This window comes from Streptomyces sp. NPDC028711 (assembly GCF_055565415.1).
In genome coordinates, this window is sequence record NZ_JBVHUJ010000003.1 from 224,029 (window position 1) to 280,837 (window position 56,809).

General features: G+C 71.4%; 48 protein-coding genes (1 of these 48 cut by a window edge). 14 read left to right on the forward strand and 34 right to left on the reverse strand.

The window, feature by feature from the left end:
- Positions 1 to 103: 103 nt before the first annotated feature.
- From ACZ4VK_RS12170 to ACZ4VK_RS12210, 9 genes are all read right to left on the reverse strand, one after another.
- Positions 104 to 2,668: an alpha-L-arabinofuranosidase C-terminal domain-containing protein gene (locus ACZ4VK_RS12170; protein ID WP_468351190.1), complete on the reverse strand. Its 2,565-nt coding sequence runs from the start codon at positions 2,666 to 2,668 to the stop codon at positions 104 to 106.
- 182 nt (positions 2,669 to 2,850) lie between these two features.
- The gene (araD, locus tag ACZ4VK_RS12175; protein ID WP_468351192.1) at positions 2,851 to 3,564 is read right to left on the reverse strand and encodes an L-ribulose-5-phosphate 4-epimerase AraD; all 714 of its coding nucleotides are present in this window, start codon (positions 3,562 to 3,564) and stop codon (positions 2,851 to 2,853) included.
- 38 nt (positions 3,565 to 3,602) lie between these two features.
- A complete protein-coding gene (araA, locus tag ACZ4VK_RS12180) occupies positions 3,603 to 5,111 on the reverse strand; it encodes an L-arabinose isomerase (RefSeq protein WP_468351193.1) in 1,509 nt (502 codons plus the stop codon).
- A 68-nt stretch (positions 5,112 to 5,179) separates the two neighbouring features.
- The gene (gene araB, locus ACZ4VK_RS12185) at positions 5,180 to 6,886 is read right to left on the reverse strand and encodes a ribulokinase (RefSeq protein ID WP_468351195.1); all 1,707 of its coding nucleotides are present in this window, start codon (positions 6,884 to 6,886) and stop codon (positions 5,180 to 5,182) included.
- A gap of 311 nt (positions 6,887 to 7,197) precedes the next feature.
- On the reverse strand, positions 7,198 to 8,202 hold the full coding sequence (locus ACZ4VK_RS12190; protein WP_468352021.1) for a LacI family DNA-binding transcriptional regulator: 1,005 nt from the start codon (positions 8,200 to 8,202) through the stop codon (positions 7,198 to 7,200).
- 220 nt (positions 8,203 to 8,422) lie between these two features.
- Positions 8,423 to 9,430 (reverse strand): galactofuranose ABC transporter, permease protein YjfF, encoded by a 1,008-nt coding sequence (gene yjfF, locus ACZ4VK_RS12195; RefSeq protein ID WP_468351197.1) that lies wholly within the window; start codon positions 9,428 to 9,430, stop codon positions 8,423 to 8,425.
- A complete protein-coding gene (locus ACZ4VK_RS12200; protein ID WP_468351199.1) occupies positions 9,427 to 10,542 on the reverse strand; it encodes an ABC transporter permease in 1,116 nt (371 codons plus the stop codon). Before ACZ4VK_RS12200 ends, yjfF begins: the two co-directional genes overlap by 4 nt.
- Positions 10,539 to 12,101 (reverse strand): sugar ABC transporter ATP-binding protein, encoded by a 1,563-nt coding sequence (locus ACZ4VK_RS12205; RefSeq protein WP_468351201.1) that lies wholly within the window; start codon positions 12,099 to 12,101, stop codon positions 10,539 to 10,541. Before ACZ4VK_RS12205 ends, ACZ4VK_RS12200 begins: the two co-directional genes overlap by 4 nt.
- Before the next feature lie 66 nt (positions 12,102 to 12,167).
- Positions 12,168 to 13,169, reverse strand: coding sequence for an ABC transporter substrate-binding protein (locus ACZ4VK_RS12210; protein ID WP_468351203.1), 1,002 nt, complete (start codon positions 13,167 to 13,169; stop codon positions 12,168 to 12,170).
- Positions 13,170 to 13,607: 438 nt separating this feature from the next.
- On the opposite strand from ACZ4VK_RS12210, the gene ACZ4VK_RS12215 reads away from it, so the two are divergent.
- Entirely contained in the window at positions 13,608 to 15,914 is a 2,307-nt protein-coding gene (locus tag ACZ4VK_RS12215; protein WP_468352024.1) for a beta-L-arabinofuranosidase domain-containing protein, read from the forward strand.
- A 117-nt stretch (positions 15,915 to 16,031) separates the two neighbouring features.
- Here ACZ4VK_RS12215 and ACZ4VK_RS12220 read toward each other — a convergent pair whose 3' ends face one another.
- Positions 16,032 to 17,291 (reverse strand): FAD-binding protein, encoded by a 1,260-nt coding sequence (locus ACZ4VK_RS12220; protein WP_468351205.1) that lies wholly within the window; start codon positions 17,289 to 17,291, stop codon positions 16,032 to 16,034.
- Positions 17,292 to 17,624: 333 nt separating this feature from the next.
- Between ACZ4VK_RS12220 and ACZ4VK_RS12225 the strand changes: the two genes are divergently transcribed.
- The 3 genes from ACZ4VK_RS12225 (at position 17,625) to ACZ4VK_RS12235 (ending at position 20,870) form a co-directional block, all read left to right on the forward strand.
- A complete protein-coding gene (locus ACZ4VK_RS12225) occupies positions 17,625 to 18,641 on the forward strand; it encodes a zinc-dependent alcohol dehydrogenase (RefSeq protein WP_468351207.1) in 1,017 nt (338 codons plus the stop codon).
- A gap of 119 nt (positions 18,642 to 18,760) precedes the next feature.
- Positions 18,761 to 19,729 carry a hypothetical protein gene (locus ACZ4VK_RS12230; RefSeq protein ID WP_468351209.1) on the forward strand — a complete coding sequence of 323 codons (969 nt, stop codon included), beginning with the start codon at positions 18,761 to 18,763 and terminating at the stop codon, positions 19,727 to 19,729.
- A 55-nt stretch (positions 19,730 to 19,784) separates the two neighbouring features.
- Positions 19,785 to 20,870 carry an aldose epimerase family protein gene (locus ACZ4VK_RS12235; protein WP_468351211.1) on the forward strand — a complete coding sequence of 362 codons (1,086 nt, stop codon included), beginning with the start codon at positions 19,785 to 19,787 and terminating at the stop codon, positions 20,868 to 20,870.
- Between the two features lie 64 nt (positions 20,871 to 20,934).
- Here the strand turns inward: ACZ4VK_RS12235 and ACZ4VK_RS12240 are convergent, their stop codons facing one another.
- The 5 genes from ACZ4VK_RS12240 to ACZ4VK_RS12260 all read right to left on the reverse strand — a co-directional run bounded on the left by ACZ4VK_RS12240 (position 20,935) and on the right by ACZ4VK_RS12260 (position 26,717).
- Positions 20,935 to 21,816: a carbohydrate ABC transporter permease gene (locus ACZ4VK_RS12240; protein ID WP_468351212.1), complete on the reverse strand. Its 882-nt coding sequence runs from the start codon at positions 21,814 to 21,816 to the stop codon at positions 20,935 to 20,937.
- Entirely contained in the window at positions 21,813 to 22,775 is a 963-nt protein-coding gene (locus ACZ4VK_RS12245) for a carbohydrate ABC transporter permease (protein ID WP_468351213.1), read from the reverse strand. Before ACZ4VK_RS12245 ends, ACZ4VK_RS12240 begins: the two co-directional genes overlap by 4 nt.
- Complete coding sequence (locus ACZ4VK_RS12250; protein ID WP_468351215.1) at positions 22,772 to 24,109, reverse strand: extracellular solute-binding protein; 1,338 nt, start codon at positions 24,107 to 24,109, stop codon at positions 22,772 to 22,774. The genes ACZ4VK_RS12245 and ACZ4VK_RS12250 overlap by 4 nt, the downstream gene beginning before the upstream one ends.
- Before the next feature lie 96 nt (positions 24,110 to 24,205).
- Positions 24,206 to 25,735 carry an arabinosylfuranosidase ArfA gene (arfA, locus tag ACZ4VK_RS12255; RefSeq protein WP_468351217.1) on the reverse strand — a complete coding sequence of 510 codons (1,530 nt, stop codon included), beginning with the start codon at positions 25,733 to 25,735 and terminating at the stop codon, positions 24,206 to 24,208.
- Between the two features lie 46 nt (positions 25,736 to 25,781).
- Positions 25,782 to 26,717, reverse strand: a complete 936-nt coding sequence (locus ACZ4VK_RS12260; protein WP_468351219.1) for an arabinan endo-1,5-alpha-L-arabinosidase — start codon at positions 26,715 to 26,717, stop codon at positions 25,782 to 25,784.
- 474 nt (positions 26,718 to 27,191) lie between these two features.
- Here ACZ4VK_RS12260 and ACZ4VK_RS12265 point away from each other — a divergent pair, with 474 nt between their 5' ends.
- From ACZ4VK_RS12265 to ACZ4VK_RS12280, 4 genes are read left to right on the forward strand one after another with little or no spacing between them, the layout of a single operon-like run.
- Positions 27,192 to 27,728: an EF-hand domain-containing protein gene (locus ACZ4VK_RS12265; protein WP_468351221.1), complete on the forward strand. Its 537-nt coding sequence runs from the start codon at positions 27,192 to 27,194 to the stop codon at positions 27,726 to 27,728.
- Positions 27,725 to 28,855, forward strand: a complete 1,131-nt coding sequence (locus ACZ4VK_RS12270) for an isocitrate/isopropylmalate family dehydrogenase (protein WP_468351223.1) — start codon at positions 27,725 to 27,727, stop codon at positions 28,853 to 28,855. The genes ACZ4VK_RS12265 and ACZ4VK_RS12270 overlap by 4 nt, the downstream gene beginning before the upstream one ends.
- Positions 28,852 to 29,496: a cysteine hydrolase family protein gene (locus ACZ4VK_RS12275; protein ID WP_468351225.1), complete on the forward strand. Its 645-nt coding sequence runs from the start codon at positions 28,852 to 28,854 to the stop codon at positions 29,494 to 29,496. Before ACZ4VK_RS12270 ends, ACZ4VK_RS12275 begins: the two co-directional genes overlap by 4 nt.
- Entirely contained in the window at positions 29,439 to 30,401 is a 963-nt protein-coding gene (locus ACZ4VK_RS12280; protein ID WP_468351228.1) for a class I SAM-dependent methyltransferase, read from the forward strand. The genes ACZ4VK_RS12275 and ACZ4VK_RS12280 overlap by 58 nt, the downstream gene beginning before the upstream one ends.
- Before the next feature lie 11 nt (positions 30,402 to 30,412).
- On the opposite strand, the gene ACZ4VK_RS12285 is transcribed toward ACZ4VK_RS12280, so the two are convergent.
- Positions 30,413 to 32,842, reverse strand: coding sequence for an SDR family NAD(P)-dependent oxidoreductase (locus tag ACZ4VK_RS12285; RefSeq protein ID WP_468351231.1), 2,430 nt, complete (start codon positions 32,840 to 32,842; stop codon positions 30,413 to 30,415).
- Between the two features lie 190 nt (positions 32,843 to 33,032).
- Here ACZ4VK_RS12285 and ACZ4VK_RS12290 point away from each other — a divergent pair, with 190 nt between their 5' ends.
- Positions 33,033 to 34,862, forward strand: coding sequence for a methyltransferase (locus ACZ4VK_RS12290; protein ID WP_468351233.1), 1,830 nt, complete (start codon positions 33,033 to 33,035; stop codon positions 34,860 to 34,862).
- 81 nt (positions 34,863 to 34,943) lie between these two features.
- Positions 34,944 to 35,486: an EF-hand domain-containing protein gene (locus ACZ4VK_RS12295; RefSeq protein WP_468351235.1), complete on the forward strand. Its 543-nt coding sequence runs from the start codon at positions 34,944 to 34,946 to the stop codon at positions 35,484 to 35,486.
- A gap of 219 nt (positions 35,487 to 35,705) precedes the next feature.
- Here ACZ4VK_RS12295 and ACZ4VK_RS12300 read toward each other — a convergent pair whose 3' ends face one another.
- The 7 genes from ACZ4VK_RS12300 to ACZ4VK_RS12330 form a co-directional block, all read right to left on the reverse strand.
- The gene (locus tag ACZ4VK_RS12300) at positions 35,706 to 36,719 is read right to left on the reverse strand and encodes a TIGR03842 family LLM class F420-dependent oxidoreductase (RefSeq protein WP_468351238.1); all 1,014 of its coding nucleotides are present in this window, start codon (positions 36,717 to 36,719) and stop codon (positions 35,706 to 35,708) included.
- 10 nt (positions 36,720 to 36,729) lie between these two features.
- Positions 36,730 to 38,136, reverse strand: coding sequence for a dihydropyrimidinase (gene hydA / locus ACZ4VK_RS12305; RefSeq protein ID WP_468351241.1), 1,407 nt, complete (start codon positions 38,134 to 38,136; stop codon positions 36,730 to 36,732).
- A gap of 28 nt (positions 38,137 to 38,164) precedes the next feature.
- Positions 38,165 to 39,445 carry an aspartate aminotransferase family protein gene (locus tag ACZ4VK_RS12310; RefSeq protein WP_468351243.1) on the reverse strand — a complete coding sequence of 427 codons (1,281 nt, stop codon included), beginning with the start codon at positions 39,443 to 39,445 and terminating at the stop codon, positions 38,165 to 38,167.
- Positions 39,442 to 40,284 (reverse strand): nitrilase-related carbon-nitrogen hydrolase, encoded by an 843-nt coding sequence (locus ACZ4VK_RS12315; protein WP_468351245.1) that lies wholly within the window; start codon positions 40,282 to 40,284, stop codon positions 39,442 to 39,444. The genes ACZ4VK_RS12310 and ACZ4VK_RS12315 overlap by 4 nt, the downstream gene beginning before the upstream one ends.
- Positions 40,285 to 40,556: 272 nt before the next feature.
- The gene (locus tag ACZ4VK_RS12320; protein WP_468351247.1) at positions 40,557 to 41,861 is read right to left on the reverse strand and encodes a UL36 very large tegument protein; all 1,305 of its coding nucleotides are present in this window, start codon (positions 41,859 to 41,861) and stop codon (positions 40,557 to 40,559) included.
- 185 nt (positions 41,862 to 42,046) lie between these two features.
- Positions 42,047 to 42,430, reverse strand: coding sequence for a PPOX class F420-dependent oxidoreductase (locus tag ACZ4VK_RS12325; RefSeq protein WP_468351248.1), 384 nt, complete (start codon positions 42,428 to 42,430; stop codon positions 42,047 to 42,049).
- 45 nt (positions 42,431 to 42,475) lie between these two features.
- Positions 42,476 to 42,859, reverse strand: a complete 384-nt coding sequence (locus tag ACZ4VK_RS12330; protein WP_468351250.1) for a winged helix-turn-helix transcriptional regulator — start codon at positions 42,857 to 42,859, stop codon at positions 42,476 to 42,478.
- A gap of 61 nt (positions 42,860 to 42,920) precedes the next feature.
- Here ACZ4VK_RS12330 and ACZ4VK_RS12335 point away from each other — a divergent pair, with 61 nt between their 5' ends.
- Positions 42,921 to 43,613, forward strand: a complete 693-nt coding sequence (locus ACZ4VK_RS12335; protein ID WP_468351252.1) for an NAD(P)-dependent oxidoreductase — start codon at positions 42,921 to 42,923, stop codon at positions 43,611 to 43,613.
- A 28-nt stretch (positions 43,614 to 43,641) separates the two neighbouring features.
- On the opposite strand, the gene ACZ4VK_RS12340 is transcribed toward ACZ4VK_RS12335, so the two are convergent.
- Positions 43,642 to 43,893, reverse strand: a complete 252-nt coding sequence (locus ACZ4VK_RS12340) for a helix-turn-helix domain-containing protein (RefSeq protein WP_468351254.1) — start codon at positions 43,891 to 43,893, stop codon at positions 43,642 to 43,644.
- A 32-nt stretch (positions 43,894 to 43,925) separates the two neighbouring features.
- Between ACZ4VK_RS12340 and map the strand changes: the two genes are divergently transcribed.
- A complete protein-coding gene (gene map / locus ACZ4VK_RS12345; RefSeq protein ID WP_468351256.1) occupies positions 43,926 to 44,693 on the forward strand; it encodes a type I methionyl aminopeptidase in 768 nt (255 codons plus the stop codon).
- Positions 44,694 to 44,721: 28 nt separating this feature from the next.
- Here map and ggt read toward each other — a convergent pair whose 3' ends face one another.
- Positions 44,722 to 46,527: a gamma-glutamyltransferase gene (ggt, locus tag ACZ4VK_RS12350; protein WP_468351258.1), complete on the reverse strand. Its 1,806-nt coding sequence runs from the start codon at positions 46,525 to 46,527 to the stop codon at positions 44,722 to 44,724.
- A 105-nt stretch (positions 46,528 to 46,632) separates the two neighbouring features.
- Between ggt and ACZ4VK_RS12355 the strand changes: the two genes are divergently transcribed.
- A complete protein-coding gene (locus ACZ4VK_RS12355; RefSeq protein WP_468351260.1) occupies positions 46,633 to 47,367 on the forward strand; it encodes a hypothetical protein in 735 nt (244 codons plus the stop codon).
- On the opposite strand, the gene ACZ4VK_RS12360 is transcribed toward ACZ4VK_RS12355, so the two are convergent.
- Complete coding sequence (locus tag ACZ4VK_RS12360; protein ID WP_468351262.1) at positions 47,318 to 48,574, reverse strand: cytochrome P450; 1,257 nt, start codon at positions 48,572 to 48,574, stop codon at positions 47,318 to 47,320. The two genes, ACZ4VK_RS12355 and ACZ4VK_RS12360, sit on opposite strands and share 50 nt — an antisense overlap.
- Before the next feature lie 263 nt (positions 48,575 to 48,837).
- Between ACZ4VK_RS12360 and ACZ4VK_RS12365 the strand changes: the two genes are divergently transcribed.
- A complete protein-coding gene (locus ACZ4VK_RS12365; protein WP_468351264.1) occupies positions 48,838 to 50,394 on the forward strand; it encodes a CocE/NonD family hydrolase in 1,557 nt (518 codons plus the stop codon).
- 37 nt (positions 50,395 to 50,431) lie between these two features.
- On the opposite strand, the gene ACZ4VK_RS12370 is transcribed toward ACZ4VK_RS12365, so the two are convergent.
- The 8 genes from ACZ4VK_RS12370 to pcaDC all read right to left on the reverse strand — a co-directional run.
- On the reverse strand, positions 50,432 to 51,289 hold the full coding sequence (locus ACZ4VK_RS12370; protein WP_468351266.1) for an amino acid ABC transporter permease: 858 nt from the start codon (positions 51,287 to 51,289) through the stop codon (positions 50,432 to 50,434).
- Positions 51,286 to 51,930, reverse strand: coding sequence for an amino acid ABC transporter permease (locus ACZ4VK_RS12375; RefSeq protein ID WP_468351268.1), 645 nt, complete (start codon positions 51,928 to 51,930; stop codon positions 51,286 to 51,288). Before ACZ4VK_RS12375 ends, ACZ4VK_RS12370 begins: the two co-directional genes overlap by 4 nt.
- Positions 51,931 to 51,961: 31 nt before the next feature.
- Positions 51,962 to 52,879, reverse strand: coding sequence for a glutamate ABC transporter substrate-binding protein (locus ACZ4VK_RS12380; protein WP_468351277.1), 918 nt, complete (start codon positions 52,877 to 52,879; stop codon positions 51,962 to 51,964).
- 14 nt (positions 52,880 to 52,893) lie between these two features.
- Complete coding sequence (locus tag ACZ4VK_RS12385; RefSeq protein WP_468351279.1) at positions 52,894 to 53,640, reverse strand: amino acid ABC transporter ATP-binding protein; 747 nt, start codon at positions 53,638 to 53,640, stop codon at positions 52,894 to 52,896.
- 170 nt (positions 53,641 to 53,810) lie between these two features.
- A complete protein-coding gene (locus tag ACZ4VK_RS12390; protein ID WP_468351281.1) occupies positions 53,811 to 54,254 on the reverse strand; it encodes a DUF6278 family protein in 444 nt (147 codons plus the stop codon).
- Between the two features lie 106 nt (positions 54,255 to 54,360).
- Complete coding sequence (locus ACZ4VK_RS12395) at positions 54,361 to 55,140, reverse strand: exodeoxyribonuclease III (RefSeq protein ID WP_468351283.1); 780 nt, start codon at positions 55,138 to 55,140, stop codon at positions 54,361 to 54,363.
- 46 nt (positions 55,141 to 55,186) lie between these two features.
- Positions 55,187 to 55,819, reverse strand: coding sequence for an MBL fold metallo-hydrolase (locus ACZ4VK_RS12400; protein WP_468351284.1), 633 nt, complete (start codon positions 55,817 to 55,819; stop codon positions 55,187 to 55,189).
- A gap of 9 nt (positions 55,820 to 55,828) precedes the next feature.
- A protein-coding gene (pcaDC, locus tag ACZ4VK_RS12405; protein ID WP_468351286.1) for a bifunctional 3-oxoadipate enol-lactonase/4-carboxymuconolactone decarboxylase PcaDC crosses the window boundary here: on the reverse strand, positions 55,829 to 56,809 show its 3' portion. It continues 270 nt past the right edge of the window; the window shows 981 of its 1,251 coding nt (coding positions 271–1,251); the start codon falls outside the window, past its right edge — the gene reads right to left on this strand; the stop codon is at positions 55,829 to 55,831.

Sequence of the window (56,809 nt, forward strand, 5' to 3'; positions counted from 1 at the left end):
CGCCCCCCCCCCCCCCCCCCCCCTCCCCCCGGGGCGGGGGCCCCCCCGCGGGCCCCCCCCCCCCGCCGCCCTTCACGGCCGGGGCCGTCGTCGGTTCCTTCTCCTACCTGGTGCCGATCCGCAGGAAGGTGACCGAGTGGGCGGGGAAGGTGTGCGTGAAGGTCCGCCCGATGCCCTGCAGCGTCGATGTGCGCGGCTGGATCGGTGAGGCGTCGGCGCTGTTCACCGCGTCCGGCGCTCCTTCCAGGGTGGTCACCCTGGCGGTCGAGGCGACGGCGGCGGTACCGAGGTCGATGCGCGTACGGGCAGCCGCGGCCTGAGCGTTGACGACCTTGACGATCAGGTCGCCCTTGTCCTTCGTCACCACCTGGCGGAACGGTTCAGCGGTCTTGTCGTCGGTGAAGGAGCCCCACTTCTGCCCGTCGAGGAAGAGGGTGACCTGTCGGCCCCGCACCTGGACGTGGACGTCGTAGGCGCGGCCCGTCTCGATGGTGGTGGGGGTCTCGAGCAGGGTCTGCTTGCCTCCGTCGACGGTCTTCTCGACGGCGGAGCGGGTGTTGTTCCAGCCGCCGAGGTTCCACCAGTAGTGGTTGCCGGTGTCGCGTACGCCGAAGGCGATCAGGAAGCCTTCCCTGCCGGACTTCTTCGTGGCCCTGACCTTCAGGTCGTAGTCCTGCCAGCTCGTGTCGCCGGCGGTGACCAGGGTGTTCTCGGCGGCCTCGTCGGACTGGACGTACGCTCCGTCCTGGACGGCCCAGGTGCCGCGGCCGGCCGACGGCGTCCAGCGGGAGGCCCCGGCGGAGAAGTCGTCCTTCAGCAGGCTCGTGCCGTTCGCGGCGGTGACCTCGACGTCGTCGTAGGCGGCGCTGGTGGCCCAGGTCGACAGGCCGACCGCCCCGGTGATCGGGCCGGAGAGGGACGGGGTGGCGGAGGCCCGGCTCGGCACGACCCGGTCACCGGTGTTGTTCATGAACAGCTTCTGGACCTCGTAGCTGGTCGAGCCCCACGAGCGGTTGTTGTCGAACCAGATCATGTCCGGCCGCCACTGGTTCTGGTGCACGTCGGCGAGCAGCGGGGCGTAGGAGGCGAGTTTGACGACGTCGGCGTTGCGCTCGAGGCCGGTCATGAACGCCGCCTCGGACAGGGCGTTCGAGAAGCGGTTGTCCCGGGAGGCGTACTCCCCGAGGAACACCTTGGGGCCCGAACGGTCGTAGGAGTCGTAACGGTTGTTGTTCTCCAGGAACCACTGCGGGCTGTTGTAGTAGTGCTCGTCGACCATGCCGACGCCCGCCTGGCGGTTGAGGTCCCACAGCCGGTCGAAGGTGGCGCCGCTGGAGGCGGGACCGGAGTTGGAGACGACCGTGATCTGCGGGTACCTGGCCGCGATCGCCTTGCGGAATTCGGTGAAGCGGGCGAAGTAGGCCTCGGGCAGGTTCTCCTCGTTGCCCACGCCCACGTGGGTCAGGCCGAAGGGCTTCGGGTGGCCCATCGCGGCCCGCTTGCGGCCCCAGGTGGAGGTGACGGGGCCGTTGGCGAACTCGATCAGGTCCAGGGTGTCCTGGATGTGCCGCTTGAGGAGAGCGGGGTCGTCGGTGGCCTGGTTCTCACCGCAGCCGGTGACGAGGGCGGGCACGACGGGCAGCGGCATCGCACCGATGTCCTCGGAGAACTGGAAGTACTCGTAGTAGCCGAGGCCGTAGCTCTGGTGATAGCCCCAGAAGTTGGCGTTCACGGCCCGCTGTTCGACCGGGCCGACCGTGTCCTTCCACTGGTAGGAGCGGCGGCGCTCCCAGTCGGGGGCCTCGTAGGCCTCGTGGCTGCCCGTGTTGACCAGGCAGCCGCCCGGGAAGCGCAGGAAGCCGGGGTCCAGTGCGGCGATCTTCTCGGCGAGGTCCTTGCGCAGCCCGTTCTGGCGGCCCTTGTAGGTGTCACGGGGGAAGAGCGAGACCATGTCGAGGCGTACGGTCCCCGCGCCCGCGGCCGTCACCGCGAGGCGGCCCGCGGTGGTGGTCACCTTGGGGACGAGCGTGCCGGTGTACTTGGTCCACCGGTCGCCGCGTACGGCGATGCCGAGGGGTGCGGACAGGACGGTGCCGTCCTCGGTGCGGAGCTCGGTGGTCAGACGCGTACCGGCCGGGTTGTCCGTGCGCGCCCAGACGGAGAAGGCGTAGCGTGCGCCCTCCTTGAGGGCCATGCCGGCGCCGTAACCGCTGTTGACGAGGCCGAAGCGGCCGGTGGTGCCGCCCGTCCCGGCGAGGTCGAGGCGCAGATGGTTGCGGTTGCGCTCGTTCAGCCGCTCGGCGTCGTCGACGACCCGGAGGGTGCCGGTGGCGCCGCCGGACGCGGTCTGCCGCCAGGAGGTCAGCGGGGTGTAGGACCGGTTGTCGACGGGGCTGAACTCGAAGGAGCGGTTCTGGACGAGTTCGGCGTAGAGCCCGCCGTCGGCGGCGTTGTTGATGTCCTCGAAGAAGACGCCGTACATCGTGGGGTCGATCGCCGGTCCCGTGCGGTCGGCGTCGACGGAGATCGTGTAGTCGGTCACGGCGGTGTCCGCCGCCGCGGGGGACTGGGTGAGGAGACCGGCCGCCAACGAGGTGGCGAGCAGGGAGCCGGCGACGACACCGGCTTTTCTGGTGGCTTTTCTGGTGGTGCGGTCGTGCGTGCGCAAGGCGGCTCTCCTTGAGATGGACGGTGGGTGGGCGTCGTGCTCTCGGTGCGCGGTGCTGTACGGGCGGGGCCCTGGCGTTCATCGGCGCTCGGGCTCCCGTCGCCCGGGGGCCCGCGTCCGCTTCGGGGGGCCTTCACGGCGCGGCGCGCCGGTGGACGCGCGCCGCGGCCGTGCCGGTGTGCTCACACGGTGGGCGGGTTGCCGTAGTAGGCGTCCGGGCCGTGTTTCCGTGTGAAGTGGCGGTCCAGGAGGTGCTGCGGAGGGTCGACCGTGCCCAGGGCGATGGTGTGGAGGGCCATCTCGGCCACCGCCTCGCAGATGATGGCGTGCTCCAGGGACGTGGTGGCGTCGGCGCCCCAGGTGAAGGGGCCGTGGTGGGCGACCAGCGCGCCGGGGACCTCCCTGGCCCGGGTGTCGTCACCCTCAAGGAGGTCGATGATGACCTGGCCGGTGTTGTACTCGTAGTCCGTGGCGCACTGCTGCGGCGTGAGGACCTCGGTGACGGGGACGGGACCGTTGAAGGTGTCGGCGTGGGTCGTGCCGAGCACCGGTATCGCGCGCCGGGCCTGGGCGAAGGCGACGGCATGGGTGGAGTGCGTGTGGGTCACGCCTCCGATGGAGGGGAAGGCCAGGTAGAGACTGCGGTGCGTCTCCGTGTCGGTGGACGGCCGCAGCCTGCCGTCCACGACGCTCCCGTCGGACAGGGAGACGACGACCAGGTCCTCCTCGCTCAGCACCTCGTAGGCCACTCCCGAGGGCTTGATGACGAAGACGCCGGCCTCTCTGTCCACACCGCTCACGTTGCCCCAGGTGAGGGTGGCGAGCCCGGCCCTGGGGATGCGGAGGTTGGCCTCCAGTACTTCTCGGCGCAGCTCCTTGGACACGGTCGTACACACGGAGGGCTCCGTCCTGGTGGTGGTGGAGGCGGGCGTGTTCACAGGCTCTGGGCCAAGCGGTGGTAGGCCTGGTTCCAGCGCAGCTCGCGGGTGAAGCGCCGGATGGTGGTGTCCTCGTCGATGACGGCGAGCTCGGTCCGCAGCATCTCGGCGAGGTCCTCGAGCTCCTCCCCGCCGAGAGCGGTGGTCAGGACGGTGTGGTGCGGTGCTCCGGCCGTCAGCCAGGCCTCGGTGGAGGTGCGCAGGTCGGGGCGGGGCTGCCAGACGGCGCGGGCGACGGGGAGCCGGGGCAGCGGCTCGGGCGGGGCGACGACGTCGATGTGGTTCGCGACGAGCCGGAACCGGTCGCCCATGTCGGCGAGACCGACGACGACGGCCGGACCGGGGTCCGCGTCGAAGACGAGACGGACCGGGTCCTCGCGCCCGCCGATGCCGAGCGGGTGGATCTCGCAGGTGGGCGTCGCCGTCGTGAGGGAGGGGCAGACCTCCAGCATGTGGGCGCCGAGGATGAGTTCCTGGCCGGGCGTGAGGTCGTAGGTGTAGTCCTCCATGAAGGAGGTGCCGCCGGGCAGGCCGTGGGCCATCGCCTTCATCGTGCGCAGCAGGGTGGAGGTCTTCCAGTCCCCTTCGCCGCCGAAGCCGTAGCCGTCCGCCATCAGGCGCTGCACGGCGAGGCCGGGCAGCTGGCGCAGGCCGCCGAGGTCCTCGAAGTTGGTGGTGAAGGCGCGGAAGCCGCCCTCCGTGAGGAAGGTGCGCAGGCCGGCTTCGATCCGGGCGGCGTAGCGCAGGGAGTCGTGGCGTTCACCGCCGGGGCGCAGTTCGGGCGCGAGGGCGTAGAGGTCCTGGTACTCCTTGACGAGCGCGGAGACGGTGGCCTGGTCGGCGGAGTCGACCGCGGCCACGAGGTCGTTGACGCCGTAGGTGTTGACCGAGACCCCGAACCGCAGCTGTGCCTCGACCTTGTCGCCCTCGGTGACGGCGACGTCGCGCATGTTGTCGCCGAAGCGGGCGAGCTTGAGGGTGGTCAGTTCGGCACGGCCGACGGCCGCGCGCGCCCAGCCGGCGATGCGGTCGACGACCTCGGGGGTGGTGACGTGGCCGGCCACGGTCTTGCGGGGGACACCGAGACGGGTCTGGACGAAGCCGAACTCGCGGTCGCCGTGGGCGGCCTGGTTCAGGTTCATGAAGTCCATGTCGATGGTGGACCAGGGCAGTTGGCGGTTGGCCTGGGTGTGCAGGTGCAGCAGCGGCTTGCTCAGGGCGTCGAGTCCCGCGATCCACATCTTGGCCGGGGAGAAGGTGTGCATCCAGGCGATCAGGCCGATGCAGCGGTCGTTGGCGTTGGCCTCCAGGCAGACCGCGCGGATGGCGGCCGCGTCGGTGAGGACCGGCTTCCAGACGAGGCGGACGGTCATCTGCGGCTGGTCGGCGAGGGTCGAGCAGATGGTGCGTGACTGTTCGGCGACCTGGGCCAGGGTCTCGTCGCCGTAGAGGGCCTGGCTGCCGGTGAGAAACCAGATCTCGCGGTCGGGCTTGGCGAGCGTCATGTCGGGTGTGCTCCTCGGAGGTGCTGGGGTGGAGAGGTGGGGCCGTCGAGGCCGGGGAGGCGGCCCGGTCAGTCGGTGGTCGCGGTGCGGGCGGCGTTGCGGATCCTTCGCAGGCGGTGCAGGAGGAGGTCCGCTCCGGTGCCGAAGTGGTCGTGCAGGGCGCGGTACTCGTCGAACAGCGCGTCGTACGCGTCCGCCCGCGCGGGATCGGGTACGTAGGCGTGCCGCTGGACGCTTCCCATGGCGGAGGCGGCGGAGCGGACGTCGGCGTACGCCCCCGCGGCGACGGCGGCGTGGATGGCCGAGCCGAGTGCCGGCCCCTGCTCGGAGGTGCCGAGGGAGACGGGGCGGCGGAGCACGTCGGCGTAGATCTGCATGAGCAGTGCGTTCTTCTTCAGGCCTCCGGTCACGATGAACTCCTCGACGGGAATGCCGCCGTCCTCGAAGGCCTCGACGATCATCCGGGTGCCGTACGCCGTGGATTCGAGCAGCGCCAGGTAGACGTCTTCGGGACGGGTGTCGAGGGTGAGTCCGGCGATGACTCCGGAGAGGTGGTGGTCGACCAGGGTGGAGCGGTTGCCGTTCATCCAGTCCAGGGCGACGAGTCCGTGCGCGCCGACCGGCCGGCCGGTGGCCTTGCGGGTCAGGAGCTGGTGCAGGTCCTCGCCGGCCGCCGCGGCCTCGGTGCGGTAGTGGTCCGGGACGCCCTGGCGGAGCCACCAGGCGAAGATGTCGCCGACCGCGCTCTGGCCCGCCTCGTAGCCGTAGGCGCCCTTGACGATGCCGCCGTCGACGACTCCGCAGATGCCGGGGATCTCGGCGAGGGCGGCGCCGTTGAGGACGTGGCAGGTGGAGGTGCCCATGATGGCGAGCATCCGGCCGTTCTCCACGGCGCCCGCGGCGGGCGCGGCCACGTGGGCGTCGACGTTGCCGACGGCGACCGCGATGCCCTCGGGGAGACCGGTCCAGTGCGCGGCCCGGCCGCTCAGTCCGCCGGCGCGGGAGCCCAGCGGTGACAGCGGGTGCTCCAGGCGCGTGGCGGGGAAGTCGGCGAAGTCCGGGTGGAGCCGGGCGAGGAAGCCGGGCGAGGGATAGGCGCCGTCCTGGTGGATGCCCTTGTAGCCGGCGGTGCAGGTGTTGCGGGACTCCGCGCCGGTCAGCTGCCAGACGATCCAGTCGGCCGCCTCGATCCAGCGGGCGCAGGCGGCGTAGACGGCGGGGTCCTCCTCCAGGACCTGCAGGGCCTTGGCGTACTGCCACTCGGAGGAGATCTTGCCGCCGTACCGTGCGATCCACTTCTCGCCCTGGGCGTGGGCGAGGGCGTTGATGCGGTCGGCCTGGTCCTGGGCCGCGTGGTGCTTCCACAACTTGGGCCAGGCGTGCGGGTGGTCGGCCCACTCGGGTGTCAGGGCGAGGGGGATGCCGTCCGGTGTGGTCGGCAGGACCGTGCAGGCGGTGAAGTCGGTGGCGATGCCGATGACGCGTGCGGGGTCGACTCCGGCGTCGGCGACCGCGGCCGGGACGGCGGTGCGCAGGACGTCGCGCCAGTCCTCGGGGTGCTGCAGGGCCCAGTCGGGGGGCAGCGGGGCGCCGGTGGTGGGAAGACGGTCCTCGATGACGGCATGGCGGTACTCGTGGACCGCCGACCCGAGTTCGGCGCCGTCCCGGACCCTGACCACGACGGCGCGCCCGGAGAGGGTGCCGAAGTCGACTCCGATCGTGCAGGCCTCGGGGTCGTGACGGGCTGCAGGGCCGGAAAAGGCGTGTGTGGTCACGATGCGATCTCTCTCGTCATGGGCAAGGGGGTGGGACGCCCCCGATTGTTAACGCTCACAATCGGGTTGGACAAGGGTTGCGTGCACTTCTGTCGGAAATCGCGGACAGGGAGAGGGCTGTGAAGTGAGCGCTCACTTGTGGGGCCGGGCGCGGGCGGCGCGTTGTGTCCGGCGCGGATGGCGCAGGGTGGGCCGGCCGCGCCCGGCGCGGGCAGGCACGCCCGGCACCGGCAGCGGAAGACGCGGCCCTAGGGGGTGTCTTGTCGATCAGGCCGGACGTCGCGAGCCCGGCCTGACCGACAAGACACCCCCTAGTTCGACGGGCGCGTGCTCGCGCGCATGATGAGCTGGGGCTCCACCAGGAGGTGTTCGGGCTTGCGGGCGCGGCCCTCGATGTGGTCCACCAGGAGGCCGATGCTCCGGCGTCCGATGGCGGTGAAGTCCTGGCGGACCGTCGTCAGCGACGGCGGGAAGTACTCGGCCTCCGGGATGTCGTCGAACCCGGCGACGGCCACCTGGTCGGGGGTGCGGATGCCGGCCTCGCGCAGGGCCCGCAGGACACCGAGCGCCATCTGGTCGTTGGCGACGAAGACCGCGGTGACCGGCGTCGTTCCCCGGCGGGCCACGGCGAGGCCCGCGAGTTCCTGCCCCGCGCGGTACCCGGACAGCGGGCTCCAGTCGCCCGTCAGCACCCGGGGTGGCCGGATACCGCTCTCCTCGAGGACCGCCCGCCATCCCGCGGTGCGGGCCTCGCTCTCCAGCCAGTCCTCGGGCCCCGCCACGTGCCAGACGGTGCCGTGCCCGGCGGCGAGCAGGTGCTCCGTGACCATGCGGGCACCGAGCTCCTGGTCGAGGGAGACGCCGGGCAGGTCGAGCTGGTGGCCGCCCTCCACGGTCACCACGGGAAAGGGCGCGTCGAGTTCGGCGAGCGCCTGCACGTGCGAGCGCTGCGGGGTGATGGCGACGACGCCCTCCACGCCCCAGGACGCCAGGTGGTCGATGGCGTCCTTCAGGCCCTGCCCTCCGCCCGTGCGGAGATTGACGGTCGAGACGAGGTAGCCCTCGTCCCTGGCCGCCTCCTGCAGGCCGGCCATGGTGCTGGCGGGGCCGTACAGGGTGGTGTTGACGGCGATGACGCCCAGTGTCCTCGTACGGCGCGTCACGAGGGCGCGCGCGGCCGAGTTGCGGCGGTAGCCCAGCCGCTCGATGGCCAGGGTGACCTGTTCCCGGGTGGCCGCTCGCACGTTGGGGTGATCGCTCAGCACCCGGGAGACGGTCTGGTGGGAGACCCCCGCCTCTCGTGCGACGTCGGCCATCGTCGGCGGGCGGACGTCTTCCGTGGGATGCGCCACGTTCGCCTCCCTTCTCGCTGCTTACGGCTGTGTGTCGATACGCGTGTGTGTCGATACGCGTGTGTGTCGATGCGAGAACGACCTTAGCGCCTCTTGTATCACGCCATTGTGAGCGCTAACAAAGGCGGACCGGAGAGCCCCTTACCCAGGGGGCCCTCCCGGCGTCCGGACTCGCCCGGGCCGTCTATTCCGCCGGACGGGACCCGCCGAAGAGCCGTTGGAGCAGGATGAACACGAACAGCAGACCGCCGATGACGATCCGCGTCCACCAGGAGCTGAGGGTGCCCTGGAAGCTGATGACGGTCTGGATCAGACCGAGGACCGTCACGCCGAGTGCGGTCCCCAGGACGAAACCGGAACCCCCGGTCAGCAGCGTCCCTCCGATGACGGCGGCCGCGATGGCGTCGAGTTCCATGCCGACGGCGTGCAGGGCGTAACCGGACAGCATGTAGAAGGTCAGCAGCAGGCCGCCGAGGGCCGAGCACAGACCGCTCACGGCATAGACGGCGACCTTCGTGCGACCCACCGGCAGGCCCATGAGACGGGCCGAGGACTCGTTGCCGCCCAGGGCGTAGACCGTGCGGCCGAAACGGGTGTGGTGCAGGACGACGAAGGCGAGCGCCAGCACGACCAGGGCGATGACCACGGCGGGTGAGACGAACAGGCCTCCGGGCAGGAGGACCCGTGTCTGGGCGATCCGCGTGGTCGTCGGGTCGGTGATGGAGATGGACGACGTGCTGATCATGTAGCAGAGACCACGGGCGAGGAACATGCCCGCGAGGGTGACGATGAACGGCTGGATCTCGAAGGCGTGGATCACCCACCCCATCAGCGCGCCGCCTCCGGCCCCCACCAGCAGGACCACCGGTATCGCCAGGGCGAGCGGCAGGCCGTTCTGTTCGACGAGCCAGGCCGTCAGCATGGTCGACAGGGCCACCATCGAGCCGACGGACAGGTCGATTCCGCCGGTCAGGATGACGAACGTCATGCCGATCGCCACGACGAGCAGGAAGCCGTTGTCGACCAGGACGTTGAGCAGGACCTGCGCGGAGAAGAAGCCTTCGTACTGGACGGAGCCGATCGAGAACATCGCGACAAGCAGGGTGGCCGTCACCATGAGCGGCAGGCGGGTGGCGTGCCGTACCGAGAACCGGTGGAGCGGCTTGGTGAGGGAGGCGAGGGTGGTGCTCACGGGTGGACCTCCTGCTGACGGGCTCCGACGTCGCCGGCCGCCGGGGCCTTGTCGGGGGCGGCCGGTCCGCGACGGCGTGAGAGTCGCGCGCGGAACGCGGACGACTGGACGAGGGACACGACGATGACGACCAGGGCCTTGAAGACGAGGGTGGTCTCCGGCGGTACGCCGAGGGTGTAGATCGTGGTCGAGAGGGTCTGGATGATCAGCGCGCCCAGGACCGTGCCGCCGAGGGAGAAGCGGCCGCCCGTCAGCGCGGTGCCGCCGATGACCACGGCGAGGATCGCGTCGAGTTCGATCCACAGGCCGGCGTTGTTGCCGTCGGCGCTGGACACGTTGGAGCTGATCATCAGGCCCGCCACCGCCGCGCAGACGGCGCTGACGACGTAGACCATGACGAGGAGTCCGCCCGCCCTGATCCCGACGAGCCGGCTCGCGACCGGGTTGCCGCCCACCGATTCGATGAGCATGCCGAGCGCGGTCCGGCGGGTGAGGAGAGAGGCGACGATCACGAGAGCCCCGGCCAGCAGGACGGCGAAGGGGAGGGTGAGCCAGTAGCCGCCGCCGATCATCTTGTAGGCGCTGCTGGACACGCTGATGATCTGCCCGTCGGTGATCAGCTGGGCCACACCGCGTCCGGCGACCATGAGGACCAGCGTGGCGACGATGGGCTGGACGCCGAGCCGGGCGACGAGGAAGCCGTTGAGGAGTCCGATCGCGGCGGCGACGCAGAGCGCCACGGCTATCGCCGACATGACGGTGCCGAGGCTTCCGGGATCCTTCGCCGTGGCGATGTGCTCGCACGCGAGGGCGCCGGCGATCGCCACCGTCGAGCCGACCGAGAGGTCGATGCCCCGGGTGGCGATGACCAGCGTCATGCCGAGCGACACCAGGATCAGGGGGGCGCCGAACTGGAGGATGTCGATGAGGCTGCCGTACAGGTGTCCGTTCTGGACGCGGACGGCGAAGAAGTCGTGGGTGAGGGCGACGTTCCCGAGCAGCAGGACGGCGAGGACGGCGGCGGGCCAGAACAGGCGGTGCTCGGTGAGCCGCCGGGCGCCGGGCGCGCGCGCCGTACGCGCGCCCGCGCCTGTGTCATCGGGTGGTGTCATGAGGTGGCTCCGGTGGCGATGGCGCCCAGGATCCGGTCGGGCGTCAGAGTCGTGTCGTTGGGGAGGGTGGCGACGAGCCGGTGGTCGCGCAGTACGCCCACGCGGTGGCTCAGCCGCAGCACTTCCTCGAGTTCGGCGGAGATGAAGAGGACCGCCGTGCCCTCGGCCGCCAGGCGGGTGACGAGTTTCTGGATCTCCGTCTTGGCGCCGATGTCGATGCCGCGGGTGGGTTCGTCCAGGATCAGCAGCTGGGGGTCGGTGAGCAGCCACCGGGCGAGGAGCACCTTCTGCTGGTTGCCCCCGCTGAGGTTGCGGACCTGCGCTTCCGGATGGGCCGGGCGGATGTCGAGCACCTCGATCCACCGGGCGGCGATCTCGTCCTGTCGGGTACGGGAGAGGGGTCTGGTCCAGCCGCGTGCGGCCTGGAGGGCCAGCACGATGTTCTCGCGGACCGTGAGTTCGCCGATCAGCCCCTCCGCCTTGCGGTTCTCCGAGCAGAAGGCGATCTTGCGGGCGATGGCGGCACGGGGCGAGCGCAGTGCGGCGCGTTCGCCGTCGATCCGCAGTTCGCCCTTGTCGGCGTGGTCGGCCCCGAAGAGCAGCCGGGCCGCCTCCGTACGTCCGGATCCGAGGAGTCCGGCAAGGCCGATGACCTCGCCGCGGTGGATGTCCAGGTCGTACGGCTGGATGGAACCGGACCTGGCGAGTCCGCGGGCGCTCAGGAAGGGGATGTCCGTGGCCCCGGGGGTGGCGGCGGTGCCGGTGTGGGACGTCTCGGCCAGTTCGTCCAGGGTGCGCAGTTCGCTGCCGACCATGCGGTGGACCAGGGTGACGGGGGTCAGCTCGTCGATCCGGTACTCGCCCACGAGGCGGCCGTTGCGCAGGACGGTCACCCGGTCGCACAGGTCGAAGACCTGGTCGAGGAAGTGGGTGACGAAGAGGATCGCGACGCCCCGGTCACGCAGCCGGCGCACCAGGGCGAACAGCTGGGCTACCTCGTCCCGGTCGAGGCTGGAGGTGGGTTCGTCGAGGACGAGCACCTTCGCCCGGACGTCCACGGCGCGGACGATCGCGACGAGTTGCTGGACGGCGAGGGAGTGGGCGCTCAGCGGCAGGCCGACGTCGAGGTCGAGGTCGAGTTCGGTGATGAGCTGGGCCGCGCGCCGGTGGAGGGCCGACCAGTGGACGAGTCCCAGACGCCGTGGCTCACGGCCGATGAGGATGTTCTCGGCGACCGAGAGGTTGGGGCACAGGTTCACCTCCTGGTAGACCGTGCTGATTCCGGCGTGTTGCGCCTCCAGTGGTTCGGTGAACCGCTGGGGGTCGCCGTCGATGGCGATGGTTCCCGCGTCGGGCGGGTGGACTCCGGTGAGCACCTTGATGAGGGTCGACTTGCCGGCGCCGTTCTCGCCCATCAGCGCGTGCACTTCCCCCGGGAAGAGGCGCAGGTCCACGCCGTCGAGGGCGAGGACGCCGGGGAAGGCCTTGCGGATGCCGTGGGCCTCCAGGACCGGCCGGTCGGTGCGGGTGGGTGTGCGAGGGGTGGGTGGGGCTGCCATCCGCCCTCCTCTCCTGAGGGACCGGGGCGGACGCGAGGGCCGCCCCGGTCCGATACGGGCGTGAGGTCAGTACTGGCGGCCGGGCAGGGCGGCCGCGGCCTGGTCCTGGGTGAAGACGCCCTCCTTGACCTCGACCCGGCGCGGGACGCTCTCCCCCGCCGCGACCTTCTTGGCGAGCTCCATGAGCTGGTCACCGAGGAGCGGGTTGCACTCGACCACCACGTTGATCTTCTTCTGCTGCATGGCGACGAAGGCGTCCTTGATGCCGTCCACGGAGATCACCTTGATGTCGGTGCCCGGCTTCTTGCCCGCCTCCTCGATGGCCTGGATGGCGCCCAGGGCCATGTCGTCGTTGTGGGCGTACAGGACGTCGATGTCCTCGTGGGACTTGAGGAAGGCCTGCATGACCTCCTTGCCCTTGGCGCGGGTGAAGTCGCCGGTCTGCGAGGCGATGACCTTGAACTTGGGGTCCCCCTTGATCGCCTCGGCGAAGCCGGCCTTGCGGTCGTTGGCGGGCGCGGAGCCCGTGGTGCCCTGGAGCTCGACGACGTTGACCGGTCCGGCGGCGCCCTCGTACTCCTTCACGAGCCACTTGCCGGCCTCCTGTCCCTCCTTGACGAAGTCGGAGCCGAGGAACGTCTGATAGAGGGAGGTGTCCTGCGAGTCCACCGCGCGGTCGGTCAGGATGACCGGGATGCCGGCGCTCTTGGCCTCCTTCAGGACGGTGTCCCAGCCGGACTCCACCACCGGCGAGAAGGCGATGACGTCCACCTTCTGCTGGATGAAGGTGCGGATCGCCTTGATCTGGTTCTCCTGCTTCTGCTGCGCGTCGGAGAACTTCAGCGTGATGCCGGCCTTCTCGGCGGCCTCGCGGACGGACGTGGTGTTGGCGGTACGCCAGCCGCTCTCGGCTCCCACCTGGGCGAAACCGAGCACCAGCTTTCCGTCGGAGGAGCCCTTGCCGGTGCCGCCGGTGCTGCCGGTGGTCGCGGGCTCGGTCGTGCAGGCGGTCAGCACACTGCCGGCCAGGGCGGCGGCGGCGACGATGCGGAGGGCTCTGTGGGCCATGTCGTGGTTCCTCTCGGGACGTGCGTCGTACCAGGCGGAGCCCTGAAGGCGATGGGCCCGGTGGAGACGTGGCTGCGCAGGGGTCGGTCGTGACGGGCGAGGCGGACGAGGCATCAGCCTCGACCGCCGGCGGACCGACGAGTGCGACACATTGTGAGCGCTAACACAGACGTAACTCAAGGGTTGGTACGACCGTTACACGTTCTTGATCCGGGGAAGCAGGTCGGCGACCGCGCGACGAAACGGGTCAAGGAGCAGCGAAAGCTGGCCCCTACAGCTGTCAGATCCCTGCCCTTGAGGGATGTCCCGGCCCCGGCCGGGGCGGGGTCCGGCCCCCTCCGCTGCTCCACGTTCATGTCGTGCGCCGAGTATTGACCTCAAGGTTGTGAGCGTTAACACTCATGCCGTCCTCCCTGCCCGCCAGAGAAAAGGTGCATGATGTCCCCCTCCGTCAGCAGACGACACCTCCTCCAACTGGCCGGAGCGACCGCCGCGGCATCCGCCGTCGGCCCTCTCCTCGGCGGTTCCCCGGCGCAAGCGGCCCTCCCACCGGTCCGTACCGACATCGGGTCCCTGGCCTCCCCCTTCGAACTCGGCCAGGTCCGGCTGACCGCGAGCCGATGGCTGGACAACCAGAACCGCACCCACAGCTACCTGCGGTTCGTCGACGTGGACCGGCTGCTGTACAACTTCCGCGCCAACCACCGGCTGTCCACCGGCGGCGCGTCCGCCACCGGCGGGTGGGAAGCACCCGATTTCCCCTTCCGCAGTCACGTCCAGGGCCACTTCCTCACGGCATGGGCACAGGTGTACGCCGTCACCGGGGACGCGGTGTGCCGGGACAAGGCCCTGTACATGGTCGCGGAGCTGGCCCGGTGCCAGGCCAACAACACCGTCGCGGGCTTCAGCGCCGGGTACCTGTCGGGCTATCCGGAGTCCGACTTCACCGCCCTCGAGGCCCGGACGCTGACCAACGGCAACGTGCCGTACTACACCGTTCACAAGACCTTGACCGGTCTCCTGGACGTGTGGCGGCACCTCGGCAGTACCCAGGCCCGTGATGTGCTGCTCGCCCTGGCGGGCTGGGTCGACCGGCGGACCGCACGGCTGAGCGCCGGGCAGATACAGGCCATGCTGAGCACCGAGTTCGGCGGTATGAACGCCGTCCTCACCGACCTCTACCAGCAGACCGGCGAGGCACGGTGGCTCGCCGTCGCCCAACGGTTCGACCACGCCGCGGTGTTCGACCCGCTGGCCGCGAACCAGGACACGCTGGCAGGGCTGCACGCCAACACGCAGGTGCCGAAGTGGATCGGGGCCGTTCGCGAGTACAAGGCGACCGGGGCCACGCGCTACCGGGACATCGCCACCCACGCCTGGGACATGTGCGTCGGCACCCACACGTACGCCATCGGAGGCAACAGCCAGGCGGAGCACTTCCGTGCGCCGAACGCCATCGCCTCCTACCTGCGCCAGGACACGTGCGAGAGCTGCAACACCGTCAACATGCTCACGCTCACCCGCGAGCTGTTCGCGCTCGCTCCGGACCGGGCGGCGTTGTTCGACTACTACGAGCAGGCCTGGCTGAACCACATGATCGGCCAGCAGAATCCGGCCGACCCGCACGGCCACGTCACCTACTTCACTCCGCTGAACCCCGGAGGCCGGCGCGGCGTGGGTCCGGCCTGGGGCGGGGGCACCTGGAGCACCGACTACTCCACCTTCTGGTGCTGCCAGGGCACGGGTCTCGAGATGCACACCCGCCTGATGGACTCCGTCTACTTCCACGCGGGCACGACCCTGACCGTGAACCTGTTCGTGCCCTCGGTCCTCACCTGGACGCAGCGCGGCATCACCGTCGTCCAGACCACGTCGTACCCGGCGAACGACACCACGACCCTGCGCGTCACCGGCAACGCCGGTGGCACCTGGTCCATGCGCATCCGCATCCCCGGCTGGACCACCGGGGCCACCGTCAGCGTCAACGGCGTCCCGCAGAACATCGCCGTGGTACCCGGCACCTACGCGACCCTGACCCGCGCCTGGGCCGCCGGGGACACCGTCACCGTACGTCTGCCGATGCGCGTCGTCCTGCGTCCGGCCAACGACAACCCCGCTGTCGCCGCGGTCACCTACGGCCCGGTCGTCCTGTCCGGCGACTACGGGGCGACCGCCCTCAGCTCCCTGCCGTCGCTCGACACGTCCTCGATCAGGCGGACCAGCTCCACCGCGCTCGCCTTCACCGCCACCGCGAACGGCTCCGCCGTCGCCCTCGGTCCGTTCCACGACGCGCACGGCCACAACTACACCGTCTACTGGAACACCGCCCGCACCGTCCGTCTCGTCAACGCGGGCAGCGGCCTCGTCCTGGGCATCCAGAACATGTCCACCGCCGACGGCGGCAGGGCACTTCAGTGGACCGACTCGGGCACCGCCGACCACGACTGGGAGATGATCGCGGAGGGCGACGGCTTCCGGTTCCGCAACGTGCACAGCGGGAAGGTCCTCGGCGTCCTGAACATGTCCACGGCCGACGGCGCCACCGTCCTGCAGTGGTCGGACAACGGCACCGCCGACCACCGGTGGACCCTGCTCGGCCAGAACGACGGCACCTTCAAGATCCGCAACGCGCACAGCGGCCTGCTGCTCGCGATCGAGAACGGTTCCACGGCCGTCGGTGCGTACGCGGTCCAGGCGTCGGACGACGGCAGCGCCGACAACCGGTGGCGCATCGCGCGGAGCTGAGGCGCAGAGCTGAGGCGCGCGGCAGAAGGGCCGTGACCCGTGCCCTTCCCCCCACCCGGTCGGGGGAACACGGGTCACGGCTCCCGCCTCTTCAAGCCCCCGCCGGTCTCGCCTCCCTCACGAAGGAAAGTGGCGGGCGATGAAGTCGTTGCGGAACACGCCCGCGGGGTCGCCGGCCGTCATCAGCCGCGCGAAACGGTCGTAGCGGGGGTAGAGACCGCGCAGGGCGTCGGACTCCGTGGTGAAGAGCTTGCCCCAGTGCGGCCGGGCGGCGAAGGGCGCCAGAGCTCCCTCGATCACCCGGAGGGCCTTCGTCACGGACTCGCCGTCGGGCAGCCAGGTGAAGTGATAGGCGATCGAGTCGCGCCGGTACGCGGGGCTGAGCCAGAGGTCGTCCGCGGCCACGCTCCGGATCTCCCCCACCTGCAGGTGCGGGGCGAAGGCGTCCCGTACCGCGTGCAGGGCGTCGAAGGCCGCGACGGCGTCCTCGCGGGCGACGAAGTACTCCGACTGCAGTTCCGCGCCGCTGCTCGGGGTGTGTTCCAGTCGGAAGTGCGGCAGCCGGTACGGGGACGGGCCCGGCAGTCCCAGCTGCGGGGTGCAGGAGTCGGCCGGCATGCCGGGGACGGGGTGCCTCGGCCCGTCGGCCCGCACGGCGCCGAGCCAGCGCGCCGCCCCGGGCGCGGACTCCCCGGCGTCCGCGCGCCGCTTGAGCCAGACCTGGTCGATCAGGTCTCCCTGCCAGCGGGTGAAGAGGCTGACGCTGTAGGCGGCGGACATCACCTCGTCGAAGCCCTCGCGAAGGGTGGTGACGGGCAGCCCCTCGTACACCCACTGCCGGACGTCGAAGGCCGGCATCAGGTCGAGCGTCAGCGTGGTGACGACGCCGAGGGCGCCGAGGGCGACCACGGAGCCCGCGAAGTGTTCTCCTCCTCGCTCCGTCGTCACCAGGTCGCCGGAGGCCGAGACGTACTCGACGGCCCGTACCGCCGAGGCGATGGTGCCGTTTCCGTCTCCCGAACCGTGCGTGCCGGTCGCGCAGGCCCCGGCGATCGAGATGTGCGGCAGGGAACCGAGGTTGTGCAGGGCGTACCCGGCCTCGTGGAGGGCGCCGGTGATCTCCCCGAACCGTGTTCCCCCGCTCACGGTGACGGTGCCCGCCCGCGCGTCGATGTCCAGCACGCGGGGCAGGCGCGCCGTGGACACCAGGTCCCCGGGCGTGTCCGCGATCGTGTTGAAGGAGTGTCCCGTGCCGAGGGCGCGCACGGCCCGGGAACCGGCCACGAGCTCCTGGAGCTCCTCGACGGAGGTGGGGGCGCTGAGGCGTTCCGCCCCGAAGGTGATGTTCCCCGCCCAGTTGGTGAGGGTGTCGTCCATGTCCGTCCTTGTCGTTCCCGCGGTTTCTCGTACGACGTGCTGGGCGGTGACGACCCTGACGATGGCTTCACCGACTCATCGTTCGTCATATCGAACAACGTTCATGATCTCGGTCGCCGCAGACTAGGATCGCCGGTTCGAGGCAGTCAAGGGCCGCTCCGAGGACCGTCCAATCCGCCCGGCGTGCACGACCGTTGACACCGCCACATCACGCTTCGTACTGTCGCGGCAAGATTTCGAACGTTGGCCGAGATACCGAACGAGGGGAGTCGCCGACGTGCGCGTCACTCGGATCAGCACCCATGGGGTGGGTTCGCCCGGGGGCGGCTCCCGGTGAGCGCCCGAGATTCGGCCGTCGTCCTCGACGCCCCCGGGACGTTCCGCCTCGTCCCCCACACGCCTCGGCGGCCGGGCCCCGGCGAGGCCCAGGTGCGCGTCCACGCCGTGGGCGTCTGCGGCAGCGACCGCGAGCTCTACCAGGGCAGCCGCCCCCCGGAGTACGTCCGTTATCCGATCGTCCCTGGCCACGAATGGTCCGGCACCGTCATCGCCGTGGGAGAGCACGCGCCCGCCTCCCTGATCGGCCACAAGGTGGTGGGCGAGGGGCTGCACAACTGCCAGACGTGCGCACGCTGCCGCGACGGCGAGACCAACCTGTGCACGGCCGGCTACGAGGAGACGGGATTCACCGTGCCCGGCGCGATGGCCCCCACCCTGACGCTCCCCGCCCGCCTGCTGCACACCCTTCCGCCGGCCGCCGACCTCACCGCCGCCGCGCTCCTCGAGCCCGCGGCCCGCGCCGCCGCCGCCGTCCTGAAGGCGTCCCCGCTCCCCGGCTCACGGGTGGCCGTCATCGGCACCGGCGCCCTCGGCCTGCTCGCCGCGCAGCTGCTCGGCGCCTTCTCCCCGAGCGAACTCCTGGTGATCGGTACGCACCCCGACCGCGCCGCTCTGTCCCACCGGTTCGGGGCCACCTCCTACCGGACGTGGGACCAGGCTGCCGGTCTCGCCGACTTCGACGTGGTGATCGAGGCCGCGGGGGCCGTCTCGACGGCACACGCCGCGACCTCCCTGCTGCGACGGGGAGGGCGCCTGGTCCTCACGGGCAACCTGGCACCCGGTGCGAAAGGGCTCGACCCCGCCCAGGTCGTCGTACGGCAACTGTCGGTCGGCACCGTCTTCGGAGCGTCGTCCGGCGCCTGGACCTACGCCGTGCGCGCCTTCACCGCAGGACTCGTGACCCCGCTCGCGCTCGTCACGCACGAGCTGGGCGTCGACGAGTTCGGGCGGGCCATGGAACTCGTCCACGGCGGCGATCCCGCGACCGGGAAGGTGCTGCTGCGCCCCTGAGGGCCCGTCCCGCGGATCGGACGGACGACCTCTGATCCGTACCGGCGCGGACTCGTCCGCCCGCACCCCTCGCCTCAAGGCCGTCGACCGATCGCCCCTTCGGACCCCAGGAGGTCTGCGTGTCCCCCTCCCCGCTTCCCCCGCAGCGCCCGCCCGGTGCGCGGATCCTCGGCGCGCTCGGGCTCCAGGCCCCGGAACCCGTCGCCGCCGACGCGTCTCCCCATGCCTTCCCGGACGGCGGAAAGTGGCGTACGGAGATCCCCTCCGTGGAGGGCCCCGAGGCGCTCGACACCGTGCTGCGGGAGGCCGACCGGCTCGCCGTCCCCGTGCACCGCGTCAGCCAGGGCAGCGGCGTGTGGATGCTCACCGACGCCGAGATCACCGAGATGGTGAAGGCCGCCGCCGAACGCTCCGTCGAGCTCTGCCTCTTCACCGGCCCCCGCGGCACCTGGGACACCGGGGCCTCGACCCGTACCGACTCCGGGGGCGGCGGCCTTCGGGCCCGAGGACACGGCGCGGTCGCCGGCTGCGTGGAGGACGCCGTGCGCGCGACCTCCCTCGGCGTCACCTGTCTCCTGGTGGCCGACGAGGGAGTCCTGTGGACGCTGCACCGGGCGAGGACCGCGGGACTGCTCCCCCCGGACACCACGCTGAAGGTGTCGGCCCTCATCGGCCCGGTGAACCCCGCCGCGTACGCCGTCCACGAGCGGCTGGGAGCCGACTCGATCAACGTCGCCAGTGACCTGACGCTCGCCCAGCTCACGGAGATCCGCCGGGTCAGCGGCGCTCCCATGGACCTGTACGTCGAGGCACCGGACGACCTCGGCGGCTACGTCCGGATGTACGAGACGGCCGAGCTCATCCGGCGCGGCGCGCCCCTCTACCTCAAGTTCGGCCTCGCGAAGGCGCCGGGCCTCTATCCCTCGGGCGCCCACCTGCGGGAGACCGTGCTCGGCACGGCGCGGGAGCGGGTCCGACGCGGGAGGCTCGTCCTCGACCTGCTGGCCCGGCACGGGGCGGAGGGCGCCATGTCGCCGCTCGGTTCACGACTCCCCGGGCCGCTGCGCCGCTTCCCCGCCGACGCCTGATCCGCCCCGGCCTCTCCTCACGTGCCCTGATCTTCCCGACGACTTCCGGAACGCGATGATGACACTCCCCCGCAACTCGCCCCCTCCCCCCGTCTCCGAACCCTTCGGCCGTCTGCCCGACGGCACGGAGGTGCGCCGCTGGTGGCTGGAGAACGGCGGCACACGCCTCGCGGTGCTCAGCCACGGCGGCATCGTGCAGTCCCTGGAGACACCCGACCGGGACGGCCGACGCGTGAACGTGTCGCTGGGCTTCGCCGGGCTCGACGACTACCTCGGCTCCCGGGCGTACCTCGGTGCTCTCGTCGGCCGCTACGGCAACCGGATCGCCCACGGCCGGTTCGACCTGGACGGCACGCGCCACTTCCTGTCCGTCGCGAGCGGTGAACACACGCTGCACGGCGGCGCCCTGGGGTTCGACCGGCGGAACTGGACCGTGCACGGGTTCGCCCGCGGCACCGACGTCGGTCTCGTCCTCACCCTCACGAGTCCCCACGGCGACATGGGCTTCCCCGGCACCCTGAACGTACGTGTGGTGTACACCCTCACCGAGGGGGGTGACTGGCGCATCGACTACCACGCCGTCACGGACCGGCCCACGGTCGTCAATCTCACCAGCCACGTCTACTGGAACCTCGCCGGCGAGTCCGCGGGCTCCGTCGACGGCCACGAACTGTCCCTGGCCGCGTCCCGGACGACTCCGGTCGACGCGGGGCTCATCCCGACGGGCCGTCTTGCTCCGGTCACCGGTACGCCGTTCGACTTCCGGACGGCCAGGGCGATCGGCCCGGGGCTCTCGGCCGACGACCCGCAGCTCCGGCACGCGGGGGGCTACGACCACAACTGGGTGCTCGACAAGGGCGTCACCGACGCCCCGGAGCCTGCCGCCACGCTGTACGAGCCGGTGTCCGGCCGCATGCTGCGCATCGCGACGACCGAGCCCGGTGTCCAGTTCTACTCCGGCAACTTCCTCGACGGCACCCTGACGGGCAGCGGCGGTCGCCCCTACGGGCGCGGGAGCGGACTGTGCCTGGAGACGCAGCACTTCCCCGACTCCCCCCACCAGCCCGAGTTCCCCTGTACGGTCCTGCGTCCCGGCGAGACGTACCGGTCCTCGACCGTGCACTCCTTCACCACGCTCTGACCCATCCGTTCCGTCGCGAAGGGCCCGTTCCTCCCCCACGGAGGAACGGGCCCTTCGCGCGGGTTCACTGGCCGGCGAGCCCCGTGTGGGCGATGCCCCGCACGATCTGCCGCTGGAACAGGGCGAAGATGAACAGCAGGGGCAGGCCCGCGATCACCAGGGAGGCCATGATCTGGGCGTAGCGGACCCCGAAGCCGGACTGCACGTTGACAAGACCCACCGGGAGCGTCATGGCCTGGGGGTCGGTGGTCACGAGGAACGGCCACAGGAAGTTGTTCCACGTGGAGATGAACGTGAAGATCGCGACCGCCGCGAGAACGGGCCGGGACAGCGGCATGACGATGGTCCAGAAGACCCGCCAGCGCCCGGCGCCGTCGACGAAGGCGGCCTCTTCGAGTTCCCTGGGAACCCCTTCGAAGAACTTCACCAGGATGAAGACCATCGCGGGAACGGCGACCTGGGGGAGGATCACTCCCCAGTAGGTGTCCACGAGTCCCATGCGGACCATCTGGGTGAAGAGCGGCGCGATGAGGACCTGGGGCGGCACCATGATGCCGGCGAGGACCAGGCCGTAGAGGATCCTGCGTCCCCGGAACACGGTCCGGGTGAAGCCGTAGGCGGCCATGGCGCACAGGACGACGGTGAGCAGGGTGGTGACCCCCGAGACGACGAAGGAGTTCACCGTCCACCGCAGGAGGGTGCCGGACTCCCACACCTTGGTGTAGGCCTCGAAGGTGATCCGCGAGCCGATCCACTCCAGCGGTGTCCCGGTCGTCTCCCCCTCCGGCTTGAGCGAGGTGGCGACGGCCCAGAGCAGCGGAAGCAGCCAGGCGGCGGCCAGGACGAGTGCCACGACGAGGAGCGAGATCCGGCCCGCGGTCCAGTGGAGCCGGCGCCTCTCGGTGCGGGACGCTCGGACGGTGCGGTCACGGACGGCGAGGCTCACTTGCCTGCCTCCTCTCGGCGCCGGGCCAGTACGGGCTGGACCAGGGAGACGGTCAGGATGAGAGCGAAGAAGATGTAGGAGACGGCGGACGCGTAGCCGATCCGGTAGCCGGTGAAGCCCTGCTGGTAGACGTACTGCAGGATCGGCCGGGTGGAGTCGTCCGGCCCTCCGCCGGTCATCAGGTAGACCTGGTCGAAGATCTTGAGCGAGGCGAGCACCTGGAGGACGAGTACGAGTCCCGTGGTGCGTCGCAGGAGCGGCAGGGTGATGTGGCGGAGCCGCTGCCAGGCGCCGGCGCCGTCGAGTTCGGCCGCCTCGTACAGATGCTGCGGGACGGCCTGGAGCGCCGCGAGGTAGAGCAGGAAGTTGAATCCGACCGTCCACCACACCGTGGTCAGGACGATGGAGAGCATGGCGTAGCGCTCGTCGCTCAGCCAGCCGATGCCGGGTTCCATTCCCGCGGAGGCGAGAAGCTGGTCGGCGAGCCCGAATCCGGGCGGGAAGATCATCTGCGCGAACAGCATGCAGACGACGCCCGAAGGCAGCAGGAAGGGCGCGAACCAGCTGATCCGCCAGAGCCACTGCACGACGCGCAGCTGGTGGGCGATCAGGGCGAGCACGAGTCCGACGAGGACGAGCGGGATGGTGGAGAGCACGGTGAACCAGACGGTGTTCCACAGCGAGGACCACATCTGCGGGTCGGCCAGCGCCTCCGCGTAGTTGTCCAGGCCGATGAACTCCGCTTCGGTGCCCGTGATGTTCTCGCTGGTCAGGCTCATGCCAAGACCGCTGATCAGGGGCCAGACGAGGAAGAGGCCGTAGACGATGAGGAAGGGGGCCACGAAGACGAGCCCGTGCTCGGTCCACTTCCTCCGGACGGCTCCGGGGCGGGCCGTGCCGGCGGCTCGGCCCGCCCCGGAGGCCGCGGGCGCCGGGGCGGCGGGGGTGAGCGTGGTCATGACGTGACTCCGGGGAGGGGGTTGCGGGTGTCGAGAAGGCGCCCGAGCCGGAGCTTCGCCTCGGAGAGCGCCGCGCGGGGCGTGCGGGAGCCGGTGAGGAGCGTCGAGAACACCTCGCCGAGCTCGATCCACATCCGGGAGGCGGACCCGGCGAACCAGGCCGGCTCGTCCAGCACCACGTCGTCGATCACGTCGCGGTACGCGGACTGCGGATCGAGCGCGAGATAGGCGGGGTCCGTGAGAACGGGCCGGTACGCCGGTACGTGGCCGCCCGCCGCCCATTCGACGGAGTGCTTCAGCATCCAGGCGACGAAGGCGCAGGCCGCCCTGTCCGTCGCGGTGTCACGGCTGCGCTGGTGCGGCAGGACGAAGGCGTGGGAGTCGGCCTGTGCCGTGGCACGCCCGAACAGGGCGGGGACCCGTGCCATCGAGAACGGTGTCCCGCCCGTCCGGAAGGTGGTCACCTCCCAGTCCCCGTTGAGGTGGAACGCCGTCTTTCCCTCGTTGAAGATGCCCACCGAGGCCCCGTAGTCGGCGCGGCGCCTCCACAGCCCCTCTTCCACGAGGGAGGCCATGTACTCGAGCACCCGCAGGGCCTTGGCGTCGTCGAGCGCCAGTCCCTTGCCGTCCGGGGTGAGGACGGTCCCTCCGGTCTGGGAGTAGAAGGTGGAGAAGAGGCGCCAGGGCGTGATGCAGTCGGGGCCGAGGGTCTCGGTGACGAGGCCGGGGCCCCCGGTGACCTTCTTGGCGGCGCGCAGGGCTTCCGTGAAGTCCGCCGCTCCCGCGATGGGCTTGAGGCGCCGGCCGTCCATCAGACCGGCCTTGCGGCAGATGTCGGTCTGGTAGTAGAGGACGAGGGGATGGGTGTCGAGAGGGACGGCGTACTGGCGGCCGTCGATCTGTCCCCGCCGCCAGAGGTCCTCGGGAAAGTCCACCGGGCGGATGCCGGCCTCGGCGAGCAGGTCGGGGTCGAACGGGTCGACCAGTCGTCCGGGGCCGAACCCGGCCAGCCTGGCCATGTGGAGTGCGGCGACCTCCGGCGCGCGGCCTCCCGCTCCCGCCATGCCGAGTTTGGTGTAGTAGGGGGCGCCCCACTGAAGGGTGGCCGCCTCCAGTTCGACGTCCGGGTGGGCGGCACGGAAGGCGTCCAGCATCTTCTGCATGTTGACGCCGTCCCCGCCACCGAAGAGGTGCCAGAACCGGAGCCGGGTCCGGCCGGAGGCGACGGCCGAGGGCGCCGCGCAGCTCGCGGTCGAGGCGAGGACGCCCGCGACGGCGAGGGTGCTCAGAGAGCCGGCGAGCACACGGCGCCGACTGGGGTGGGATGAATGCATAGCGGCTCGTATTCCCGGGGTGCGGAGGAGGGCGGCTGGGGACCGCCCTCCCGTGCGGAGCCACCCGGAGGTGGCTTTCCTGTTGGGGGTGGCCCGTCAGGCCAGGCGGATCATGGTCCAGGACAGCGGTTCGAGGGTGACGCTCAGCGCGGAGTCGGCCAGCACGGCTCCCTCGCCCGGGTGGGGCACGACGCGGTCCGGGTCGTCGAGGGTGTTGCGGGCGTCCGGGTCGGCGTCGGCGAGGACGGTGTGCTCGACGATCCCGCCGAGGTCCATGCCGTTGAGCGCGACGCGCAGCGGCAGCGGGTGGTGCTGCGCGCGGTTGACGGCGAAGACGGTGACGGCGCCGGTCCGCGGGTCCCGCACGGCGGTGGCCTGCAGCAGCGGTACGTCGCCGTGGACGGCGGTGGGGTACGTCGGCGAGTCGACGCGCACGTCGAGGACCTCGCCGCGGCCGTGGCGGGCGGCCTGGGCGAAGGGGTGGAAGGTGGTCTGGCGCCAGGCCGGGCCGCCGGGTTCGGTCATGATCGGAGCGATGACGTTGACGAGCTGGGCGAGGCAGGCGACCGTCACGCGGTCGGCGTGCCGCAGCAGGGCGATGAGCAGGGAGCCGAAGACGACGGCGTCGGTGACGGAGTAGCTGTCCTCGAGGAGGCGGGGTGCTTCCGGCCAGTCGAGCGGGTTCGCCGCGGCCTCGGCCTCGAAGCGGCTCTGGTACCAGACGTTCCACTCGTCGAAGGAGAGGTTGATCTTCTTCGGGGACTTCAGCCGGGCTCCGACGTGGTCGCAGGTGGCGACCACGTTCTCGATGAACGACTCCATGTCCACGGCGGAGGCGAGGAAGGAGTCGCGGTCGCCGTTCCGCTCCTCGTAGTAGGCGTGCAGCGAGATGTGGTCGACGAGGTCGTACGTCTCCTCGAGGACCTTCGCCTCCCAGGCGGCGAAGGTGGGCATGGCCTGGCTCGACGAGCCGCAGGCGACGAGCTCCAGGTCCGGGTCCATCTGGCGCATGGCGCGCGCGGTCTCGGCCGCGAGCCGGCCGTACTCCTCCGCCGTCTTGTGGCCGGTCTGCCAGGGCCCGTCCATCTCGTTGCCGAGGCACCAGAGACGGATGCCGAACGGTTCCTTGTCCCCGTGGGCGACGCGCCGGTCGGAAAGGGCGGTCCCGGCGGGGTGGTTGGCGTACTCCTGGAGTTCGAGGGCCTCCGCCACGCCCCGGGTGCCGAGGTTCACGGCCATCATGGGCTCGGCCTCGGGTCCGACCTTCTTCAGGAACGCCATGAACTCGCTGAGCCCGAAGCGGTTGGTCTCCGTGGAGCGCCAGGCGAGGTCGAGGCGGCGGGGCCTGTCCTCGGCGGGGCCGACGGAGTCCTCCCACCGGTATCCCGAGACGAAGTTGCCGCCGGGGTAGCGGACGGCGGTGACACCGAGCTCGCGGACGAGCTCGAGGACGTCGGTGCGCAGGCCCGCCTCGTCCGCCGTGGGGTGGTCGGGTTCGAATATGCCGGTGTAGACGCAGCGCCCGAGGTGCTCGACGAACGAGCCGAAGAGCCGGGGGTTCACCTCACCGACGGTGAACGAGGGATCGAGGGTGAACCGGGCGCCGTGGTCCGGGGTCGGGGTCATGACTTCCTTTCGCGGATCGAGGGTGCGGGGAGCGGGCCGGTCGCGGTCAGCGGGTGAGCGCGGGCCAGCCGTCGGCGCTCCAGGAGAGCGGCGTGAGACCGAGCTTGGGAGTGCCCTGGTCCTCCGCGTCGTAGTAGTGGTGGACGAGGACGTCCCGGCCGCGGTCGCGGAGCACCGACTGTCCGCCGGGTCCGAGGTACTTCCCGTGCGCGGCGAGCAGCAGGTCGCCGCCGCCCTGCGTCATCGGCCTGCCGTCGCGTCCGACGTAGGGGCCGGTCGGCGAAGTGGAGCGGCCGACGCGGATGTTGTACGTCGATTCGACGCCCGCGCAGCAGCGGTCGTAGGAGACGAAGAGGTAGTAGAGGCCGTCTCGGCGCACGATGTACGGGGCCTCGACCGCGTAGGGGGCGTCGGGGCGGGTGGCCAGGTGGTGGACGGGGGCGCCGGGCAGAGGGCGTCCGGTACGGCCGTCCAGCTCCACCATGCGGATGCCGGTCCAGTACGACCCGAAGGACATCCACAGCCTGCCTCCGCCTTCGACGATGCCCGGGTCGATGGCGTTGTACGGGTCCTTCGTGGCGCTCGCGAAGATCTCTCCGTGGTCGGTCCATGTGCCGGGCCTGCCGCTCGGCGAGGTGGCGAGCCCGATGGCGGAGTGGTTCGAACCGAAGGAGGAGACCGCGTAGTAGAGCCAGTAACGGCCCTTGCGGTGGACGATCTCGGGGGCCCAGGGGTCGCTCTCCGCGGAGTAGGAGCGCCACCAGGCGGGGAGCGTGGTGAAGGCGGATCCCGCCCGCTCCCAGTGACGGCCGTCCCGCGAGGTGCGTGCTTCCAGACCGCCGTGCGTGGAATAGACCACGTACGTCCCGTCCTTGAGCCTGAGCGCCGCCGGGTCGTGGACGACGACGTCGCCGGTGACGGGCAGCGGGTCGGGGTAGACGGGCCGGGGGCACGGCGGCGGCCGAGGGGACGAGACAGGCAAGGGCTGCGGCACCGGCGGCCAGGAGTGTCGCGGTCCGGCGACGGACAGGGCGCCCGACGGGCATGGAGGGGTCTCCTTCGCAGACTCGGAGAGGAAGGCATTCGAAATCACGAACACCTTTCGGTACTTCGAATCGCGAAATTAGACGGCCGGAAACACAGCGTCAATGGATTGCGCAAAATACCGAACGTCGTTCGACACCTCGAACGAAAGAAACGGTAAAAATGCGGCCGCCGGCCTGATGGCCGGTCAGCCGCACGCGACGGTGCCGAGGTCCGCTGCCGGGCCCTCGTGGACGGGCGGCGCTCTCCAGGTTCCTGCCGCTTCATGTGCCGGAAGGCGGATTTCCCTCCTTCGTGTGTATGTGACCGGCTTTCTCTTCCTGAACCGTGCCGGCGAGCACAAAGTGATCACGCTGCCGGACGAGGAGTCCGGCGGCATCCCACCGAATCTCGTGACAGCGAAGGTGCCACCATGCCCACCACCCAGGCGAACGACCGCGTCCAGCTCGTCTTCTCCCTGTTCGACGCCGACGGCAACGGCGTTCTGGAAGCGGACGACTTCGAGCTGATGGGCAAGCGGGTCATCGCGGCCGTGCCCGAGGCCGGGGACAGCGCACAGCGCGACATGCTCGACGCCTTCCACCGCTACTGGGGGACGCTCGTGCGCGAGCTGGACGCGGACGGCGACGGGCGGATCAGCGCCGAGGAGTTCACCGCGATCGTGCTCGACCCGCAGCGGTTCGACACGACGGTCGACGCGTTCGCGGACGCCCTGGCCGCCATGGGCGACCCGGACGGCGACGGGTTCGTCGAGCGTCCCCACTTCACCGCCCTGATGACGGCCATCGGCTTCCAGCGCCCCAACATCGACGCGCTGTTCGACGCCTTCCAGCCGGTCGACGGCGACCGCGTCTCCGTGACCACCTGGGCGGACGGCATCCGGGACTACTACCGCCCGGAGAAGGCCGGCATCCCCGGCGACCACCTCACCGCGGGCGCGGCCCGATGAGCCGCCCCCAGCTTCCCGGCCAGCCGGGAGAGTTAGCCGAGAGGCCCGTCATCGGACTGGCGGTGGGCCGGGGCACGGGACCCGAGGTCGCGGACGTCTTCGAGCGCGTGCTCGGCACGCTGACCGCCGGGCGGTCCCACGGCGTGACGATCGAACGCTCCCCCCGCCTCTACCACTCCTACGTCTCGCTCCGCACCGAGCGGGACGTGGCCAGGATCAAGGCACTGACCGCCGAGGACGCGGACCACTACGAGCGCTTCTGCCGCGACCAGGCCGCGCGGGGCACCGCGGCGGTCTTCCGTACGGCCATCAACGCCCAGTCCCTCTACCTCGTCCGGCAGCGACTGCGCGCCGTGAAGGTCGACCTGCTCAGCGACGCCGGTCGCTCCCTGCTCCTGGTGCGGGACCAGGCCCAGGGCTTCTACACGGGCGACAACCGGCACACCCCCGGCGAGGTCACCCGCACCATGACCTTCAGCCGCGAGATCACCGAGGCCGTCGTCACCTACGCCCTGCGGCGCGCCCGGCAGGAGTGGCCGGACGGGCGCCTCGACCGCATCGTCCTTGCGTACAAGTTCCACCTGCTGGACGGCGCGCTCGAAGACTGGGTGACCGAGCTCGCGGCCCGGCTCGACGTCCGCATCGACCTGTTCCAGCCGGACACGGTCAACCGCAACCTGATCGCACACGGCCTGCCCGAGCGCACGCTGGTCGTCGCCGGGAACGAGTGGGCCGACATCATGCACGTCGTGCTGCTCGACCGGTTCGGCTCCGACCGGCAGGAGAACCGCTGCACCGAGAACGTCTTCCTCGATCCCCGGATGACCGGGCTCGTCGAGTACCAGACGGTGCACGGGTCCGCCGACGACCTCACGGGGCAGGACCGGGTCAACCCGGTGGCGACCGTCCGCGCGGCGGCCCTCGTCGCGGAACGCCACGCCGGACGCCCCGGCGCGGTGAGGGCCGTCGAGCGGGCCCTGCGCGCCCTGGACGAGCGGGGCGTGCGCACTCCGGACCTCGGCGGACGGCACTCCACCACCGCCGTGGTCGGCGCCCTGCTCGACGTACTCGACGCGCCCGAGTCCGATGGGACGCCGAAGGACCCCGCCCTGGTCGGCGGCGCATGACCGGGGAGAACCCGGAGGGGACGGCCTTGGTCGTCGTGGACCTGCAGAACGACTTCTGCACGGGAGCGACGGCCCTGGCCCGCTACGGCAAGGACCCCGCCGCCCTGGACACGGCCGTCGCCGGCTGTGTCCGGGCGGTGGCCCGGGCTCGCGATCGCGGGGTGGAGGTGGTCTTCGTACGGTTCGTCGGCGACCCCGAACACCAGGGGGCCGCCTGGCGGCTGCGGGACCGGACCCTCGGCAAGCGCGCCAAGTGCCTCGAGGGCTCATGGGGCGTCCGGTTCCACGCCGTGACCCCGGCGCCGGGCGAGCGGGTCTTCACCAAACGCGCCTGCTTCGACGCCTTCCTCGCCGACGGCTTCGAGGAGCACCTCGCCGCCCGGGGCGTGGAACACCTGGTCCTCGCCGGGCTGTACGCGGACGTATGTGTGGACTCCACCGCCCGCACGGCGTTCCAGAAGGGCTTCCACGTGACGCTCCTGACGGACTGCACCACCTCGCTCCACCTGCCGTACGACGCCGTACGGCGTTTCATGCGGACCGTGTACGGCGCCCGGACCACCACCACGGACGACCCGCGGGCATGGACCACGCCCATGTCCCTGCCCGAGGAGACGTCGTGCGTACGTCCACCGCGCTGAACCCCGGTGTCGCGGAGGGCGTGGGCCGCACCGCCCTGCTGGTGGCCGCGGCCCGTGCCATCGAGACCCACCGCCCCGACTCCCTGGCACGGGACCCGCTCGCGGAGCACTTCGTGCGCGCGGCACCGGTCTCGGCCGACTGGCCCGTCCGCCCGGAGCAGGTGCCCGCCGGTGAGGCCGACCCCCTGTGGGGCCGGCTCGGCCGGTACTTCGGCCTGCGCACCCGCGTCCTGGACGACCACCTGCTCCGCTCGGCCCACCGAGGCGTCCGACAGGTGGTGGTGCTGGGAGCCGGCCTGGACTGCCGGGCGTTCCGGCTCGACTGGCCACCGGGCTGCGTGGTCCACGAAGTGGACACCGCCGAGGTACTGGCGTTCAAACAAGCCGTACTCGACCGGGCCGGGGCCTCCCCCACGGCCGAGCGCCGGACCCTCGCCGCCGACCTGCGGCTCGACTGGGCCGAGGCGCTACGGGGGACGGGCTTCGACCCCTCCGCTCCCACCGCGTGGCTCGCCGAAGGACTGCTGCTCTACCTCCCCGCGTCGGCCGAACGGCGACTGGTGGCCACGATCGACCGGCTGAGCGCTGCGGGCAGCTCACTGGCGTACGAGATCAAGAAGGTCTCCGAGTCACCTCGGGTGCGGGCCAACCCGGTGTACGCCGAGGCGAGAGCGCGGATCGGCATCGACCTTCTCGCCCTGTTCAGCAGCGAGCCCCGACCCGATTCGGCGGGCGAACTCGCCGAGCGAGGCTGGCGGGTGGCCGTCCGCGGCCCGTACGACTTCTCCCGCCTGCACGGTCGCGGCCCCCTCCCGGAGCCCGGCGACGCCCTGGCTGCCAACCGCTGGGTCTTCGCCGAACGCCCGACGCGGCGCCGCCGAGGGAGCGCGGACACAGATCGATGACCTCCGCGTTGTCACCCGGGGAAGGCGCGGGCTCCCCCGCGTACGTCCCCGGGGCCGCGCGCCCCTGCCGGCGGGGAGTCGCCCCGTGTGGTGTGCGGACCCCGGTGACGGGTGAGGTCGGGGTGGTCGGGGGTGAGGTAGTGGCCGGAGAGGTGGTCGGCGGCTCCTGCGGCGATCAGGAGGGCGCCGTGGGTGCTGTGTTCGGTCGCTGTGGTGCGCCCTGCGGCGTGCTCTCGCAGGTACCAGCGCTGGATGAGTTCGTCCCAGCTTCCCGGTGGGTGCTGTCCGGTGAGTTGGGTGGTGGCCATGCCGATGGTGAGGAGGCCGGGGTGGTAGCTGAACGCCTGGACGCCGTGGGGGCGTAGTTCCGCTGCGAGGTTCTCGGTGAACTTGATGACCCCGGCCTTGGAGACGGAGTAGGCCGACATGTGTGGCCAGCGGTGGCGTCCGGCGTTGCTGGCGACGGCGATGACGCGTCCGCTGCCTCGCTCGGCCATCGAGGGGGTGACGGCGTGGCAGGCGAGGAATGTGCCGCGCAGGTTCACCTCCTGGGCCTTCCACCACTGTTCGGGGTCGTTCTCCCAGGCCGGCCCGCAGGGGCCGGGGACACCGGCGTTGGTGATCAGGATGTCGATGCCGCCCCAGGACGATCGGAGCGCCTGGGCCAGGGCGCGCATGGCGGCGTGGTCCGTGGTGTCGGCGGTCTCGGTGCGCAGGTCGCCGCCGTGGGAGTGCAGGTCCCGACGGAGGTCCGCGAGCGCCTCGGGGTCGCGGCCGGTGACGGCCACGCGGGCGCCGTGGGCCAGGAACGCCTGGGCCAGGGCGCGGCCATAGCCGCGTGAGCCGCCGGTGATCAGGACGGTGCGGCCGGACAGGTCCGGGGCCGCGTGCCGTGGGGCGGCCGTTCCGGTCCGGGGGTTGGGCGCGTAGGCATGGGGGGTGGGGTCGGTGAGGAGGCGCCGCAGTGGCTTTCCGGACGGCGTACGTTCGATGGTGGCGACGGTCTCCACGATGCGGGGCTTCTTGTACGCGGGCAGGTGTCGACCGGTGAACTCTTGCAGTTCCGCGATGAGTTCGGAGGTCAGGGTGGAGCCTGGGGTGAGGACCACACAGGCTTTGGGCAGCTGCCCGGCCCGTGGGTCCGGCACCGGAACCACTGCGGCGTCGGTCACCGCGGGGTGCTCGCACAGAACGGCCTCCACCTCCGCGGGGGAGATCTGGTGCCCGTTGTACTTGATCATGTCCTTGAGGCGGTCGACCACGTACAGGTGACCGTCGTCGTCGACCCGCACCAGGTCGCCGGTCGCCAGCCACCCGTTCTCGTCCGTCATCCTGACGACCTGCCGGTCGGCCCCCCAGTACCCATGGGCCACCTGGGGGCCGCGCAGGTGGAGTTCACCCACCGTTCCCGCAGCCCCCGAGGCCCGGTCCGTGGCCGACGGAGCATGCGCTTCCCCGGTGCCGGGCGGAGCCGGTGGCACGACGCGGTACTCGGTGCCGGGGACCGGCACTCCGCACGAACCCGGCCGACGGATCGCGCCCCGGGGAGTGAGATGGCAGGTGTTGACCTCGGTGAGGCCGTACGCGGCGTCGACCGTGACGCCCAGCCGGTCCTCGCACCGGCCGGCGTCCCGCGCGGACAGCGGCGCGCCGCCGGCGATCACCTGGTCCAGGCTGGAGAGGTCCCAGTGTCGCGGCCCGTCGTATTGCGCGAGATCGCGGACCATCGGCGGCACCGCGTGCAGCAGGGTCACCCGGTGTTCCTCGACGGCGCGCAGGGCCTGCTCCGCGTCCCAGCGCGGCAGCAGGACGATCGCCGCGCCCGAGAGGAGGGCGTGGTTGAGGATGTACTGCAGGCCGAACATGTGGCTGAAGGGCAGGACGCCGAGGAGGACGTCGTCGTCGCGCAGCGGTTGGGCGGCTGCCAGCTGGACCAGACCGGCCACGGCGTTGCGGTGGCTGACGACGACCGGTTTGGGGCTGCCGGTCGTCCCGGAGGACCACGGCAGCAGCGCCGTGGCGTCACGGGGAACCGCTGGGGAGGTCCCGGCGGCCGGGGCGGCGACAGGGGTGATGAGGTCGACGGGGAGCCGTAGGGGGCGGAGGCCCGGGGCGCCGGGCCGCACTGAGGGATCGGCGTGCTGGGAGAGGATCCGGGTGGCGCCGATCGCCGCGCCCTGTCGGGCGAGCGCGGGCGCGGGAGTTCCCGTGCCGATCGGGCTGACCACCGCTCCCGCCGACAGCAGTCCCAGCAGGCCGACCGCGAAGTCCACACCGTTGGGCAGGGACAGCACGACCGGTTCGCCGTCGGTGACACCGTCGGCGGTGAAGGCGGCAGAGGCCGCCAGAGCGCCTTCGCGGAGCTCACGGTGCGTCCAGCGCTCCCCGGTCGCCGCGTCCACCAGCGCCGTGCGCGTCGCGGCGTCGGACGGAAGCGTCAACAGCAGGTCGTGCAGGGCGAGGTCGGGTACGACGGGGGACGTGTCGGCGGGCAGGGCGGGCTCCCAGGTCGTGCCCGTCCGTGCGGCGACAGGCAGTTGATGACACGTAGGGTAGTCCAGCGATCACCCAGAGCGGCAATCGCGGCTTTCTTGAGCCTGCTTCCTTTCCCCGGCACACCGAGGTACATCGATGACTGCGGCCGCCTTTGCGTCCACCGGCGCACCAGCGCTGGACGAGCAGGACGACGTCCGGCTGGACACTCTGATCCGGTTCCTCACCGCTGACGGCCCCTTGCTGAAACGGTTCCTTTCCCCGGATACCGACGACGCCGTCATCACGGGCCTGCAGCGGTACTGCCGGCCGGCGCACGGGGCCCTCATGGTCTTCCCCCGCTCCGCGTCCGGCGCTCGGGAGGCCCTGACCCGGCGCGGGTACGAGGTGACCTCCAGCATCCCCAGCACCGTGGTCCGGCACCGATTCGCACGGCGCCACGACCTGCGGGTCGACGACGTACACGTCACCATCACTCACGCCCGCCGCCACGACGGCACCCCGGCCCTGGAGATCTTCTCCCTCCAGCCCGATGGCGACCCGCGGCTGGCCGAGGCCGCCGCGGCCGAGCGGAGCCAGGAGGCGGAGGCGCACCTCGCCCTCGACGTTCCCTCGCCCGACGGCGTCGTACTGCGCGGCCTGGTCCACCTTTTGACCCGCGTGGCCGGTCACCTGCCGGACGGCGGCGGCTTCAACCCGGCCGAGGGCACGGCAGGAGAAGGGCGCACCGTCCTGTACTTCCTGCTCCCCGACGGCGAGGAACCACCGGCCCGGCGACTGGAGATCACCTGCGCCGGCAGGTGGAGCGACGTGCTCGCCGACCACCTCGCCGACACACCCGCGCGGCCCGGCCCCCGCGGCAGCGCCATCGCCGGCACCGATCCGGCGGGGCGGGCGCTTCCCGTCCGTCCCGGCGCCGACTCGCTCCCTCGTGCCGATGCCGCCCACCGGCACCTGCTCACCCTCGCGACCGGAGCCTGGACCACCCAAGCCCTGGCCGCCATGGCCGAACTGCGCATCGCCGAGACGCTGCGCACCGGCCCCGCCACCAGCAGCGAGCTCGCCATCGCCGCAGGTACCCATCCCCCGGCGCTCGCCCGGCTCCTGGCCTACCTCACCACCCTGGGGCTGCTCGCCACAGACGGTCACACCCACACCCTCACCGAGACCGGCCGCCTCCTCGACCCGGACCATCCGGCCACCATGCGGGACCTCGCACTGCTGTACGCGGGACCGTTCTACCGCTCCTGGGGAGCCCTCACCGACGCGGTGCGCACGGGCAGGCAGGGCTTCGAGCACGTCTACGGGCGGCCGTTCTTCGAGTACGCCGCCGACCATCCCGAGGTCGGCGGGCTGTTCGACCGGGCCATGGCCTGCGGGCGCCTGTTCTTCGACCGCCTGCCCGAAGTCCATGACTTCCACCGCGCCCGCACCGTCGTCGACGCCGCCGGCGGGGACGGCTCCCTGCTGACGGTCCTCCTGGAAGCCCACCCGCATCTGAAGGCGGTCCTCGTCGACCTGCCCCCCGTCATCGACCGGGCGCGGACCCGTATGGAAGAGCGCGGACTGGCCGGCCGGTGCGCCCTCACACCCGGCGACATCTTCACCGCGCTCCCGACCGGCGGTGACATCTACCTGCTGTCACGCGTCCTGCACGACTGGGGCGACGAGCAGTGCGCCACCCTCCTGCGGGCCTGCCGCACCGCCATCGCCGACAGCGGCGCCCCGCTCCTGATCCTGGAGCGGCTCCTCCCGGAGAGCGGCGGCGCCCCCTCTCCGGCCCGCGCCTGGGACATCCACATGCTCGTCAACAACGGCGCAGGACGCGAACGCACCGAACGCGAGTACCGCGCCCTCCTCGACCGGGCGGGATTCCGCCTCCGCTCGACGACCGAACTCCCCCTGGACGTCCACCTCCTCGTGGCCGACCCGGGACCGATCACCCCACGCATCCGAGGGAACGCATAGAGTGGCGATGTTCTTTCCGTGTTTGCCCCGATAAGCGGAGCTCGTGAAGCGCCGTACCCGGGCCGTCTCCCAGAGGACGTCATGACCAACGATGTACTGCACCGCAAGTACGAGCACCGCTTCCGCCACCTCGACACCAACGGGGACGGCTACCTGGAGAGGGAGGACTTCAAGGCCCTCGCCGAGCGCCTGATCGAAGCGGCCGGACAGAGCGCCGACTCCCCCAAGGCGCAGGCGGCCCACGAGGCCGGCGAGAACTACTGGACCGGCATCGCGAAGCTGGCCGGTGTCGGCGACGAAGGGCGCGTCTCTGCCGACCAGTTCGTCGCGGCACTCGCCGCCGCCAAGAACGAGGAGCGGATCGCCGACATCGTCCGTCCGGCCATCGCCGCGCACGTGGCGCTCGCCGACTCCAATGGCGACGGGGTCGTCGACATCACGGAGTTCAAGGCCCTCCAGGGCGCTCTCGGAGTGCCGGCACCGGAAGCCGAGGAAGCCTTCCGCATCCTCGACAGCAACGGCGACGGCGAGCTGACCGTCGACGAATGGCTCGCCGCCGCCATGGAGTACTACACCAGCACGGAAGCCACCGCCGCGGGCAACGCCGTCATCGGCCGGTTCTGACCGAGCCGCCCCCGCCGTCCGTGCTCCGCCACGGACGGCGGCCGGCAGGCTCACGGCGCCGCTGCGGGAACGCGGCTGAGCCAACGAGTGCCATGCCGTCCGGCAGCCGGATCGGGCGGCGCACCCCGGCGACGGCGGCAGCCCTGGCCCCCCTCTGCCGGCTCACCACCGGATGCACGCGCCGAAGACGCGGCGAACGCATGACGCCCGTGACGGTCATCAGCGGAGAGCTGGGATGACGTCGGTGCCGTAGGCGTCGATGGTGCCCTCGCGGTTGTCGTGCATGTCGTAGACGGCGAACTGGTCGACACCCAGGTCGCGCAGGTGGCGGAGCTTCTCGATGTGGGCATCGGCGGGGCCGATGAGGCAGAAGCGGTCGACGATCTCGTCGGGGACGAAGGCGGTGTCGGGGTTGTCGGCGCGGCCGTGGTGGGAGTAGTCGTAGCCGTGCCGGTCCTTGATGTAGGCAGTCAGTTCCTCCGGGACCATCGAGGAGTGCTCGCCGTACTTGGCGACGAGGTCGGCGACGTGGTTGCCGACCATGCCGCCGAACCACCGGCACTGGTCCCGGGCGTGGGCCAGGGCGCCCGGTGAGTCGTCGGCTGTCACGTACGCGGGGGCGGCGACGCAGATCGTGAGTGCGTCGGGGTCGCGGCCCGCCTCCCGCGCCGCCTCCCGGACGGCCTTGACCATCCATTCGGTGAGGAAGGGGTCGGCGAGCTGGAGGATGAAGCCGTCCGCCTTCTGTCCGGCGAGGGCCAGCGCCTTGGGGCCGTACGCGGCCATCCACACCGGCAGCCTGCCGTTCTTGATCCACGGGATCCGGATCGGATTGCCGTCGACGACCGCCTCCCGGCCCTCGGCGAGGTCCCGGATCACCTCGATCGCCTCGCCCAGACGAGCGAGCGTGTTCGGCTTGCGGCCGGCGACCCGCATGGCGGAGTCACCGCGGCCGATGCCGCACACGGTCCGGTTGCCGAACATGTCGTTGAGGGTCGCGAAGGTGGAGGCGGTCACCTCCCAGGTGCGGGTGCCCGGATTGGTGACCATCGGGCCGACGTGAAGCTTGGTGGTGTGTTCCAGGATCTGGCTGTAGACGACGAAGGGCTCCTGCCACAGCACGGCGGAGTCGAAGGTCCAGCCGTAGCGGAAGCCGTTGCGTTCCGCCCGACGCATCAGGCCCACCACCTGGGAGGCGGGCGGGTCGGTCTGCAGGACGAGTCCGAAGTCCAACGTCGTTCTCCTAGTTCAGGTACTGGCAGGTGGACCGCGGCACGAAGATGCCGTGCCCGGCGCGGCCGACGTACTCGCGCCGGTCGATGACGACCTCGCCGCGCGAGAGGACGGTCTCGACCTGGCCGGTGACCGTCTTCCCCTCGTACGCCGAGTAGTCGACGTTCATGTGGTGGGTGGCCGCGGAGAGGATCTGCGTCGCGTGCGGGTCGTAGATGACGACGTCCGCGTCCGCGCCCGGCGCGATCGTCCCCTTCTGCGGGTAGAGGCCGAACATCCGGGCCGGGGTCGCGCAGGCGATCTCGATCCATCGGCGGCGGGAGATGTGCCCGTCGACGACCGCCTGGTGGAGGAGGTCCATACGGTTCTCGACCCCCGGCAGGCCGTTGGGAATCTTCGAGAAGTCCCCGAGTCCGAGCTCCTTCTGCCCCGTGAAGCAGAAGGGGCAGTGGTCGGTGGAGACCACCTGGAGGTCGTTGGTGCGCAGGCCGCGCCAGAGCGCCGCCTGGTGCTCCCTGGGCCGGAGCGGGGTGCTGCAGACGTACTTCGCGCCCTCGAAGCCCGGCTCCGCGAGGTTGTCGGTGGAGAGGAAGAGGTACTGGGGGCAGGTCTCGCCGAAGACGGGCAGCCCCTTGTCGCGGGCGGTGGCGATCTCGGCGACGGCTTCCTCCGCCGAGACGTGCACGACGTACAGCGGCGCGCCGGCGACCCGGGCGAGCTGGATCGCCCGGTGGGTGGCCTCGGCCTCCAGGAGGGCCTTGCGGACCTCCCCGTGGTAGCGGGGGTCGGTCTCGCCGCGTGCCAGGGCCTGTTCGACGAGGACGTCGATCGCGATGCCGTTCTCGGCGTGCATCATGATCAGCCCGCCGTTGTCGGCGGAGCGCTGCATGGCGCGCAGGATCCGGCCGTCGTCGCTGTAGAAGACGCCCGGGTAGGCCATGAAGAGCTTGAAGGAGGTGATGCCCTCCTGGACGAGCCAGTCCATCTCCTTGAGCGTGTGCTCGTTGACGTCGGAGAGGATCATGTGGAAGGCGTAGTCGATCGCGCAGACGCCGTCGGCCTTGGCGTACCAGGTGTCGAGTCCTTCGCGGAGGCCCTGGCCGACGGTCTGGACGGCGAAGTCGACGATGGTGGTGGTGCCGCCCCAGGCTGCGGCGCGGGTGCCGGTCTCGAAGGTGTCCGAGGCGGCGGTGCCGCCGAAGGGCAGCTCCATGTGGGTGTGGGCGTCGACGCCGCCGGGCAGCACGTAGCGGTCGGTGGCGTCGATGGTCCGGGCGGCGGTCCAGCCGGCCGCCACGTCCGAGCCGTGGGCCGCGAGGGCGACCACACGGCCGTCCTCGATCAGCACGTCGGCGTGGAGTTCGTCGGCGGCGGTGACGACGAGACCGCCCCGGATGACGGTACGGGTGCTGCTCACGGGACTCTCCCTGCTTGGGGGGCCGGAACTACAGTGCCCTGAGGGCCTGTTCGAGGATCGCCGCGCCTTCTTCGGCCTCGCCGACGGTGAGCGAGAGCGGCGGGGCGATGCGCAGGGTGCTGGTGTTGTGGCCGCCGCCCTTGCCGATGAGGAGGCCGTCCTCGCGGGCGGACTCCAAGACGGCGGCGGCCGCGTCCGGAGCGGCCCGGTCGGTGCCCGGTTCGGTGAGCTCGACGCCGATCATGAGGCCCCGGCCGCGGACCTCCCGTACCGCCGCCACCCCGGCGCAGGCGGCCCGGACGCGTTCGATGAGGAGCCCGCCGACACGGCGCGCGTTGCCCTGGAGGTCGTGCTCCAGGAGGTACGAGAGGTTGGCGAGACCGGCGGCCATGGTGACGGGTGAACCGCCGAAGGTGGAAATGGAGTTGGCGTCGAGGCAGTTCATGATCTCGGCGCGGGCGACGACCCCGCCGACGGACATGCCGTTGCCGATGCCCTTGGCGAAGGTGAGGATGTCGGGCGGCCCGGCCTGGCCGTGGGCCTGCCAGCCCCAGAAGTGGTCGCCGGTGCGGCCCCAGCCGGTCTGCACCTCGTCGGAGATCCACAGGATGCCGTGCCGGTCGAGGACGCGGCGGAAGGCGGCGTACAGCCCGTCGGGCGGGGAGGTGAAGCCACCGACGCCCTGGACCGGTTCGGCGATGAGGGCGGCGACGTCCCGGGTGTGGCCGAGGAGGTCCTCGAGGTCGGCGACGCACGCCTCGGTGAACCGCTCGTCGGTGTACTGGGCGTACGGGCCCCGGGTGCGGACGCCGCCGTGCACGTACAGGGTCTGCAGCGGGGAGAGGCCGGTCGGCGACCAGGCGCGGTTGCCGGTGATGCCGACGGTGGAGAAGGAGCGGCCGTGGTAGCTGTTCCGCATGGCCAGGATCTGGTTCGAGCGGCGGTACGCGGTGGCGAGGAGGAGCGCCGTGTCGTTGGCCTCGGTGCCGGAGGTGGTGAAGAAGACACGGGCGTCGGGGATGCCGGAGAGCCCGGCGATCCGCTCGGCGAGCTCCACCATCGGGCGGTTGAGGTAGAGCGTGGAGGAGTGGATGATCCGCCCGGCCTGCTCGGCGACGGCCTTGGTGACCTCGGGCAGGGCGTGGGCGGTCATGGTGGTGAGGATGCCGCCGAAGAAGTCGAGGTACCTGCGGCCTTCGACGTCCCAGACGTGGCGGCCCTCGCCGTGGGTGATCTCGAGGGGGTCCCGGTAGTAGAGGGCGAGCCACTCGGGGAGGACGGCCTTGTGCCGGTCGTGGAGGCTGCTCACGGCTGCACCAGCCCGTCGTACGCGTCGGGGCGGCGGTCCCGGTAGAAGGCCCACGTCTGCCGCACCTGCTCGATGAGGCCGAAGTCGAGGTCGCGGACGACGAGTTCCTCGGTCTTGTCGGAGGCCACGTCACCGACGAACTTGCCGCGCGGGTCGACGAAGTAGCTGGTGCCGTAGAAGTCGTTGTCGCCGTACTCCTCGACGCCGACGCGGTTGATGGCGGCGACGAAGTACTCGTTGGCGACGGCCGCGGCGGGCTGTTCCAGCTGCCAGAGGTGGGAGGAGAGCCCGCGGTGGGTGGCCGAGGGGTTGTAGACCAATTGCGCGCCGTTGAGCCCGAGTTGGCGCCAGCCCTCCGGGAAGTGGCGGTCGTAGCAGATGTAGACGCCGACCTTGCCGACGGCGGTGTCGAAGACCGGCCAGCCGGCGTTCCCCGGGCGGAAGTAGTACTTCTCCCAGAAGCCCTTGACCTGGGGGATGTGGTGCTTGCGGTACTTGCCGAGGTACGTGCCGTCGGCGTCGATCACGGCGGCGGTGTTGTAGTAGAAGCCCTCGCTCTCGATCTCGAAGACCGGCACCACGATCACCATCCCGGTCTCCCGGGCGAGGTCCCGCATCCTCCGCACGGTCGGGCCGTCGGGGACGGGCTCGGCCCAGCGGTAGTGCTCGGGCTCCTGGACCTGGCAGAAGTAGGGGGCGTTGAACACCTCCTGGAACCCGATCACCTTGGCGCCCTGCCGGGCGGCCTCCCGGGCGTGCTCCTCGTGTTTGGCGATCATGGATTCGGTGTCACCGGTCCAGGTCGCCTGGACGAGCGCGGCGCGTACGACGTCGGTCATGAGCTGCTCCTTCGGCACGGCGTCAGAGAGCCTCTACGCACGTAGACGCGGTGCGTAGGAGGAGAACGTAAGCCCCGTCACACCCCGGAGCAAGACCGCCGCCGTGAAGCGGCCGGGTCGATCATGTTTCATACCCGAGTGGTCCACGTCGGACACGTACCGACACGTACGGGCAAGGACCGACACGTACGGGCCCCGCCTCGCCCCACCGTCGCCCCGCCGCCCCGGCCCGTCGCACAGCCGCCCTCCCGCCGTACCGCCGCCCCTCCCCGTCAGGCGCCGGCGACGCCCGCCACGCGCAGGGCGTGCAGCAGGTCGCGCTCACGGTCCGCCGACACCGCCCGGGCCGCTTCGAGGAGCCCGGGGAGCAGCTCGCGCGGGTCCTCGCCCGCGAGCCGCGCCGCGTCCTCGGGGGTGCGGACCCGCACGAACGCGGCGAGCAGCGCGCGGGCCTCACGGTCGTGGCCCTCGGCGCGCAGGGCGGCGCACGCGCCCGCGAGCTCCTCGACCGGGCGCGCCACACCCTGACGCAGGAGCTGCTCGCAGTCGGCGGCCCGGCCCGCGTCGGCGAGCGCTCCGGCGACGGCGGCGAGCCGGCCGGGAGCCAGCGAGGCGGCCTCCCAGAGCAGGATCGACCAGTCGGCGCCGAGTCCGGCGCGGTGGAGTTCCCCGGCGAGGGCGGGCAGCCGGGCGGGCGGTCCGTTGAGCGCCTCGCAGAGCAGGGCGTGGGCCTCGCCGCTACGACCCTGGGCGCGGAGCCGCCGCAGGGCGTAGACCGCGTTGGCCGCGGCGCGGGCGTCCTCTGCGGGGTCCGCGTCAGGGACCTGCACCGCGCCGGGCGCCCGGTCGGGCGCGGCGGGGCCGCCGCCGAACCGGGCGCCCCGGGGGGCCGCTCCCCGGGCCGGCAGTACGGTCGCGGGAAGGGGCGCGGCTACCGGCCCCTGCTCCTCGCCCCCCTCGATCCAGGCGTACCGGGCGCCCCGGGGCCGCCGCCTGGCCCTGCCGGGGCGGGACGGGGGATCTCCGGCGGGGGCGAGGGCCGAGCCCGGTGCCGCGGCGGCCTCCCCCGTCCCGCTCCCCTCCCCCAGGCGCTCCAGGCGGGTCGTCAGGTCCCTGACGCGGGCGGTCGCCCTGGCCTGGTCGTCGCGGGTCCAGGCCAGGTCGTGTGCCAGGCGGGCCGTCTCCTCCGGGCCCTGGGCCGTGGCGGCGCGGAGCCGGTCCTCCAGTTCGCGGGCGCGGGAGTCGGCGTACCGGCGTTCGCGTTCCATGAGTTCCCTGCGCTCGGCGAGCGCCGCCGCTCCCCCCGGCCGCCGGTCATGGGCGCCGGCGGCGGCCGCGTACAGCGTCCGGCCGCGCAGGGCGAGCGGTCCGTCGGCGGGTTCCCCGGCGTCCTGGAGCAGGGATTCGACGACGTCCCACGGCAGGATCTCGGCCCCGTCGAAGCAGGCGCGCAGCCCCTCCGGGTCTCGTTCGGCGAAGACGCCGTACCAGCCGCCGTCCGGCGTGATGCGGCCCGCGAGCTCCGCCAGCCAGCGCGTGAACGCCGCCAGCTCAGCCGGTAGTTGGTACACCGTCATGCGTCACGCACCTGCCCCGCGGTCGACTGGAACCTTCCGGTCCGCGGGTATTGGACCGCAGTCGTGTTACGGGACGACTACGGACCGTTTTCCTCCGGGTGCCTCGCCGCGCAATTCCCCGGAAGCGCGCGCCTCACCCGAGGCACGCGTCTCACTCGAAGCGCGTCTCAGCCGTGGCGCCCGTCTCACCCGAAGCGCACGACGATCCCGGTGTGCGGGCGCTTCCCGAAGCGGGCGAGCGTGGCCGGCACGTCGGTCAGCCAGAACTGCCAGGTGTACTTGCGCGCGAGCAGGCGCCGGATCCGCCGCAGCTCGTCCCCCTCCACGAGCCGCCCCTCACCGGCGACGCGCCGGGCGCCGTCGGCGACGTTTCCGCGCAGGTCGCAGACGGCTGCCTCGACCCGCAGGTCGTTCCGCAGGCGCTTGACCTTCCAGGAGTCGGTGCGGGTCCAGACGTACATCTCGGCGCCGTCGACCGCGTACCAGACGGGCGTCGCGACCCCCGTGCCGTTCTTCCGGTACGTGGTCAGGCTGACGTAGCGGCCGTGCCGCAGCTCTTCGGGCATCATGCCCGGGAGCCTATGCGGGGCGTCACGGGGCGTCGGGCGCCGGGCTCAGGACCGGCCGTCCTCGCTCCCGTAGGCCGTCCTGGCCTCGGTGATCTCCGGAAGGTGGGCGCGGGCCCAGGCGCACGCGGTGTCCAGCGGATCGATCAGCGCGCGGCCGAGGGCGGTCAGCGCGTACTCGACGCGCGGCGGGTTCTCGTCGTACGCGGTGCGGGTGAGGAACCCGTCGCGCTCCATGGCGCGCAGGGTCTCGGTGAGCACCTTGGGGGTGATCCAGTGAAGCGGGACGCGCAGCTCCGAGAAGCGGCGGGGCCGCCCGTCCTCGAGGCAGCGGAGGACCACGGCGGTCCACTTGCCTCCGACGCGGATGGGTTGCGCGCGGTCGGAGCAGTCCGGGTCGTGGAACAGGTCGGCGGTCAGCGGCTGGTGCATGCCTGTGAAGCTAGCCCAGTACCGTTGAAGTAACCAGGTACTCCGGTTCTACGGTCCTGCCATGAACGACGACATGAGCAGCAACCACATCAGCGACAGCGACGTCACGAACGGCGACATCATCGTCTTCGGGGCGGGCGGACGGGTCGGCCGCGCGACCGTGGCGGAGGCGGTGGCCCGTGGCCACCGGGTGACGGCGGTGGTGCGCGATCCGGCGAAGCACCGTGACCTGGAAGGCACTTCGGTCACTCTCGTACGGGGTGACGTCACCGACCCGGCGTCGGTGGCCGCGCTCGCGGCCGGCCACGACGCGGCCGTGAACGCCTCGGTCCGCCTCGACGTCTCCTCGGAGGAGTACTTCACGGCCGCGGCGAAGGCCCTGGTCGGCGGGCTCGAAAAGGCGGGCGTCCGACGCCTGTTGACCCTGGGGATCGCCACGACCCTGGAGAAGGAGCCGGGGGTGCGGCTCATGGACGCGCCTGGATTCCCGGCGGAGTGGCGGGCGTTCGCCCAGGGCCATGTGGCCGAGTTCGCGCTGCTCTCGGACGAGGCGGGACCGGAGCTCGACTGGCTGATGGTCGTACCGCCGCTCGACCTGAACGCCGAGGCGGCGCCGACAGGCGGCTACCGGACGGCCGTGGGCTCGGTGATCGACGGCCCCGGCCGGATCGCGCACGCCGACCTCGCGCTCGCCCTGCTCGACGAGATCGAGCGCCCGCGTCACAGCCGCGTCCAGCTGGCTGTCTCCGTATAGGCGGTCTCCGTGGAGGCGGTGACGGCCCTCAGACGGGCACGAGCGCGCACCGGACGACCAGCTCGTCCATGGAGAGGCCGAGGACCCCGGCGAGGGCCGCGACAGTGAAGAACGCCGGGGTCGGGGCCCGGCCGGTCTCGATCTTGCGGAGCGTCTCGGCGGACAGACCTGCCGCCGTGGCGATCTCGACCATGGACCGCTCGCCGCGCGCCTCGCGCAGGAACAGGCCGAGGCGCTCGCCGCGCTCGCGCTCTTCGGGGGTCAGTGGGGTGCGTACCATGCCACCATTCTAATACCGGTATAGTAATTGGAATGGTGGAGATCAAGACGAACGAGAACCTGGCGGCCATGCGCGAGTCGGGGCGGGTGGTGGCGCGCGCCCTCGCGGCCGTACGGGAGAAGGCGGCGCCCGGCGTCACGCTCGCCGAACTGGACGGGGCCGCGCGGGAGGTCCTGGCCGAGGCGGGCGCCGGATCGCCCTTCCTCGGCTACCGCCCGGAGTGGGCACCCGTGCCGTTCCCCGCGGTGGTGTGCCTCTCCGTCAACGACGCCATCGTGCACGGCATCCCGGACGGGACCCGGCTGGCGCCTGGCGACCTGGTCTCCGCGGACTGCGGGGCCCTCCTGGGCGGCTGGGCGGGCGACTCGGCCGTCAGCTTCACGGTCGGCCAGGCCCGGCCGGAGGACACCCGGCTGATCGCCGCGGCGGAGGAGGCCCTGGCGGCGGGCATCGCGGCGGCCGTCGTCGGCAACCGGATCGGCGACATCGCCCACGCCATCGGCCGGGTCTGCCGCGCCGCCGGATACGGCATCCCGGACGGCTTCGGCGGTCACGGGATCGGCCGCACGATGCACGAGGACCCGGGCGTCCCCAACGAGGGGCGCCCGGGCCGGGGCATGAAGCTGCGCCACGGGATGGTGCTCGCGATCGAGCCGATGCTCATCGGCGGCGGCACGGACGACCACTACACGGCGGCCGACGGCTGGACGATCCGTACGTCCGACGGCTCGCGCGCGGCCCACGCGGAGCACACGGTCGCGATCACGGACGAGGGCCCGCGCGTGCTGACGGCGCTGTAGCCCGCGCCGCCGGGCGGCCGGTCGCCCCCTACCCCGCCGGCCGGACCACCATCGCCGAACCACCGCCCCTGCGGACCTTCTCCGCCGCGGCCACCCAGCGGCCGTCCGGCAGGCGCTGGACGCCGGTGGCGGCGCCGATCTCCGGGTTCTGCCGGAAGCCGTGCCCGATCGCTTCGAGCTCCGCCCTGAGCGGGCTGTTCCAGAGGGCGGGTTCGAGTTCGGTGGTCGTCTGGTTGCGCTGGCTGGCGCGCGGCGCGGCGATGGCCTCGACGAGCGGCAGGCCCCGGTCGACGACCCCGGTGAGGGTCTGCAGGACCGTCGTGATGATCGTCGCGCCGCCCGGCGAGCCGAGGGCGAGGACGGGCCGGTCGTGCGGGTCGAGGACGATCGTCGGGGAGATCGAGGAGCGCGGCCGCTTGCCGGGTCCCGGCAGGTTCGGGTCGTGCACGGCCGGGTTGGCGGGGGCGAAGGAGAAGTCGGTCAGCTCGTTGTTGAGCAGGAAGCCCCGTCCCGGCACGGTGATGCCGCTGCCGCCGGTGGACTCGATGGTGAGGGTGTACGCGACGACGTTGCCCCACTTGTCCGCCACCGTGAGGTGGGTGGTGTTCTCCCCCTCGTACGTGGTCGGGGCCGCCGTGCCGCCGCTCGCGCACGGTGCCGGGTCACGGGGGTCGCCGGGCGCGAGCGGGCTGGTCAGGACGGCGTCGTCGCGGATCAGGCAGGCGCGGGAGTCGGCGTACCGCTGGGAGAGCAGTCCACGCGTCGGCACCCGCTCGAAGGCCGGGTCGCCGACCCAGCGGCCCCGGTCGGCGAAGGCGATGCGGCTGGCCTCGATGAACCGGTGCAGATAGCGGGCCTGGGAGGCGGTCGCGAGGTCGGTGCCCTCCAGGATGTTGAGCGCCTCGCCGACGCTCGTGCCGCCGGAGGAGGAAGGGGCCATGCCGTAGACGTCGAGCCCCCGGTACGAGACCTTCGTGGGGCGGCGGGACTCCGTGCGGTACGTGGCGAGGTCGCGCACCGTCAGGTCACCGGGCCGTACGGTCCGGGTGGCGCCGGCGCGGACCGGGGGCGTGCGGACGGTGTTCACGATGTCCCGGGCGAGCGGGCCGCGGTAGAGGGCGCCGACGCCCTCGCGGCCGAGCGTCTCGTACGTACGGGCCAGGTCGGGGTTCTTGAAGACGGAGCCGACGACCGGCAGCTGCCCACCGGGCAGGAAGAGCTCCGACGAGGCCGGGAAGTCACGGAACCGCGCCTCGTTGGCCGCGGTCTGGGCGCGGAACGTGGGATCGACGGTGAAGCCCTCACGGGCCAGCCGCTCGGCGGGTTCGAGGAGCGCCCCGAGGCGCTTGCTGCCCCAGGCGTCGAGAGCACTCTTCCAGGTCGCGGGGGTACCGGGGGTACCGACGCCGAGGCCGCTGGTCATGCCCTCCTCGAAGGGGATGGGCTTGCCGTTCTCCACGAAGAGGTTCGTGTCGGCGGAGCGGGGCGCGGTCTCGCGCCCGTCGACGGTGTGCACGGTGCGGCTCTTCGCGTCGTAGTACACGAAGTAGCCGCCGCCTCCGATGCCCGCCGAGTAGGGCTCGGTGACGCCGAGGGCGGCCGCGACGGCGACGGCGGCGTCCACGGCGTTGCCGCCCTCGCGGAGCACCTCGACACCGGCGGCCGAGGCGTCGGCGTCGACGCTGGCGACGGCACCGCCGTATCCGACGGCGACGGGCTCCTTGACCGGTGGCGGCAGGGTGGCCGGCCGGGCCGTCGGCGGGGCGGCACCCATCGAGAGCACCGTCGCCGCGACGGCGAGAACGGAGACCTTCCCAGCGGCGGAACGACGCATTCCCTACCTCCAGTCAACAACCGTCCGCGCAGCGTAACTTCCCCCGGCCCGTTCCGTCAGGACCGCCTCGAACATGAGGCCGGTCCGCGGCTAGCATGCGCGCCCATGAACGAAGACGTGCGGAACATCGTGCTCGGGGTCCTGGCGACCGGGGTCAGCGCCTCCTTGGGGTGGCTGGCCCGCACGTACCTCTGGCGGCGCGGGCTCCGCCGGAAGCAGGCGTTCTTCGGGCTGCCCTCCGGTTCGGAGTGTCTGCTCGTGGTGAACCGTCTGGCCGGCAGCGAGCGCGGCGTGCACGCCACCGACGTCTCGGCGCTGCTCGAACTGTCGGCGCTGGTCAAGGACTGCGGGGCGCGTCCCCGTGTCGTGCAGCACGACACGGCCCGTCAGGGACTCGGCGAGATAGCCGAGTTCTGCATCGGCGGCCCCTACTCCAATCGGCGCATGGAAGCCCATCTGCCGAACCTGCTGCCGGGACTCACGATGAACGTCGAGCAGGAGCCGCGCGAGGACCGGGGGATGATCACCGTGGCGGGCGAGGCCTACCGCCCGGAGTGGGGCGTCACCGAGTACGTCGTCCTCGCGCGCCTCACCCGCGGCGAGGGTGGCCGGCCGGTGTTCCTGATCTGCGGCCAGGCCGCTGTCACCAATCAGGCCGCGGCACGGCATCTGGCCCGCCACCACAAGGCGCTGACCGGCACGTACGGGACGGACGGCTCCTTCGTTCTCCTCCTGAAGGTGGTCAACTCGCGGGCGTACGGCCCCGATGTGGTGGAGGTGGTGGCCGATGTCACCCGCGAGGCGCGGACGGCTCCCGCAGCCGCACCGGCAGCGACTTGACGCCGTTGATGAAGTTGGAGACGAGGCGGCGGGGTGGTCCGGTGAGCTCCACGCCGCCGCAGACCCGGCGCACCTCCTCGTGGAGCACCCGCAGCTGAAGCCGGGCGAAGTGGGCGCCCAGACAGACGTGCGGGCCGTCGCCGAAGGAGACGTGCGGGTTCGGTGTCCGGCCGAGGTCGAGGCGGTGCGGGTCGGCGAAGACGCGTTCGTCGTGGTTGGCGGAGGCGTGGAAGACGACCACCTTGTCGCCGCGCCGGATCATCTGGCCCGCGAGCTCGGTGTCGTGGGCCGCGGTGCGCCGGAAGGAGAGCACGGGCGGGTGCACCCGCAGGAGTTCGTCCACCGCCGTGTCCACGGAGACGTCCCCCTTCCACAACCTCCCCTGCTCGTCGGGGTGTTCGGCGAGCGCGAGGAGTCCGCCCGGGGCGGCGCTGCGGACCGTGTCGTTGCCGGCGACGGTCAGCAGGAAGAAGAACATCTCCAGTTCGGCGTCGGCGAGTTCCGAGCCGGCGAGCGAGGTCATGATGTCGTCGGCGGGGTGCGCGCGCTTGTACGCGGCGAGCTCCTGGGCGTAGGAGAACATCTCGGCGAGCATGGCGGGCGAGCGGGGGTTGACCGGTCGGCCCTCGGCGTCCAGGACCGGGGGCTCGTCGGGGTCCTGGTAGGCGATGACGCGCTCGGTCCAGTCGTGCAGGAGCCCCCGGTCGCTCGCGGGCACGCCGAGCAGGTCGGTCAGGTTGAGCAGGGCGTAGTCGTCGGTGACGGCCGGGACGAGGTCCACCTCGCCGCCATCGGCCACCGCCGCGCCGATCAGGGCCCTGGCCCGCTCCCGCGCGGTGACACCGAAGCGCTCGATCCGCCCCGGAGTGAAGGCCCGACTGACGAGTCGCCTCAGCCTCCCGTGATCCGGCGGGTCCTGATTGAGCATCATGCGCCGGATGAAGGGCAGATCGGCGGGGGCGGGGTCCCGGATCTGGGTGGCGCCGAGGCAGGAGGAGTACGTCCCCGCGTCCTTGAGCACACGGGTGACGTCGGCATGCCGGGTGACGGCCCAGAACCCCGGCCCGGCCGGCCATCCCAGGATCTCCGGCTCCCCCTGCCACGCGACGGGCGCCAGGTCGCGCAGCGCGCGGAAGCGGTCGTGCGGGATCCCGACGGCGTAGATCCGCGGATCGAAAACGTCGGGTACGTCGCTCGCGCCCCCCACCGTTCCTCCCGTCGGCCGCCCTTCAGGGGTGAAGACGGCACCATCATGACAGGCCGGTGGAGGCCGCCGTTGAGCTGATCCCACAGTCCGGGCTTTTCCGTCCCACCCAATCGTTACCGGCACGTAACTTACCGACCAGTTACCTCGGGTAAGCCACTCCGGTTACCGTCGGGTCACTTTCACTGCCCCCCATGACTGCCCCCCAGCACCGCCCCCAGCGGTGCACGCACTGACCCCGCAGTGCCCCCAGTGAGGAGTGACCCGTGCGCACATCCCTGGCCCTCGCCGTCTCGGCCGCTCTCGTGGCCGGGACGGCCCTCGGGCTCGCGCCCGCCGCTCAGGCGGGAGAGACCGGAGCGAGCACCGACACCGGCATCCGCTTCGTCGACATCGCCGGGGAGGGCGGCACCGTCCTCAAGGCGAACGTGATCGCCCCCGCCGGCGCCGGCCGTCACCCCCTGATCGTCCTCCCCACCAGCTGGGCCATGCCCCAGATCGAGTACCTCGCCCAGGCGAAGAAGCTCGCCGACTCCGGTTACGTCGTGGTGAGCTACAACTCGCGCGGCTTCTGGCAGTCCGGCGGGGAGATCGAGACCGCCGGTCCGAAGGACGTCGCCGACGCCTCGAAGGTGATCGACTGGGCCCTCGCCCACACGTCCGCCGACCCCGCGCACGTGGGCATGGCGGGTGTCTCGTACGGCGCCGGGATCAGCCTCCTCGCCGCCGCCCACGACCCCCGGATCAAGGCCGTCGCCGCGCTGAGCGGCTGGGCCGACCTCATCGAGTCCATCTACAGCGGCCGCACCCAGCACCTCCAGGCCGCCGCCCTGCTCGGCGGCGCCGGGTACCTCACGGGCCGACCCGGGCCCGAACTGAAGGAGGTCCTGGGTGACTTCCTCTCGTCGAACCTGGACAAGGAGGACGAGATGATCGCCTGGGGCCGTACCCGGTCCCCCGCCACCCACCTGGACCGGATCAACGCCAACGGCGCCGCGATCATGCTCGGCAACGCCTGGGGCGACACGATCTTCCCGCCCAACCAGTACGCGAGCTTCTTCGAGAAGCTCACCGGCCCCAAGCGCCTGGAGTTCCGCCCCGGCGACCACGCCACCGCCGAGGCCACCGGTCTGTTCGGGCTGCCCAACGACACCTGGACCAGCGCCCACCGCTGGTTCGACCGCCACCTCAAGGGCGTCGACAACGGCATCGACCGCGAGCAGCCCGTCCAGCTCACGTCGCGCTCGACAGGCGGCTACGAGGGCTACCCGGACTGGAAGTCCGTCCACGCGAACCAGCGGAAGTTCGACCTCGACGGTACGCAGCGGGTCTGGGCGAACGTCGACTCCGGCGCCAACGGCGGCATCACCCTGCTCACCAACGCCCTCGACCAGTTCCTCCGCATCCCGCCCGTCGTCTCCGTCCCCCTGCTCCCCCGCGCCTTCGCCGGCGTCTGGCAGTCGGAGCGGTACGACACCCCGCAGCGGGTGCGCGGCACGGTGAAGGTGCACACCACGGTCGCCTCCACCAAGGAGAGCGGCACCCTCGTCGCGTACCTCTACGACGTGGGCCCGCTCGGCGTCGGCAAGCTCGTCAGCAACGCCCCGTACACCTTCCACGACCGGACACCGGGCACGCCGTTCGCCCTCGATCTGGAGCTGTTCTCCACGGCGTACGACGTTCCGGCCGGGCACCGGCTCGCCCTCGTCGTCGACACCGTCGACCCGCTCTACATCGAGCACAACCCGACCGGCGCGCAGCTGACCTTCTCCTCCCCCGCGGCCGACCCGTCGTACGTGTCGGTACCGCTGCGGCAGGAGTGATCACCGGCTGCTGCCGGGCGGGTGCGGCTCCTCGCCGCTACTGCTGTCCCGGCAGCAGCGTCTGTGGTTCGGCCGGTGCGACGTCCACGGCCCTCGTCTTCGGGTTGCGGCGTTCCTTGCGGGCCACCCAGGTGGCGAACCAGGAGAGCAGCATGCACATCCCGATGTAGATCGGCGAGATGACGAGCACGACGGGGATGAACGGCAGGTCGTAGTCGAGGTTCGAGGCGATCAGCTTGCCCGCGTGCAGGAACTCCTCGTAGGTGATGAGGAAGCCGAGCGAGGTGTCCTTGAGCGCGACCACGAGCTGGCTGATGATGGCCGGCAGCATCGCGCGGACCGCCTGCGGCACCAGGACGTAGGTCATGACCTGCGTCTTGCGCATGCCGAGCGCGTACGCCGCCTCGCCCTGGCCGCGCGCGACGGCGTGGATGCCGGTGCGGAAGACCTCCGCGAGCACCGAGCCGTTGTAGAGGGTCAGCCCGGCGACGAGTGCGGGCAGCGCCTGGACCTTGAGCGCCACGAAGATGAAGAAGATCATCACGAGGACGGGCATGGCGCGGAAGAACTCGATGAGAAGCGTCGAGAGCCAGCGCAGCGGCCGGTGTTCGGAGAGGCGTCCGGTGGCGAGCAGCGCGCCGAGGGCGAGCGAGAGCACCGAGGCGTAGGCGAAGGCCTTGAGGGTGTTGCCGAGCCCTTCGAGCAGCAGTTCCTGGATGCCCTGGTAGAGGAAGGGCGACCACTTGGTGGAGGTGAACTGGGCGTTGTCGAAGAGGAGGTAGAGGATCCAGCCGGCCAGGGCGAGGATCAGCACGCTTGCCACGAGGCCGTAGAGGAGGTGACGGCGCCGGGCCTGCGGTCCGGGGATGTCGTAGAGGGCGGTGGACTCGGTCATCGGGCGACTCCCCAGCGCTTCTCCATGATGTGGAAGAGGGCGCTGATGGTGAGGGTGATGATCAGGTATCCGGCGGCGATCCAGACGAAGGTCCAGACGATGTTGTAGCCGAGTTCGCTCAGGGTCTTGTAGGTGCCGAGGAGTTCGGTGACGCTGAAGGCCCCGGCGATGGCTGAGTTCTTGGCGAGGGCGATCAGGGTGGAGCCGATCGGCGGGATGACCGTGCGGAAGGCCTGCGGGAGGACGACCGTGCCGAGGGTCTGGGTGAAGGTCATGCCGAGGCTGCGGGCGGCTTCGCCCTGGCCGCGCGGCACGGTGTTGATGCCGGAGCGGAGCGCCTCGCAGATGAAGGCCGAGGTGTAGCAGCCGAGCGCGAGGACCGCGAACAGCTCGAAGGGCAGCACGAGTCCGAACCGGGGCAGGCCCAGCATGACCGCGAAGAAGAGCAGGGTGAGCGGGGTGTTGCGCAGGACGGTGACCCAGACCGTGCCGAAGACCCGGAAGGAGCCGACGGGCGCGACCCGGAACGAGGCCATGACGAAGCCCAGGACGAGGGCGAGCGCCGAGGCGTAGACGGTGAGTTCGACGGTGCCGAGGAATCCCTTGCCGTAGAGCGAGAAGTTGTCGGTCAGGACGTCCATGCCAGTGACTCCATGTGGGGGCTCCTCCGGGTCAGCTCGCCGGGTAGCGGTCGATGGCGGGCGGTGTCGGGGCGGGGACCCCGGAGAGACCGAGGGTGGCGTCGTACGCCTTCTTCCAGTCGCCGTTCTTCTCGTGGGCGGCGATGGCGTCGTCGAGGGCGAAGCGCAGGGCGTTGTCGCCGCGCGGGACGCCGATGCCGTACGGCTCCTTCGAGAACGGCTTTCCGACGACCTTGAGTTCGTCGGGCACCTTCGCGGCGTAGCCCATGAGGATCGTGTCGTCGGTGGTGACGGCGTCGACCTGGTAGGTCAGCAGGTTGTCCACACAGGCCGAGTACGTGTCGTAGGCGACGAGTTCGGCCTTCGGGTAGTCCTTCTCGATCCGCTGGTACGGGGTGGAGCCGGCGGCCGAGCAGACCCGCTTGCCCGCCAGGTCCTGGGGGCCCTTGATGTCGTTCTCGTCGGTCCGGACCAGGAGGGACTGGCCGGCCTGGTAGTAGGGCCCGGCGAAGCCGACGAGCTTCTTGCGGTTGTCGTTGATGGTGTACGTGCCGACGTAATAGTCGATCTGGCCGTTCTGCAGGGCGGTCTCGCGGTTGGCCGAGGCGATCGTGCGGAAGTCGATGCCGGCGGGGTCGAAGCCGAGGGAGGCCGCCATCATCTTGGCGATCTCGATGTCGAAGCCCGAGTAGCGGCCGGTGGCCGGGTCCTTCTCGCCCATGTAGGGCTGGTCCTCCTTGGCGCCGACGACGAGCCGGCCGCGCTTCTTCGCCCGGTTCCAGGTGCTGGAGTCGGGCAGGGTGAAGCCCTTCTGGACCTGGTAGACGGGGAGTTGGTCGGGCTGGGGACCCTTGACGGGCGGGCTTCCCTCCCTGCCGCAGCCGCCGAGTGCCGCCGTCAGGGCGAGCAGCAGGGCGAGAGCGGCCAGGGTCCGGTGCGTACGCTGCATGGTTCCCGCTCCGCTCAGTGCTTGAGGATCTTGGAGAGGAAGTCCTTGGCGCGTTCGCTGCGCGGGGCGGTGAAGAAGTCCTCCGGCGCGCGGTCCTCGACGATCTTCCCGTCGGCCATGAAGACGACCCGGTTGGCGGCGGAGCGGGCGAAGCCCATCTCGTGGGTGACGACCACCATCGTCATGCCCTCCTGGGCGAGTTGCTGCATGACCTCGAGGACCTCGTTGATCATCTCGGGGTCGAGTGCCGAGGTCGGCTCGTCGAAGAGGAGCGCCTTGGGGTCCATGGCGAGGGCGCGGGCGATGGCCACGCGCTGCTGCTGGCCGCCGGAGAGCTGCGCGGGGTACTTGTCGGCGTGCGCGGCCAGTCCGACCCGGTCGAGGAGCTCGCGGGACCGCCGGTCGGCCTCGTCCCTCCTGCGCTTGCGGACCTTGATCTGCGCGAGGGAGACGTTGGCGAGGACGGTCTTGTGCGCGAAGAGGTTGAACGACTGGAAGACCATGCCGACCTCGGCCCGCAGCCGGGCGAGCGCCTTGCCCTCCTCGGGGAGGGGCTGCCCGTCGATGACGATCTCGCCCGACTCGACGCGCTCCAGGCGGTTCATCGCCCGGCAGAGGGTGGACTTGCCGGAGCCGGACGGGCCGATGACGACGACCACCTCCCCCCGGCCGACGGTGAGATCGATGGACTGGAGGACATGCAACGTGCCGTAATGCTTGTTGACGCCACGCAGTTCGATCAGCGGATCGACGACGGCCATACGCTGCCCTGCCCCATTTCTCAGCGGTGTCGAGTCAGCGCAAACTATCCACCTCGAAAAGGGACTTCACGCCCGACACGCATGAAAACGGGAAAAGCCGTATTTACTGCGGAAGGGTGGCGCCGGTGTACGACGAATGGCGGCGGGAGCTCCGGGTGCCGGCGGGGCTCTCAGTGCTCGGCGGACTCGGCGTACACCTGGGAGAGCTCCGGCGAGCCCGTCATCGCCCAGTCGAGACCGGCCTCGACGACCTGGATCTCCCGGCCGGAGGCGAGCTGCACCACCGGGCCGCCGCCGGGCTGGACCTGCCAGCGGGCGCCCGGCACGTTCCGGACGATGACGGTGCCGAGGTAGAGGCCGGCGTCGTTCCCGATCCAGGGCAGCTCCTCCGGGTCGTCACGCCAGCGGGGCGGCAGCTGGTCGAGCTCCTGGAGGGAGCGGGGAGTGTCGTCGAGAGCCACCCCCGCCTCCGCGACACGGGCACGCAGCAGCTCGCATTCGGCGAGCAGCTCGCCGACTCCCTCTGGGTCGCGGTCGAAGGCCGCGACCAGCGGGGACTCGGCCGGCTCGGGTTCATGCCGCTTGCGCCAGTTGTCGAGAAACGGGATGTTCATCAGAACAGCGTCGCACCGCTGCCTGCCGGTCGACCACCCGGCGCGCTGGATCGTTATCGCGGCGGTGGCGGCGGTCTTCGCGGTGGTGGCACCGCCGGGAGACGTCCTACACGTCGAGGTCGACCACGACGGGCGCGTGGTCCGACGCGCCCTTGCCCTTGCGCTCCTCACGGTCCACATAGCTGTCCGTGACCGCCTCGGCGAAGGGCTTGTTGCCGTAGACCAGGTCGATGCGCATGCCCTTGTTCTTGGGGAAACAGAGCTGCCGGTAGTCCCAGTACGTGAAGGGGTGGTCGTACTTGAGGGGGCGCGGGACCACGTCGGCGAGACCGGCCTCGCGCAGACCGGCGAGCGCGGCCCGCTCCGGCTCCGTCACGTGCGTGGCGCCCTCGAAGACCGCCCTGTCCCAGACGTCGTCGTCGGTCGGCGCGATGTTGTAGTCGCCGAGGACGGCGAAGGGGCGCTCCGCCGCCGCGTCGTCCGCGACGGCCGCCTTCAGGGCCTCAAGCCAGCGCAGCTTGTACGCGTAGTGCTCGTGGGCCACCTCCCGGCCGTTCGGCACGTACACCGACCAGACGCGGACCGGGCCGCAGGTCGCGGAGATCGCCCGGGGCTCCTCGACGCCTTCGTAGTCGGGGCCGCCGGGCAGGCCCATGACGACGTCCGCGAGGCCGACGCGGGAGATCAGTGCCACGCCGTTCCACCGGCCCGTGGCGTTGACCACGGACTCGTACCCCAGGGCACGCAGCTCCTCGGTGGGGAACTGCTCGGCCGTGCACTTGGTCTCCTGCACGCACAGCACGTCCGTGCCGCTGCTCTCCAGCCAGGCCAGGAGCCGGGGCAGCCGGGCGGTGATCGAATTGACGTTCCAGGTGGCGATGCGCATGTGCGCAAGCCTACGTGCGGGGTCCGACAATCGGCGCCCGGCCCGGCTACACGGTGGTGGACGCGCCGGGGGCGAGCCGGTCGTGGTCGGTGCCGCCGAGGGCACCGATCTGGCGGTCGTAGATGGGCCGGGCGAGGTCGGTGAGCAGGGCGTCGTGGATGTCGTAGGCCCGGCGCGGCTTCACCTCGCGGACGTAGTCGATGACCTCGGAGATCTTGTTCCACGGGGCCATGACGGGGAGCAGCAGCGTGTCCACGGGCCGGTCGGGGACGGTGAGCGCGTCGCCGGGGTGGAAGACGGCGCCGTCGACGAGGAAGCCGACGTTGGTGACGCGCGGGATGTCCGGGTGGATCACGGCGTGCAGCTCGCCGTACACCTTGACGTCGAATCCGGCCGCCCTGAAGGTGTCGCCGTGCCCGACGGTGTGGACCCTCCCGGGGTACGCCGCCGAGAGCTGTTCGGCGACGCTCCGCAGCGTCCAGATCTCGACGGCCGGGTCGGCGTCGAGGGCCGCGCGCAGGCGGCCCTCGTCGAAGTGGTCGGGGTGCTCGTGCGTGACGAGGAGGGCGTCGGCCCCGAGGGCCGCGTCCTCCTCCGTGAACATGCCGGGGTCCAGGACGAGCGTCCGCCCGTCCTTCTCCAGCCGCACGCAGGCGTGGGACTTCTTCGTCAGCTTCACCGTCCCAGGCTACGCCGGGGGCGTGGTCTCCTCGGCGACGACGCGGGCCACCACGCGGAGCGCGGTCTCGGCGGCGGGCAGGCCGCAGTACACGCCCGCGTGGAGCACGATCTCCCGCAGTTCCTCGGGTGACAGGCCGTTACGGAGGGCTGCCCTGGTGTGGTCGGCGAGGGCCTCCTGGTGGCCTCCGGCGATGAGCGCGGTGAGGGTGACGACGCTGCGGGTCCGCCGGTCTAGGCCCTCACGGCTCCAGACCTCGCCCCAGGCGTAACGGGTGACGAGCTCCTGGAAGGCCCCGTCGGGGTCGTCGGCGAGTGCCTGGTCCACATGGGCGTCGCCGAGGACCTCGCGGCGCAGCCCGAGCCCCTTCTCGTACGGGTCGGGGCGGCCGGCCGCGGCTGCCTCGTCCGCCGGGGCCGGCTGGGCCACCGGCACCGGGGTCGCGGGCAGGGGCGGCACGGTCAGGGTGCCGCTGGTGTCCGGGGCGGCGCCGGCGAAGTGGTCGAGGAGCAGATCGGTGACGGCGGCCGGCTGCTCGACGGGCGCGAGGTGCGAGGCCCCGGGGACGACGGCGAGACGGGCGTCGGCGATCCCGGCGACCAGGGTCCTGGCCTCGGCGGGACCGGTGACCTGGTCCTCGGAGCCGACGAGGACGAGGGCCGGGATGGTGATCCGGTCGAGGGCGTCGCGTACGTCGAAGACGGCGAGGGCCTCGCAGGCGGCGGTGTAGCAGACGGGGTCGGTGGTCCGGACCATCTGCACGGCCCAGTCGACGATCGCGGGCTGCGCACCGGCGAACACCGAGGTGAACCACTGCTCAGGAGCGGAGCGGGCCATCGGCTCCAGGCCGTTGGTGCGGACGATGACACCGCGCTGGCGGAACTCGTCGGCGCTTCCGAACCGCGGCGAGGCGGCGACCAGGGCGAGGGAGGCGACCCGGTGGGGCGCCCGCAGGGCCAGGTCGAGGCCGACGGCGCCGCCGAGGGAGCA

What these genes read in the sequence shown, in the direction of transcription:
- araA (WP_468351193.1), bottom strand. Translation starts at nt 5,111, where the DNA reads ATGACGCTCGCCAAGCCCGACCGCGAGATCTGGTTTCTCACCGGCAGC.
- ACZ4VK_RS12190 (WP_468352021.1), bottom strand. Translation starts at nt 8,202, where the DNA reads ATGGCCGACGTCGCACGAGAGGCGGGGGTCTCCCACCAGACCGTCTCC.
- ACZ4VK_RS12200 (WP_468351199.1), bottom strand. Translation starts at nt 10,542, where the DNA reads ATGACACCACCCGATGACACAGGCGCGGGCGCGCGTACGGCGCGCGCG.
- ACZ4VK_RS12205 (WP_468351201.1), bottom strand. Translation starts at nt 12,101, where the DNA reads ATGGCAGCCCCACCCACCCCTCGCACACCCACCCGCACCGACCGGCCG.
- ACZ4VK_RS12210 (WP_468351203.1), bottom strand. Translation starts at nt 13,169, where the DNA reads ATGGCCCACAGAGCCCTCCGCATCGTCGCCGCCGCCGCCCTGGCCGGC.
- ACZ4VK_RS12215 (WP_468352024.1), top strand. Translation starts at nt 13,608, where the DNA reads ATGTCCCCCTCCGTCAGCAGACGACACCTCCTCCAACTGGCCGGAGCG.
- ACZ4VK_RS12220 (WP_468351205.1), bottom strand. Translation starts at nt 17,291, where the DNA reads ATGGACGACACCCTCACCAACTGGGCGGGGAACATCACCTTCGGGGCG.
- ACZ4VK_RS12235 (WP_468351211.1), top strand. Translation starts at nt 19,785, where the DNA reads ATGATGACACTCCCCCGCAACTCGCCCCCTCCCCCCGTCTCCGAACCC.
- ACZ4VK_RS12245 (WP_468351213.1), bottom strand. Translation starts at nt 22,775, where the DNA reads ATGACCACGCTCACCCCCGCCGCCCCGGCGCCCGCGGCCTCCGGGGCG.
- ACZ4VK_RS12250 (WP_468351215.1), bottom strand. Translation starts at nt 24,109, where the DNA reads ATGCATTCATCCCACCCCAGTCGGCGCCGTGTGCTCGCCGGCTCTCTG.
- arfA (WP_468351217.1), bottom strand. Translation starts at nt 25,735, where the DNA reads ATGACCCCGACCCCGGACCACGGCGCCCGGTTCACCCTCGATCCCTCG.
- ACZ4VK_RS12265 (WP_468351221.1), top strand. Translation starts at nt 27,192, where the DNA reads ATGCCCACCACCCAGGCGAACGACCGCGTCCAGCTCGTCTTCTCCCTG.
- ACZ4VK_RS12270 (WP_468351223.1), top strand. Translation starts at nt 27,725, where the DNA reads ATGAGCCGCCCCCAGCTTCCCGGCCAGCCGGGAGAGTTAGCCGAGAGG.
- ACZ4VK_RS12275 (WP_468351225.1), top strand. Translation starts at nt 28,852, where the DNA reads ATGACCGGGGAGAACCCGGAGGGGACGGCCTTGGTCGTCGTGGACCTG.
- ACZ4VK_RS12280 (WP_468351228.1), top strand. Translation starts at nt 29,439, where the DNA reads ATGGACCACGCCCATGTCCCTGCCCGAGGAGACGTCGTGCGTACGTCC.
- ACZ4VK_RS12290 (WP_468351233.1), top strand. Translation starts at nt 33,033, where the DNA reads ATGACTGCGGCCGCCTTTGCGTCCACCGGCGCACCAGCGCTGGACGAG.
- ACZ4VK_RS12295 (WP_468351235.1), top strand. Translation starts at nt 34,944, where the DNA reads ATGACCAACGATGTACTGCACCGCAAGTACGAGCACCGCTTCCGCCAC.
- ACZ4VK_RS12315 (WP_468351245.1), bottom strand. Translation starts at nt 40,284, where the DNA reads ATGACCGACGTCGTACGCGCCGCGCTCGTCCAGGCGACCTGGACCGGT.
- ACZ4VK_RS12320 (WP_468351247.1), bottom strand. Translation starts at nt 41,861, where the DNA reads ATGACGGTGTACCAACTACCGGCTGAGCTGGCGGCGTTCACGCGCTGG.
- ACZ4VK_RS12325 (WP_468351248.1), bottom strand. Translation starts at nt 42,430, where the DNA reads ATGATGCCCGAAGAGCTGCGGCACGGCCGCTACGTCAGCCTGACCACG.
- ACZ4VK_RS12330 (WP_468351250.1), bottom strand. Translation starts at nt 42,859, where the DNA reads ATGCACCAGCCGCTGACCGCCGACCTGTTCCACGACCCGGACTGCTCC.
- ACZ4VK_RS12335 (WP_468351252.1), top strand. Translation starts at nt 42,921, where the DNA reads ATGAACGACGACATGAGCAGCAACCACATCAGCGACAGCGACGTCACG.
- ACZ4VK_RS12340 (WP_468351254.1), bottom strand. Translation starts at nt 43,893, where the DNA reads ATGGTACGCACCCCACTGACCCCCGAAGAGCGCGAGCGCGGCGAGCGC.
- map (WP_468351256.1), top strand. Translation starts at nt 43,926, where the DNA reads ATGGTGGAGATCAAGACGAACGAGAACCTGGCGGCCATGCGCGAGTCG.
- ggt (WP_468351258.1), bottom strand. Translation starts at nt 46,527, where the DNA reads ATGCGTCGTTCCGCCGCTGGGAAGGTCTCCGTTCTCGCCGTCGCGGCG.
- ACZ4VK_RS12355 (WP_468351260.1), top strand. Translation starts at nt 46,633, where the DNA reads ATGAACGAAGACGTGCGGAACATCGTGCTCGGGGTCCTGGCGACCGGG.
- ACZ4VK_RS12370 (WP_468351266.1), bottom strand. Translation starts at nt 51,289, where the DNA reads ATGACCGAGTCCACCGCCCTCTACGACATCCCCGGACCGCAGGCCCGG.
- ACZ4VK_RS12375 (WP_468351268.1), bottom strand. Translation starts at nt 51,930, where the DNA reads ATGGACGTCCTGACCGACAACTTCTCGCTCTACGGCAAGGGATTCCTC.
- ACZ4VK_RS12380 (WP_468351277.1), bottom strand. Translation starts at nt 52,879, where the DNA reads ATGCAGCGTACGCACCGGACCCTGGCCGCTCTCGCCCTGCTGCTCGCC.
- ACZ4VK_RS12385 (WP_468351279.1), bottom strand. Translation starts at nt 53,640, where the DNA reads ATGGCCGTCGTCGATCCGCTGATCGAACTGCGTGGCGTCAACAAGCAT.
- ACZ4VK_RS12390 (WP_468351281.1), bottom strand. Translation starts at nt 54,254, where the DNA reads ATGAACATCCCGTTTCTCGACAACTGGCGCAAGCGGCATGAACCCGAG.
- ACZ4VK_RS12395 (WP_468351283.1), bottom strand. Translation starts at nt 55,140, where the DNA reads ATGCGCATCGCCACCTGGAACGTCAATTCGATCACCGCCCGGCTGCCC.